Origin of the sequence: Shewanella sp. Sh95 (genome assembly GCF_001308045.1) — a bacterium.
GTDB classification, from domain to species: domain Bacteria; phylum Pseudomonadota; class Gammaproteobacteria; order Enterobacterales; family Shewanellaceae; genus Shewanella; species Shewanella xiamenensis.
This window is the reverse complement of the sequence record NZ_LGYY01000029.1, coordinates 1-54685: the sequence shown is the minus strand read 5'-3', so window position 1 is coordinate 54685 and position 54685 is coordinate 1. Positions and strand designations below refer to the sequence as shown.

The 54685-nt window shown below is 47.0% G+C and carries 50 protein-coding genes and 1 riboswitch; of the genes, 31 read left to right on the top strand and 19 right to left on the bottom strand.

Translation table 11 applies throughout. The features are described 5' to 3' along the window. The first annotated feature begins 366 nt into the window (after positions 1-366). From AEA42_RS02695 to AEA42_RS02680, 4 genes are all read left to right on the top strand, one after another. The gene (locus AEA42_RS02695) at positions 367-1206 is read left to right on the top strand and encodes a PfkB family carbohydrate kinase (RefSeq protein ID WP_037423122.1); all 840 of its coding nucleotides are present in this window, start codon (positions 367-369) and stop codon (positions 1204-1206) included. A 309-nt stretch (positions 1207-1515) separates the two neighbouring features. Next, positions 1516-2973 (top strand): sensor domain-containing diguanylate cyclase, encoded by a 1458-nt coding sequence (locus AEA42_RS02690; protein ID WP_055646893.1) that lies wholly within the window; start codon positions 1516-1518, stop codon positions 2971-2973. A 94-nt stretch (positions 2974-3067) separates the two neighbouring features. After that, the gene (locus AEA42_RS02685; RefSeq protein ID WP_055646892.1) at positions 3068-3760 is read left to right on the top strand and encodes an MOSC domain-containing protein; all 693 of its coding nucleotides are present in this window, start codon (positions 3068-3070) and stop codon (positions 3758-3760) included. Between the two features lie 39 nt (positions 3761-3799). Beyond that, positions 3800-4156, top strand: coding sequence for a DUF4870 domain-containing protein (locus AEA42_RS02680; protein WP_055646891.1), 357 nt, complete (start codon positions 3800-3802; stop codon positions 4154-4156). An 86-nt stretch (positions 4157-4242) separates the two neighbouring features. On the opposite strand, the gene AEA42_RS02675 is transcribed toward AEA42_RS02680, so the two are convergent. Together AEA42_RS02675 and AEA42_RS02670 are read right to left on the bottom strand one after the other, a co-directional pair. Beyond that, the gene (locus AEA42_RS02675) at positions 4243-6159 is read right to left on the bottom strand and encodes a methyl-accepting chemotaxis protein (protein WP_055646890.1); all 1917 of its coding nucleotides are present in this window, start codon (positions 6157-6159) and stop codon (positions 4243-4245) included. 303 nt (positions 6160-6462) lie between these two features. Next, positions 6463-8112 carry an electron transfer flavoprotein-ubiquinone oxidoreductase gene (locus tag AEA42_RS02670; RefSeq protein ID WP_055646889.1) on the bottom strand — a complete coding sequence of 550 codons (1650 nt, stop codon included), beginning with the start codon at positions 8110-8112 and terminating at the stop codon, positions 6463-6465. 252 nt (positions 8113-8364) lie between these two features. Next, a riboswitch (molybdenum cofactor riboswitch) is annotated at positions 8365-8498 on the top strand. Here AEA42_RS02670 and moaA point away from each other — a divergent pair. The 7 genes from moaA to AEA42_RS02635 all read left to right on the top strand — a co-directional run bounded on the left by moaA (position 8486) and on the right by AEA42_RS02635 (position 13419). Continuing rightward, positions 8486-9466, top strand: coding sequence for a GTP 3',8-cyclase MoaA (moaA, locus tag AEA42_RS02665; RefSeq protein ID WP_055646888.1), 981 nt, complete (start codon positions 8486-8488; stop codon positions 9464-9466). Its footprint overlaps the riboswitch before it by 13 nt. Positions 9467-9579: 113 nt before the next feature. Further along, a complete protein-coding gene (gene moaC, locus AEA42_RS02660) occupies positions 9580-10059 on the top strand; it encodes a cyclic pyranopterin monophosphate synthase MoaC (RefSeq protein WP_011074083.1) in 480 nt (159 codons plus the stop codon). A gap of 19 nt (positions 10060-10078) precedes the next feature. Further along, on the top strand, positions 10079-10330 hold the full coding sequence (gene moaD, locus AEA42_RS02655) for a molybdopterin synthase sulfur carrier subunit (protein WP_037423143.1): 252 nt from the start codon (positions 10079-10081) through the stop codon (positions 10328-10330). A gap of 1 nt (position 10331) precedes the next feature. After that, on the top strand, positions 10332-10799 hold the full coding sequence (moaE, locus tag AEA42_RS02650) for a molybdopterin synthase catalytic subunit MoaE (protein WP_055646887.1): 468 nt from the start codon (positions 10332-10334) through the stop codon (positions 10797-10799). A 43-nt stretch (positions 10800-10842) separates the two neighbouring features. Beyond that, positions 10843-11646, top strand: coding sequence for a molybdate ABC transporter substrate-binding protein (gene modA, locus AEA42_RS02645; RefSeq protein ID WP_055646886.1), 804 nt, complete (start codon positions 10843-10845; stop codon positions 11644-11646). Between the two features lie 8 nt (positions 11647-11654). Continuing rightward, entirely contained in the window at positions 11655-12335 is a 681-nt protein-coding gene (gene modB / locus AEA42_RS02640) for a molybdate ABC transporter permease subunit (RefSeq protein ID WP_055646885.1), read from the top strand. Next, positions 12316-13419: an ABC transporter ATP-binding protein gene (locus AEA42_RS02635; protein WP_055646884.1), complete on the top strand. Its 1104-nt coding sequence runs from the start codon at positions 12316-12318 to the stop codon at positions 13417-13419. The genes modB and AEA42_RS02635 overlap by 20 nt, the downstream gene beginning before the upstream one ends. 1 nt (position 13420) lies before the next feature. On the opposite strand, the gene AEA42_RS22090 is transcribed toward AEA42_RS02635, so the two are convergent. Next, complete coding sequence (locus AEA42_RS22090) at positions 13421-13582, bottom strand: hypothetical protein (protein WP_037423154.1); 162 nt, start codon at positions 13580-13582, stop codon at positions 13421-13423. A gap of 409 nt (positions 13583-13991) precedes the next feature. On the opposite strand from AEA42_RS22090, the gene AEA42_RS02630 reads away from it, so the two are divergent. The 4 genes from AEA42_RS02630 to AEA42_RS02615 are packed head-to-tail and all read left to right on the top strand — an operon-like array spanning position 13992 to position 17264. Beyond that, complete coding sequence (locus AEA42_RS02630; RefSeq protein ID WP_055646883.1) at positions 13992-14513, top strand: hypothetical protein; 522 nt, start codon at positions 13992-13994, stop codon at positions 14511-14513. 48 nt (positions 14514-14561) lie between these two features. Next, positions 14562-15239, top strand: coding sequence for a response regulator transcription factor (locus AEA42_RS02625; RefSeq protein WP_011621087.1), 678 nt, complete (start codon positions 14562-14564; stop codon positions 15237-15239). A gap of 49 nt (positions 15240-15288) precedes the next feature. Then, on the top strand, positions 15289-16545 hold the full coding sequence (locus AEA42_RS02620) for a HAMP domain-containing histidine kinase (protein WP_037423161.1): 1257 nt from the start codon (positions 15289-15291) through the stop codon (positions 16543-16545). Between the two features lie 32 nt (positions 16546-16577). After that, complete coding sequence (locus AEA42_RS02615) at positions 16578-17264, top strand: TIGR01621 family pseudouridine synthase (protein WP_055646882.1); 687 nt, start codon at positions 16578-16580, stop codon at positions 17262-17264. 4 nt (positions 17265-17268) lie between these two features. Here the strand turns inward: AEA42_RS02615 and AEA42_RS02610 are convergent, their stop codons facing one another. After that, complete coding sequence (locus AEA42_RS02610; protein WP_055646881.1) at positions 17269-18447, bottom strand: GGDEF domain-containing protein; 1179 nt, start codon at positions 18445-18447, stop codon at positions 17269-17271. Positions 18448-18667: 220 nt separating this feature from the next. Between AEA42_RS02610 and AEA42_RS21665 the strand changes: the two genes are divergently transcribed. Beyond that, positions 18668-18787 carry a YqaE/Pmp3 family membrane protein gene (locus tag AEA42_RS21665; RefSeq protein ID WP_231640342.1) on the top strand — a complete coding sequence of 40 codons (120 nt, stop codon included), beginning with the start codon at positions 18668-18670 and terminating at the stop codon, positions 18785-18787. Between the two features lie 76 nt (positions 18788-18863). On the opposite strand, the gene AEA42_RS02605 is transcribed toward AEA42_RS21665, so the two are convergent. Next, a complete protein-coding gene (locus AEA42_RS02605) occupies positions 18864-21038 on the bottom strand; it encodes a TonB-dependent receptor (protein ID WP_037423169.1) in 2175 nt (724 codons plus the stop codon). A gap of 303 nt (positions 21039-21341) precedes the next feature. Here AEA42_RS02605 and AEA42_RS02600 point away from each other — a divergent pair, with 303 nt between their 5' ends. After that, positions 21342-21500, top strand: a complete 159-nt coding sequence (locus tag AEA42_RS02600; RefSeq protein WP_037425046.1) for a DUF2986 domain-containing protein — start codon at positions 21342-21344, stop codon at positions 21498-21500. 36 nt (positions 21501-21536) lie between these two features. Here the strand turns inward: AEA42_RS02600 and AEA42_RS02595 are convergent, their stop codons facing one another. The 4 genes from AEA42_RS02595 to AEA42_RS02580 form a co-directional block, all read right to left on the bottom strand. Further along, positions 21537-22049, bottom strand: coding sequence for a M23 family metallopeptidase (locus AEA42_RS02595; protein WP_055646880.1), 513 nt, complete (start codon positions 22047-22049; stop codon positions 21537-21539). A 22-nt stretch (positions 22050-22071) separates the two neighbouring features. Beyond that, a complete protein-coding gene (locus AEA42_RS02590) occupies positions 22072-22653 on the bottom strand; it encodes a hypothetical protein (protein ID WP_055646879.1) in 582 nt (193 codons plus the stop codon). A gap of 3 nt (positions 22654-22656) precedes the next feature. Continuing rightward, positions 22657-23322, bottom strand: coding sequence for a CHAP domain-containing protein (locus AEA42_RS02585; RefSeq protein WP_055646878.1), 666 nt, complete (start codon positions 23320-23322; stop codon positions 22657-22659). A 212-nt stretch (positions 23323-23534) separates the two neighbouring features. Beyond that, positions 23535-24878, bottom strand: coding sequence for an anaerobic C4-dicarboxylate transporter (locus AEA42_RS02580; protein WP_037423187.1), 1344 nt, complete (start codon positions 24876-24878; stop codon positions 23535-23537). A 281-nt stretch (positions 24879-25159) separates the two neighbouring features. On the opposite strand from AEA42_RS02580, the gene AEA42_RS02575 reads away from it, so the two are divergent. Continuing rightward, the gene (locus tag AEA42_RS02575; protein ID WP_055646877.1) at positions 25160-26338 is read left to right on the top strand and encodes a monodechloroaminopyrrolnitrin synthase PrnB family protein; all 1179 of its coding nucleotides are present in this window, start codon (positions 25160-25162) and stop codon (positions 26336-26338) included. A gap of 4 nt (positions 26339-26342) precedes the next feature. Further along, on the top strand, positions 26343-27464 hold the full coding sequence (locus AEA42_RS02570) for an aminotransferase class V-fold PLP-dependent enzyme (protein WP_055646876.1): 1122 nt from the start codon (positions 26343-26345) through the stop codon (positions 27462-27464). Positions 27465-27606: 142 nt separating this feature from the next. On the opposite strand, the gene AEA42_RS02565 is transcribed toward AEA42_RS02570, so the two are convergent. After that, positions 27607-27864 carry a YceK/YidQ family lipoprotein gene (locus AEA42_RS02565; RefSeq protein WP_226871843.1) on the bottom strand — a complete coding sequence of 86 codons (258 nt, stop codon included), beginning with the start codon at positions 27862-27864 and terminating at the stop codon, positions 27607-27609. Positions 27865-28437: 573 nt separating this feature from the next. Further along, positions 28438-29847, bottom strand: a complete 1410-nt coding sequence (gene glnA, locus AEA42_RS02560; RefSeq protein WP_037425030.1) for a glutamate--ammonia ligase — start codon at positions 29845-29847, stop codon at positions 28438-28440. A 975-nt stretch (positions 29848-30822) separates the two neighbouring features. Between glnA and typA the strand changes: the two genes are divergently transcribed. Beyond that, positions 30823-32634, top strand: coding sequence for a translational GTPase TypA (gene typA, locus AEA42_RS02555; RefSeq protein ID WP_055646875.1), 1812 nt, complete (start codon positions 30823-30825; stop codon positions 32632-32634). An 83-nt stretch (positions 32635-32717) separates the two neighbouring features. Here typA and AEA42_RS02550 read toward each other — a convergent pair whose 3' ends face one another. Beyond that, positions 32718-33746, bottom strand: a complete 1029-nt coding sequence (locus tag AEA42_RS02550; RefSeq protein WP_055646874.1) for a diguanylate cyclase — start codon at positions 33744-33746, stop codon at positions 32718-32720. Positions 33747-34121: 375 nt separating this feature from the next. Between AEA42_RS02550 and katG the strand changes: the two genes are divergently transcribed. Then, positions 34122-36308 (top strand): catalase/peroxidase HPI, encoded by a 2187-nt coding sequence (gene katG, locus AEA42_RS02545; RefSeq protein WP_055646873.1) that lies wholly within the window; start codon positions 34122-34124, stop codon positions 36306-36308. Positions 36309-36393: 85 nt separating this feature from the next. Here katG and AEA42_RS02540 read toward each other — a convergent pair whose 3' ends face one another. The 3 genes from AEA42_RS02540 to AEA42_RS02530 all read right to left on the bottom strand — a co-directional run bounded on the left by AEA42_RS02540 (position 36394) and on the right by AEA42_RS02530 (position 38823). Continuing rightward, complete coding sequence (locus tag AEA42_RS02540; RefSeq protein WP_055646872.1) at positions 36394-37608, bottom strand: 4Fe-4S binding protein; 1215 nt, start codon at positions 37606-37608, stop codon at positions 36394-36396. Between the two features lie 310 nt (positions 37609-37918). Further along, the gene (locus tag AEA42_RS02535) at positions 37919-38572 is read right to left on the bottom strand and encodes a DUF2959 domain-containing protein (protein WP_055646871.1); all 654 of its coding nucleotides are present in this window, start codon (positions 38570-38572) and stop codon (positions 37919-37921) included. 29 nt (positions 38573-38601) lie between these two features. Further along, positions 38602-38823: a hypothetical protein gene (locus AEA42_RS02530; RefSeq protein ID WP_037423215.1), complete on the bottom strand. Its 222-nt coding sequence runs from the start codon at positions 38821-38823 to the stop codon at positions 38602-38604. Positions 38824-38904: 81 nt separating this feature from the next. On the opposite strand from AEA42_RS02530, the gene AEA42_RS02525 reads away from it, so the two are divergent. The 8 genes from AEA42_RS02525 (at position 38905) to azoR (ending at position 45164) form a co-directional block, all read left to right on the top strand. Beyond that, positions 38905-39918 (top strand): virulence factor BrkB family protein, encoded by a 1014-nt coding sequence (locus tag AEA42_RS02525; RefSeq protein WP_055646870.1) that lies wholly within the window; start codon positions 38905-38907, stop codon positions 39916-39918. 45 nt (positions 39919-39963) lie between these two features. Next, on the top strand, positions 39964-40920 hold the full coding sequence (locus AEA42_RS02520) for an alpha/beta fold hydrolase (protein ID WP_140907487.1): 957 nt from the start codon (positions 39964-39966) through the stop codon (positions 40918-40920). Further along, the gene (locus AEA42_RS02515; RefSeq protein WP_037423221.1) at positions 40917-41519 is read left to right on the top strand and encodes a hypothetical protein; all 603 of its coding nucleotides are present in this window, start codon (positions 40917-40919) and stop codon (positions 41517-41519) included. The genes AEA42_RS02520 and AEA42_RS02515 overlap by 4 nt, the downstream gene beginning before the upstream one ends. 15 nt (positions 41520-41534) lie before the next feature. After that, on the top strand, positions 41535-41972 hold the full coding sequence (gene dtd, locus AEA42_RS02510) for a D-aminoacyl-tRNA deacylase (protein WP_037423224.1): 438 nt from the start codon (positions 41535-41537) through the stop codon (positions 41970-41972). 39 nt (positions 41973-42011) lie between these two features. Next, positions 42012-42455 (top strand): thioesterase domain-containing protein, encoded by a 444-nt coding sequence (locus AEA42_RS02505; protein ID WP_055646869.1) that lies wholly within the window; start codon positions 42012-42014, stop codon positions 42453-42455. 160 nt (positions 42456-42615) lie between these two features. Beyond that, positions 42616-43836 carry a serine protease gene (locus AEA42_RS02500; protein ID WP_055646868.1) on the top strand — a complete coding sequence of 407 codons (1221 nt, stop codon included), beginning with the start codon at positions 42616-42618 and terminating at the stop codon, positions 43834-43836. 11 nt (positions 43837-43847) lie between these two features. Beyond that, the gene (locus AEA42_RS02495; protein ID WP_037423235.1) at positions 43848-44381 is read left to right on the top strand and encodes a hypothetical protein; all 534 of its coding nucleotides are present in this window, start codon (positions 43848-43850) and stop codon (positions 44379-44381) included. 186 nt (positions 44382-44567) lie between these two features. Then, on the top strand, positions 44568-45164 hold the full coding sequence (gene azoR, locus AEA42_RS02490; protein ID WP_047539728.1) for an FMN-dependent NADH-azoreductase: 597 nt from the start codon (positions 44568-44570) through the stop codon (positions 45162-45164). A 61-nt stretch (positions 45165-45225) separates the two neighbouring features. Here azoR and AEA42_RS02485 read toward each other — a convergent pair whose 3' ends face one another. The 3 genes from AEA42_RS02485 to AEA42_RS02475 form a co-directional block, all read right to left on the bottom strand. Then, complete coding sequence (locus tag AEA42_RS02485) at positions 45226-45390, bottom strand: hypothetical protein (RefSeq protein ID WP_224021461.1); 165 nt, start codon at positions 45388-45390, stop codon at positions 45226-45228. A 36-nt stretch (positions 45391-45426) separates the two neighbouring features. Next, positions 45427-45750: a rhodanese-like domain-containing protein gene (locus AEA42_RS02480; protein WP_055646866.1), complete on the bottom strand. Its 324-nt coding sequence runs from the start codon at positions 45748-45750 to the stop codon at positions 45427-45429. A 95-nt stretch (positions 45751-45845) separates the two neighbouring features. Next, positions 45846-46421 (bottom strand): XRE family transcriptional regulator, encoded by a 576-nt coding sequence (locus AEA42_RS02475; RefSeq protein ID WP_037423247.1) that lies wholly within the window; start codon positions 46419-46421, stop codon positions 45846-45848. Between the two features lie 129 nt (positions 46422-46550). Here AEA42_RS02475 and AEA42_RS02470 point away from each other — a divergent pair, with 129 nt between their 5' ends. Then, complete coding sequence (locus AEA42_RS02470; protein ID WP_055646894.1) at positions 46551-47738, top strand: benzoate/H(+) symporter BenE family transporter; 1188 nt, start codon at positions 46551-46553, stop codon at positions 47736-47738. 57 nt (positions 47739-47795) lie between these two features. Here the strand turns inward: AEA42_RS02470 and AEA42_RS02465 are convergent, their stop codons facing one another. Then, entirely contained in the window at positions 47796-48251 is a 456-nt protein-coding gene (locus tag AEA42_RS02465; RefSeq protein ID WP_055646865.1) for a GNAT family N-acetyltransferase, read from the bottom strand. A gap of 584 nt (positions 48252-48835) precedes the next feature. Here AEA42_RS02465 and hhe point away from each other — a divergent pair. Continuing rightward, on the top strand, positions 48836-54547 hold the full coding sequence (hhe, locus tag AEA42_RS02460; protein WP_055646864.1) for a DUF4011 domain-containing anti-phage protein Hhe: 5712 nt from the start codon (positions 48836-48838) through the stop codon (positions 54545-54547). The last annotated feature ends 138 nt before the right edge of the window (positions 54548-54685 follow it).

Below are 54685 nucleotides of genomic sequence, written 5' to 3'. Positions count from 1 at the left end.
GGTCGAGGTTACGGATAGAGATAGCGGGAGCGGCCATGATGAATTACCTGCAAAAGAGAGTAATAGATCAGAATGACCGATCGCCGTCAAGTTTTTTAAATCGAAAATTAGGTGCGGAATGACGGATTATTTATCATGTTCTTAATCGAACATCGTCTTTAACTGTTTAGCCTGAATGTGTGGTGTTGCTGAATTTGATTATGGTCAAGGTCTTACAACAAAAGCCCGTTTAAGCTGACATTTGATGAATAATAGCTATTAGATTCTCAGATTGTGCCACCCCACATTTTGGTCTAGATTGGGGGCTCTTTTAGCCCCAAACGTGTCCCGGTTGGGCGTGGTATTCTCTTTCAATGGAGCCTTGTCATGGCAAATATTTTGCTGGTGGCCAACCTTAACTGTGACCGCGTGTTAATCCTTGATAAACCTTTAAAAACCGGTGGTCGCTTTCATTATCAAGATGGCGGTCAACGGCTAGGCGGCGGTGGGGCGAATACGGGGCTTGGACTTGTTTGGGCTGGTCATCGAGTTGCATTAGTCAGCCAAGTGGGTCGGGATGAAATGGGGGATTGGGCTATCGCCGAGGCTAGTACCCAAGGGCTTGATTGTCGTTTAGTGCAGCGCCGCGCAGGGAATACCTGTGAGATGCTGCTGGTGATGACTCCTGACGGTGAGCGCACCATTATCCGCCCGCAGCGGCCAGTTTTTGAGTTATCGGTTCCACCAAAATGGCAGCATTGGGATGCGTTGTATTTTAATACATCAGCGGAAGGGACTGTAAGTTGGGCTAAAACGGCACTCGATCATTGCCTTGTGATCGCGCAACTTGCCAAGGATGATAGACCACGCCCTTGCCATGTACTACTTGCTTCTATGAGTGATATGCATGGACGATGTGATGTCGCCTCTTGGGATTACGGTGTAAGCATTGGTGGGGAATCATTACGTTATTTTGTGGTGACTGATGGTGTCCGTGGCGCGAAGGTTTATACCCAAGATGATGTGCAGCATGTGCCTGCGGTGCCTGCTGAGGTTGTCGACACCACGGGTGCAGGGGATGCCTATGCTGCTGGGCTTATTCATGGACTCTGTGCTGGCAAATCTATCACTCAAGCAATGGCTGAAGGTGCTGTTTGGGCGGCTTTTGCAGTCGCAACAGACAGTTCTATTCCTGGTGAAGCTTTAAAACAGTATTTAGAAGCATAATGCTGGAAATGGGCTGCAAGTGTTAAACAATTTGGAGGTCATTTTTCTGTCATCTTGGATTGATAAAGTGTGCACAGTGACGGAGAGCTCTTGTCCTTTAACGTTTGCTTGCGCTTTTCTCCCATTTTGTTGGTTCGCTTGTTTGCCTCGTTTCCCCAACGGGGCATTTTTTTACCTCGAATAATGTTATTTCGTCGAAGAACATTCATATAGCGGAAATATTGTGCGGTCATTGAGGGATTGCGTTAACATTTAGGTAACTCACCACGCTACTACAAAATAATAAGCCTACTGCTGTTGGAGTTGGAAATGGGCAATCACGTTTGGAATGATAAAAAGAAGTTTATTTGGCTACTTTCTGTGTTGTTGCTAGTTGCCTTTTTAGTGACCAGTGGTATTAGCTATAAAGTGGCCCATGACTCTTTGAGTCAGCAAATTGAAAGTAATACTTTACCTTTAACAAGCGATAATATTTATTTAGAAATTCAACAAGATCTACTACGTCCGATCTTTATTTCCTCCCTAATGGCACAGGATACCTTTGTGCGTGATTGGACATTAAACCATGAGCAAGAGCCTGAAAAGCTGATCCGTTATCTGAAAGAAATCCAGGATAAGTACGATACTGTCACCAGCTTTTTTGTTTCAGAACAGAGTCGCAACTACTACCACTCATCGGGGGTATTAAAGAAAATCCAAGATATTGAGCCTAATGATGCTTGGTATTTTCGTGTCCGTTCGTTACCAGAATCAGAACATTATGAAATTAATATCGATGCTGATACCGCTGATCGCACTAAAACAACCGTATTTGTTAACTATAAAGTTTTTGATTTTGAAGGTAAGTTTATGGGGGTTACTGGCGTTGGCCTTGCAGTTGAAAAGGTCAAGGCGCTGATTGAACTCTATCAAAAGCGTTATAACCGCCGGGTTTTTTTCACCGATAGACAGGGAAATGTCACTCTCCATGGTGATGAATATGATGGAGCTAATTCACTGCAAGCCAGCACTGGCTTGGAGCAACTATCAACGCGCATTTTAACTAGCCCAAGCGCCGCATTTAGCTATCAGCGCAACGGTAAAACGGTCTACTTAAACAGTCGATTAGTGCCTGAGTTCAAGTGGTATTTAATTGTTGAGCAAGAAGATGCTCCGCAAGAACAAGAACTGCTTAATACCTTTTGGGGGAACTTAGCCCTAAGTTTGGTCGTGACCATAGGTATTTTGTTTATTTCAAACATGACCTTAGGGCGCTATCAGCGCAAACTTGAGGTTATGGCATCAACTGACAAACTCACTGGCGCAGCTAATCGACAAGTCTTTGAAGAGTATTTCCATCAGGCATTAGACAAAGCTAATTTGTCGCAAACTCCTATTTCAGTTCTCCTTGTCGATATCGACCACTTTAAAAAAGTGAATGATAGCTATGGTCATAGTATTGGTGATTTAGTGCTCAAAACGGTCACTAACTTGCTACGTAGCCAGCTAAAACAGCAAGATATACTTTGCCGTTGGGGTGGGGAAGAGTTTTTGGTGTTATTGCCAGAGATGGATTTAAGCCATGCGGCAGAGTTGGCGGAACGTTTCCGTGATTCGATTTCTCAGCGCGAGTTGAAGGTCAATGGAGTACATATTGCAATCACAGTCAGTATTGGTGTTGCAGAATATCAAAAGCTTGAACCGGCAGAGGATTTAATAAAACGAGCCGATTTAGCTTTATATCAAGCGAAAGAAGCTGGCCGTAATCAAGTAGTGTTAAATCAGTGATACCCAGATTTTAGAGCACGCTCGATTTGTTTCGAGTATGTAATACTTAGCGTTTTTATTTGGCCCCGTGTGGCGACAATGATGGGAGTAACCAATGTCGACCTTATTGGTAAACAGATTATCGGGTTTGTATTTAGGGGCGAGCCTGCAAGACATTCGCGGCATTTCAACTGGCATTGACGGTAAAAAATCGGCGCAGCAGTTAGTGGTGAATGTCGACCATGTGGAAGGCGATGCACAGGCTGATCCTAAACATCATGGCGGACTTGACCGAGTATTGCATCATTTTCCCCGTGAGCATTATGGTCAATACCGTCGTTGGGATTTAATCACCCAACTCGAAGATGCACCGAGCATGGGTGAAAATATCAGCACGGTTGGCTTAAATGAAACCGAGGTCAATATTGGGGATGTGCTGCAAATCGGTGCCGTCACAGTGCAAGTGACTCAGCCACGCTCACCTTGCTTTAAATTGAACCTGCAATTTGGCCATAGAGACTTTGCCCTTGCCATGCAGCAGAGTCAGTTATGCGGTTGGTTTTACAGAGTATTAATCCCAGGTGTGATTCAGTTAAGCGACAAGATAGAATTAGTCGAGCGTAAAACTGATATCAGCGTTGCCGAGGCGATGGCGCTGAATTTTTCTCCTCAATATAACGCTAAAGCCTATGATAGACTCGCCTCCTGTGAAGGGCTGGCACAAAGCTGGGTGAATAGCCTACAGCGCCGCTTAGCAACGCAGCAAGTCGAAGATTGGCAAATGCGTTTGTATGGCCCAAAGAGCTAATAACTTTTATATTTCAAACAATAATACAGGGAAAGTGTCATGATAGAGTCAGTGACGAAGAGCGAGAAAGATTTTGGTTTACTGGTGTATGCCTCTAGTTTAATCGGGTATTTAGTGCCATTAGGCTCCATCCTTGGTCCGCTCATTTTGTGGCTGATGAAGCGTGAAGAGTCGGCTTTTGTCGACCAATGTGGGCGCAGCTGTCTGAACTTTAAGCTAAGCCTACTAATCTACGTGATTATCAGTGGAGTATTAGCGTTTGTAGGCATTGGATTTATCTTGCTTATCATCCTAGGCATTTTGGACTTAGTCTGTACTATCCTAGGCATAGTTAAGGCCAGTGAAGGGCAGGTTTATCGCTATCCACTGACAATCAAGTTTCTCTCCGATAACTAATCGCCTTTTAAGTTGTGTAATAAAAACGCCTTAGGGAGATCCACTAAGGCATTTTTTTTCTATATCAATATCTTTGTGTTTGACAATTACACTTTAAACTTAGCTACCAAGGTATCCAAGCGGTGGGCGAGTTGATTTAACGCTAAACTGGCCTGCGCCGCAGCTTGAGCTGTGCTCGCGGTGCGTTGGGTAATGTCGTTAATTTCGGTCACGTTACGGTTAATATCTTCGACTACGGTCGATTGCTCTTCTGTTGCCGCCGCGACTTGAATGTTCATATCACTGATAAGACCAATACGATCGCTAATGCCAACCAAAGACTGGCTAGCCTCATCAACCGCTGTGACACCTTCGTGTGAGCGAGCGCGGCTCTGTGCCATGGCATTAACTGCGCGGCTTGCTTCAGATTGCAACTTGTCGATCATACCTTGGACTTCGTTAGTAGAGGCTGCGGTACGTGATGCCAGATTACGGACTTCATCTGCTACTACGGCAAAGCCACGTCCCGCTTCACCTGCGCGTGCAGCTTCAATCGCGGCGTTGAGGGCTAATAGATTGGTTTGCTCCGAAATAGCACGGATCACATCGAGGATGCCACCGATAGATTTGGTATGAGTCGCGAGGGATTCAATCACTTCACCTACTTGTTCCACATCATGGGAGAGCTGATTGATAGTGTCACGGGCACGCGTTACCACCACTTGGCCGCTATTGGATTCTGTATCGGCATCTTTCGCGGCGACAGCGGCTTGGGCTGCATTACTGGCGATTTCATTTACGGTTGCCCCCATCTCATTGATGGCCGTTACCACCATCATAGTGCGGTCTTTTTGTTCATGACTATCTTCAAGGGTTTGCTGCGCTTGATTAGATACATCTTTCGCCGAGAGACCGAGTTGTTCACTGGTCTGCGCGACTTCAATAACAGAATCTTGGATTTTGCTAATAAAGCTATTAAATCCTTGGGCAAGTTGCGCAATTTCGTCTTCACCATTTACAGGTAAGCGTTGGCGTAAATCACCCTCACCTTCACCGATATCATGGAACATTGCTGCGACTTGGGCGATAGGGCGACTCACGGAGCCTGCTACCACAATAGCGAGCATGATAAAGGCTGCGGCAATGATTACAGTCCAAATTAAGATTTGGTAGGCCGCATCTGTCAGCAGGGCAAAGACTTCGGCCTCAGGTACTTGAGCGACTAAATACCAATCCATCGACGGGATGTAACTGCTGGCAATGAAGGTGTTTTCACCTTGGACGTCGGTATTAATAAGATTGAAATCACTACGATTGAGTAATGAACTCATGTTGGCGCCCGAGTACAAACTCTTGAGGCTGCTCTTGCCAATTTGGCTGGCGTCTGGATGTAGTTTTACCTCGCCTTTGGCATCGACTAAGTAGACAAAACCGGTTTTTTCAATCTTAAAAGAGTCGAGGAGCCGCACCATATCATCGAGGGATTTGGCGAGACCAACAAGTCCGCGACCGTTAGGTTGTTGGTAGTTGATAAAGAGTTTTATCTCGCCATTGGCTTCGGTAAATACGTTTAGCATCCGCTCTTGGCCGCTATCACGATAACCAAAAAACCACCCATCTTGGGCGGGCGTGAGTACGCGTAAAAAACCATCCTGAGTGTAATAAGCGGCGGTTTGTCTATCGGCGTAGGAGGCTTGGGCCAAATGGTATTGGCGGGTGATGTCTTTTAATTGGGCAACGACTTGGGGCTCTTGCTCCGGTGGACGGCCATTTTCAAGCCATTGCAGTAACATACGGCTGCTGGCGAGTTGTTCGGCGGCATTCATTAAGCTCGAAATATCCAGCTCAATCTTGTTGCGGATCTGCATCATTAGGCTAGGCATTTCCGACCCGAGCATACGTTGCTGAACCACATTTTTAGCACTGCGTTGGCTGAGCACGCCCACGAGTATGGTCGACAGCAGCACAGCAAATGCCACTGTCAGCAGAATTTTCTGCTTAATAGTAAGGTTATTCAATATCATAAATATCAATATGCCTGTGTTATACGTTTAGAAATATCGGTCGACGTTTTCTACCAATGACCTAGTATCGGACAGAAATGTTAAAAGTTAACCTTTGTTTAGGTCGAATGCCGAATAAAACAGCGTACAAGACATTTATTTGGCCTAACCTGTTGCTCTTGCGGTAGATCTTGTTATGTAGAGTATAGATGGAAATGAGTTGCTGATTTGAAGCATGTGATTTTTATGATGCAATTGTGGCCAAAATGTAGGGGTAAGGCAAGTAAAAAGAAGGCGCTCAATGAGCGCCTTCTTCGGTAGAGATTACATATTCGGGTAGTTTGGACCGCCGCCGCCCTCGGGCGTCACCCAAGTAATATTTTGGCTAGGATCTTTAATGTCACAGGTTTTGCAATGGATGCAGTTTTGCGCATTGATAACAAACTTCGGTTGACCCGCTTCTTCAACGATTTCGTACACGCCAGCAGGGCAGTAACGCTGGGCGGGCTCGTTAAATTGCGTCAGGTTTATCCCGAGCGGAATGCTGTTGTCTTTTAAGCGTAGATGGCAAGGCTGGTCTTCCTCATGATAGGTGCTCGACAGGTAGACTGAAGAGAGCTTATCGAAGCTGAGTTTGCCATCGGGTTTGGGGTAATCAATCTTATTGTAGGCGCTTACTGGGGCCATTTGTGCATAGTCTGGGTGTTCATCACGCAGGGTGATCGGGAACTTACCACCGAACCAGTTTTGATCTATGTAGTTAAATGCGCCGCCGAGGAAAGTGCCAAACTTGTGCATTGCTGGGCCAAAGTTGCGCGACTTATATAGCTCTTCGTGTAACCAGCTTTCTTCCAGATGGGTTTGGAAACAATCCAGATCTTTACCGCCTTCGACCTCGGCCATCATGGCTTTGGCAAGCGTTTCAGCCGCGACTATACCGCTCTTCATGGCGGTATGCGTGCCTTTAATTTTGGCAAAGTTGAGGGTTCCCGCATCGCAACCAATGAGTAAACCACCGGGGAAGCTCATTTTTGGCAGTGAGTTCAGGCCACCTTTAGTGATAGCACGTGCGCCATAGGTCAAACGCTCGCCGCCAGTTAAGTATTTAGCGATGACTGGGTGAGTCTTATAACGTTGGAACTCATCGAACGGGCTTAGATGTGGGTTCTTGTAGTTGAGGTCGATAATCAGACCCACTGCTATTTGGTTGTCTTCCATATGATAGAGGAAGCCACCACCCGAGGCGCCATCGGTTAATGGCCAGCCGCCGGTATGCACAACCTTACCTTGTTCATGTTGCTCGGCGGGCACTTTCCAGATTTCTTTAAAGCCTAGGCCGTAATGTTGTGGTGTTTTACCATTATCTAAGTGGTATTTCGCGATCAGCTGTTTGCCTAAGTGACCACGGCAGCCTTCTGAGAACACGGTATATTTGGCGTGAAGCTCCATGCCGGGCATAAAGCTGTCTTTGGGTTGGCCATCGGTGCCGACGCCCATATCGCCAATCAGGATACCCTTCACGCTGTTATCTTCATTGAAGAGTAATTCGCTGGCGGCAAAGCCGGGGAAAATTTCTACGCCGAGTTCTTCAGCACGGGTCGCGAGCCAGCGACAGAGATTACCTACGCTGACAATATAGTTGCCTTCGTTGTGCATGGTTTTCGGCACAAATGCATTGGGCATGAGTTTGCTGTCGGTAGCGGAGTTGAGTAGATAGATTTCATCGTGGGTCACGGCGGTGGTGACGGGGGCGCCTTTATCACGCCAGTCGCTGAATAGCTCGTCTAATACCCTTGGTTCGAATACGGCGCCTGATAGAATATGCGCGCCCACTTCGGAGCCTTTTTCTACCACGCAAACGGTAATTTCTTTACCTGAATCCTTTGATATCTGCATTAATCGACACGCAGTCGCCAAGCCAGCTGGGCCAGCGCCGACGATAACAACATCGAATTCCATTGATTCGCGTTCCATCAGTTCACCTTTTCCTTCGCTTATCCCCAATTTATATCGGGTGTTGTAGTTTGTTTGTAAACGGGCGTTTTATTACTAATGTCCACCTTACCTCAAAATCACCGCAGGGCACAGGGGCTAAGCAGGCTGTTTAGCCTAAAGAATGACAAATCTTTGGGTGAGCACTGTCACAGATTGTTCACGCTCACTTGAACCTGATCAAGAAATACCTGTTTAGGGGTATAGCTCGGCAATACTTTCGGCTTATAATCACAGCTGACGGTTCTCCGAGCTTGCCTACCTAAGTCAACAGATATGGGGGTGTAGCCGTGGCAATAAGGCCACTGGGGTGAGTAAAGAAATGCTCTCGCCTCCCACACTTGGAAAGGTGATCATGTCTCAATTACAAGACAATTTTGGTCGTAAATTTCATTACTTACGGATGTCAGTCACTGACGTTTGTAACTTCAAATGCAGCTATTGCCTCCCTGATGGTTATCATCCCAATGGCAAACAGCAGTTTTTATCTCTCAGTGAGATAGAAAACTTGGTGTCCGCATTTAGCCTCGTTGGTACTCAAAAAATCCGTATCACAGGCGGCGAACCCACGCTGCGTAAAGATTTTACCGATATTATTCGAGTGGTCGCTGATAATCCGCGTATTCATACTGTAGCCACTACCACTAATGGGTATAGGCTCGAGAAGCATGCCCAAGAGTGGTTCGATGCTGGTCTGCGCCGCATCAATGTGTCGGTGGATAGCTTAGATCCCAAGATGTTTTACCAGATCACCGGCGAGAATAAGTTCGACGAGGTGATGCGTGGTATCGATGCTGCATTATCAGCAGGCTTTGAGCGCGTAAAAGTCAATGCGGTATTGCTCAAAGGCATGAACGATAAAGATTTACCGCGCTTTTTGAATTGGATTAAGCACACGCCCATCGATCTGCGTTTTATTGAGTTAATGGAAACCGGCCTTGGTCGCGAGTATTTCCAAGCCCACCACTTAGCGGGTGCCGATATTAAAGCTCAGTTGCTTGCCAACGGCTGGCAATTGGATACGCCCCGTGCCGATGATGGCCCTGCGCAAAACTTCAGCCACAGTGACTTTAAGGGCCGTATCGGCTTGATCATGCCCTACGCCACTAACTTCTGCGTGAGCTGTAATCGCTTGCGGGTCTCGGCCAAAGGTAAGTTGCACTTGTGCCTGTTTACCGAGTCCGGTATTGATTTGCGTGATCTACTACAACACCCGAGTCAGCAAGCGGAATTAATCGAGCGGTTACACGGTCAACTGGCACAGAAGAAAGAAACCCATTATCTGCATCAGGGCATTACTGGCGTGACGCAACATCTGGCCTCGATTGGCGGTTAATCTAACTTAGGTTTTAGTCTGCTTATCGCGTTATCTTTCATTTAGTTAGGTTTCGCTATTGCGCTCAATTTCCCACATGCTTGAATTTAGCAGTAGTTTAAAGGATCGCTTCAATGAGCAATGTATTTACCCATATTAACGCCGACGGCAATGCCCATATGGTCGATGTGACCGAGAAAGCCGTGACCGAGCGCGAGGCCCGTGCCGAAGCCTTTATCGAGATGGCGAGCACGACCCTCGAGATGATCATGAGCGGCAGCCACCATAAGGGCGATGTGTTTGCCACCGCGCGTATCGCGGGGATCCAGGCGGCGAAAAAGACTTCAGATTTAATTCCGTTATGCCATCCACTAATGCTAACCAAGGTCGAAGTCGAGCTTGAGGCTCAGCCTGAGCACAATCGTGTGCGCATCACTAGTCTGTGTAAATTGTCCGGCAAAACCGGTGTCGAAATGGAGGCGCTCACGGCGGCCTCTGTCGCAGCGCTGACGATTTACGATATGTGCAAAGCCGTGCAGAAAGACATGGTGATTTCACAGGTGCGCCTGCTCGAAAAACGCGGCGGCAAGTCGGGACACTTTAAAGCTGAATAACGTAAAGCGAGATAAGAATATGATTAACGTGTTGTTTTTTGCCCAAGTTCGTGAGCTTTTAGGGACGGCACAACTGAGTGTTGAAGCGAGCGAGCAGACACAAACTGCGGAAGGATTACGGGCAACTTTAGCGGCTAAAGATGATAAATGGGCCAAAGTGTTAGCCTCGGACAAATTACTGGTGGCGGTAAATCAAACCATCAGTCAGTGGGATACCCAAGTGAGTGATGGTGATGAAGTCGCCTTCTTCCCACCTGTGACCGGAGGTTGATATGCGTTTACTGCCGAATGTACGGGTGCAAACCGTTGATTTTAATGTGGCTGATGAGTACCACCAATTAGCCCAAGATAACAGCGATGGCGCCGTTGTGACTTTTGTTGGCAAGGTGCGCGACTTTAACGATGGCTCAGTGGTGACGGATCTAACCTTAGAGCACTACCCCGGTATGACGGAGCGCGTTCTTGAGCAAATCGTTGCCGAGGCGCGTGAGCGTTGGCCGCTCAATAAAGTTACGGTTATCCACCGTGTTGGCACTATGGCGCTGGGTGAGCAAATTGTGTTTATTGGTGTCACCAGTGCTCATCGCAAGGCGGCCTTTGCGGCCTGCGAATTCTTAATCGACTTTTTGAAAACCAAAGCCCCTTTCTGGAAATTAGAAGCTGGGGACAAGGGCAAGAATTGGGTTGAGGCCAAGGATGCCGACGAGCAAGCGGCGCAAGTTTGGCAACACAAAGACTAACGTAAGACTGAGCTAGCAGCAGGCGAGACTGAGAGGTGAGTTTATGCACGGTGTGACAGGGTTAGGCAAAATCTGGAGTCTAGTATTTTCTCTAGCATTGTCGTTCAGTGTTGCCTTGATGCCTGCAGTTAGCCGCGCCGAAACTGTGCCTGCGATTGCGGCCGCTGCCAATATCAAGTTTGCCCTCGATGATATTGTTAAAAACTTTAGCGCCGAAACTGGGCTCAAGGTGCGAGTCTCCTACGGCTCATCGGGTAATTTTGTCGCGCAAATTCAACATGGTGCGCCATTTGAAATGTTGCTCAGCGCCGATGAGCGTTATATCCATGAGCTGCAAAAAGCGGGCTTTACCCGCGATGAAGGCGTGCAATACGCAGTGGGTCGCCTAGCCTTAGTCGCCCCAAACAAGTCCCCTTTAACCTTGGATACTGAACTTAACGGCGTAAAAGCCCTACTCGCCACGGGTAAGTTGGAGCGCTTTGCGATTGCTAATCCTGAGCATGCGCCCTATGGCGAACGCGCCCGCGAACTCTTACAAAAACTAGGCTTGTGGGATGGTCTACAAACCAAGCTAATCCTAGGTGAAAATGCCTCCCAAGCGGCGCAATTTGCCGTGAGTGGCTCCACTCAAGGCGGTATTATTCCGTTATCGCTTGCCTTAGCGCCACAGTTTAAAGCATTAGGCCAAGCAATTGCTTTACCCGAAGATCTTCACGGCCCACTTTATCAGCGTATGGCGTTAACGCCTAAAGCGGGTGCTACTGCCGAACGTTTTTACCTCTATCTTCAATCTGATGCCGCCAGAGTCGTATTCCTGCAATACGGATTTGGTCTACCCGCTCGGTAAGGCTAGACATGGATTGGCAGGCGCTTTGGTTATCGATCAAACTCAGTAGCATCACAGTCTTGGTGCTGATCCCCCTATCGATTCTTGCTGGGCGCGCCTTGGCTTATCGGCAGTTTATCGGTAAGTCTTGGGTTGAGGCGCTCATCATGGTGCCCTTAGTCTTACCGCCGACAGTGATTGGTTATTACTTGCTGGTGGGGCTTGGCAGCCAAAGCTGGTTAGGGCAGTGGTTAGAGCATCTGACTGGGCAGCAGTTAGTGTTTCATTTCTCGGGGTTAGTGCTGGCATCCGTGCTGGTCAATATTCCCTTTGCGTTGCAACCGATACAACGTGCCTTTGAGGCAGTTCCCCATGATGTGCGCGATGCTGCAGCCTGTTGCGGCATGAGCAAACTTAAAATTCTACTTAAAATTGAATTGCCTATGGTCTGGCCGGGGGTGTTGACCGCCATAGTGCTGTGTTTCTCCCATGTGCTGGGTGAGTTTGGGGTGGTGCTGATGATGGGCGGCAATATCGCTGGCGAAACCAAGACGATATCGATCTCCATTTATGACAGCGTGCAGGCCTTCGATTTTGGCGCAGCAGGTACTATGTCTCTGGTATTGCTGTTATTTGCGATTACCGCATTGGCTCTAACTACCAGTTTGTCACGGCGTTTAGGAGGTCAGGGTGGCGCAAATCATCGCTGATCTGCATTGCCAGATCCAAAACCATAAGCATATTAAACTGAGCGCCGAATTTAGCTGTAAGGCGGGTGAGGTGTTAGCGGTCGTAGGGCCTTCGGGCGGCGGTAAGACGACGTTACTGCGGATGATCGCAGGGCTTAATCATCCCGACACGGGCAGTATTGTGTTTGGTGAAACGCCATGGTTTGACCATCAAAGTCGCACCGCGCTAACGCCGCAGCAGCGCCATATTGGCTATATGCCACAGCATTTTGGCTTATTTCCCAATCTTACCGCGCTCGAGAACGTGGTTGCAGGGCTTGACCATATTCCCAAGTCGGAGCGAGTTGCTAGGGCGAAGGATTGGTTAGAACGGGTTAATTTACATGGTTTGCCCGATAGACTGCCTATGAACCTCTCCGGTGGTCAACGCCAGCGGGTTGCGCTTGCTCGCGCCCTTGCCCGTGAACCTTCAGTGCTACTGCTCGATGAGCCATTTTCAGCGGTGGACAGAGAAACTCGTGAGCGTTTGTATCTCGAACTTGCTCGACTCAAAGAGCAACTGCTTTGCCCAGTGATTATGGTGACCCACGATTTAAACGAAGCACTGCTGCTGGCCGATTCGATGATCTTGATTAGCCAAGGCCAGATGTTACAGCAGGGTGCGCCGTTTGAGGTGTTATCGCGGCCACGTAACGAGGCTGTTGCGCGGCAGATGGGCTTAAGGAATATTTTCGATGGCGAAGTGATGTTCCAAGACCGCACTAAAGACATCACCTGGCTCAAATTTGGTGAGCAGCTGATTGCCAGCGATTTTGGCAAAGACCGCAGTGTTGGCAGTAAAGTTCGCTGGGTCATCCCCAATCAGGGTATTCGATTTAACGCCATTTCAAATGGACGTTTATGCCGTAGTTTTAATAAGTTAGATGTGACAATCGACTCTTTACTTGTGATGGGCGAGTCAGTGCGGGTAGTCTGTTATGCTACCGGGACTAAACTACAGCTTAATACGGAAGTGTCATTTCATCTCGCACAGAAGCTTGGCCTAACCAAGGGGATGCAAACCACGGTTGCGCTCAAATCTGAGCAAATTCATATTTTAGAATAAGTTAATGACGTTTTTTACCGAGTAATCCCATCCAAAATGTTCCTTCCAACAGCATACCTAAGATTATAAACGTCACAGCGCTTGTGGCGCTGCCATAGGCGTAGGCGCTTAATGCTCCAAGCAGTAGCAAACTTAAGCTAATCCAGCGTGTAATTGGTTTCATATGCACTCCGATTTAAATGGCCGTTTAGTTGACTCTAGAACAACGGGATTGCATTGCCAATCGTACTTTTTGACGACACAGATGCGCTAAAATACCAGCTGAAATTCAATTAGTGTGATTTTAAATGGCTAAATGATGGGTTTTTACGGTAAATGTCATGCTTCAAAATCCCCAGATGATCAAAGCTTAATCTTGTTTCCATCGGTGTTTCAGTCGCTATTAGGTAAACTGAATGCATTCGTCAGTGTTTGCTGAGTTTGAATCAAGTGGATTGAGCAATTCACATGAGTGATGAACTAGGCGCCATCATGGGCAAACAGGGATAAAAGCGATGGGATTTTAGTACGCCATCGACATCTAACTGATTGTCTCATAAGATACAAACTTAGCCGATTTTTATGGAGGAACCATGAGACTATGGTTGCTAGGATTCATGTTGGTATCTGGGATTGCCACCGCAGCCCAGAGCATGTATTCGATGCTTTCGAGCGGTGAGTATCAGCCGCCGTTAAGCGTGATGCAGCAAATTGAGAAGGAGTTTCCTGGCGTGATTGCCGAGTTTGAAATGGAAATGAAGGAAGGCGAGTTGGTCTACCAGTTTGAGTTGATTAATCCGCTGGCGAATGCAATTACCCGTTTCGAATATCGGGCGCGAGATGGTAAGTTATTGAAACAAAAAGCGGGTAAAGTCACAGCCGATGATGTCGGCGAGGTGGAAGCCGCACGCCTTATCAACACTAAGCATCAAACCTTCTCCGGCATTATTGCAATGGCGACTCAGGATCATAAGGCCTTTCTGACCGATGCTAAATTAGACCATGACTTAGGTATCAGTTACTTAGAGTTAAAGTTGCTGGACGATACAGGCAAGTATAAATTGGCATTCGATATTGAAAATTTACGACAGTTACCTTTACTTAAGTGGGATTAGCACGCTGAGTATTACCGCTAAGTGAAGACAGGGGAGCGCAGCATACAGATGAAAATACTTTTAGTTGAAGATGATGCGACAACGATCGACTACATCGTTAAAGGATTTCTTGAGCAGGGACATAATATTGAGACCGCCAGCGATGGTCATCAAGGTCTGCTGCAAGCCACGAGTGGTCAGTACGACCTCTTGATTCTCGACCGCATGTTGCCCCAACTCGATGGGTTGAAATTGCTGGCCGCCCTTAGAGCAACTGGCAACCAAACTCCAGTGCTTATCCTGTCGGCGCTGGCCCATGTGGATGAAAGGGTAAAAGGTCTGCGTGCGGGTGGCGATGATTATATGACTAAGCCCTTTGCCTTTTCGGAGCTGCTTGTACGTGCCGAAAAGTTGATGCAACGGGGCCAATCCGTACCTATTACCACAGATCTGGTGGTCGGCGGCTTAAAAATGGAGCTGCTAACACGCAACGTGACCTTAGATGGCCACGATTTAATGCTGCAACCCAAAGAATTCCAATTGCTTAAGTATCTGATGGAACACGCTAATCAGGTTATTAGTCGGACGCTATTATTTGAAGCAGTGTGGGATTATCACTTTGATCCCCGTACTAATGTGATCGACGTGCATATCGCCAAGTTACGTCGCAAGTTTGAAGAGTTAGGCCACGGTGAATTGATTGAAACCGTAAGGGGAGCTGGTTATCGCTTACGCCAAAGGCATTAAGCCTTACCAAAGCAGCGCCTGGCGCATCACTATTATCTTCTCGACCTTAGTGACTGTGATCATAGGCGCTTTGCTGTTTGCCCTTTATCGGCAACTCATTATCGAACAGCAGTACCAAGTGACTCAGTATCTTGAGTCCGAAACCCAACGCTATCAGCAGCTTGCTCTTACTGTCGACCGTCGCAGTTTTGCGGCGCAAATTCGTGCCGCCGATCCGCAGACGGCGCTTATCGCCTGGCGCAATAGCTATGATATGGTTGGCGCCTTAAGCTTTATGCCTGAAGGCATGCCCATGCTGCCGCAAACGCGGGATTTCCCGATTTTGACTGGCGGCCCTGATAAGTTGCATATCCTTACCGGCGGTCTAGTGATGACTCGCTATGGCCCCGTGCTCATCGCCACCCGTACCGACAACTTAGCTACACTCATTGATAAATTTATCAGCGCAGCGGCCACGGCCGTGATGTTGACCATAGTGTTAACCTTAGCGCTGGGCTATCTGTTTTCTAAAGCAATTTTACGCCGTTTAGTGCAGTACAACCGTTTAAGTGAGCAAATTGAGCGTGGGCATTATGATACGCGTCTGCCGCTCAGTTGGCGTCAGGACGAGTTTGATATGTTGGCGCTGCAATTTAACAACGTGCTGGATATTCTCGAGAATAACCTGATGGCGGTGCGTGGTGTGACTGATAATATCGCCCACGATTTGCGCACGCCTTTATCCCATATTCGCATTGGTCTTGAGGAGTTAGCGGCCAAATCTCCCGATGAAATCAGTGAGGGCTGTGCTATTTTGACCGAAGAGCTTGACCACTGCCTTGCGACCTTCGATGCCATGCTCTCGCTGACACGCATTGAGGAAGGGCAGCAAACCTTAGATTTGCAGGAGCTGAGTTTGGCGCAGCTATGTACTGATTTGCTGGAAATGGCCGATGCAGTTGCGGAGTCGAATGAGCAAACCTTGAGCCTGTCGCTGCTATCTGACCATAAAATATATGGTGACAAGTATCTGTTGTTCCAAGCCTTGTATAACTTGGTCGACAATGCGATGAAGTACTCTGGCCAAGGCGCACGTATCGATATTATTCAATCCGGTGCCCAAATTAAGATTTGCGATAACGGTCCTGGGATCCCCGATGACAGCAAAGAAAGAGTATTTGAACGTTTAGTTCGCCTCGACCCAAGCCGCCATTTGCAGGGCACGGGTTTAGGATTATCTATGGTCAAAGCGATTCTATCGCGGCACAATGCGCAAATTACTCTTTCGGATAATCATCCCGGCCTTGTAGTGACCATTCAGTTTTAGGCCAATATCCGCGTGACAGTGTTAGGAACCCCATGTACCGAATCATAGCCAATGAGGCTGATTTTCTTGTTATTTCTAAATCGCCGAATGTGCATTTTCACAGCCAAGATGGCACTGCGGGTGTCGTTGCGCAGTTGGAGCAGGATTTAGGGATAAAACTCTTTGCCGTGCATCGGCTCGATACCCCGACCTCAGGGCTGTTACTGTTAGCCAAACATCCGGCTGCGGCGCGGCAGTTGACTGAGCTTTTTAGCGCCCATCGAGTGCAGAAATACTATCTTGCCCTCGCCAAAGGTAAGCCTAAAAAGAAGCAAGGCTGGGTGATTGGCGATATGGCTAAATCCCGCCGCAGTATGTTTAAGTTACTGCGAACCAAAGAAAATCCAGCGATTACCCAATTCTTTTCCGTCAGTGTTGGCGATGGGCTACGGCTGTATTTACTCAAACCCCACTCGGGGAAAACCCATCAGTTACGGGTCGCGCTTGCTAGCCTTGGGGTACCGATTTTGGGCGATGCCCTCTATGGCTCCGATGTCGCCGACCGCTGTTATCTGCACGCCTATTGCCTGCATTTTCGTTATCAACATGGAGATGGCAGTTGGCAGAATTATGCGTATCTTGATATGCCTGAGCAGGGTGAGCTCTTTTTAACTGAGACTGTCAGTGAGGCGCTGACATTTTGGCAAGCACCAGAGACTTTAGATTGGCCTGAACGATAGGTGTTTATTGGGAGGGAAATGCTTGGCAGATCCGGTCGCGCCCCTCAGACTTTGCTTGATACATGGCATGATCGGCTTCAATCAATAGTTTGTCTGGCTGACATCCTTGATAAATCGTGGCGTAACCCACGCTTGCGCAAAGTTGGACTTTTTTATCCTGCCAGTTAATCGGATTTTCCCTCAGTACCCGATGTAATTTATCCGCAACGGCTCTTGCGGATGGTGCGCTTGTGGCTGGCAGTAAAACCAAAAACTCTTCCCCACCATGACGACACAGGACATCGTGTTCCCGTAATACCGAGTGAAATAATCTTGCCGCTGTCAGCAGGGCGAGGTCACCAACATCATGACCATAGTGATCATTTATATGTTTGAAATGGTCGAGATCGAGCAAGATCACGCTATAAGGCTCTGCATTTTTCTGCCAGCGTTGGTGGGTTGTGGTGAGTCTTTTTTGCATTGCGCGTCGATTCCACAGCCCTGTGAGCTGGTCTTTTTCAGCCAACATTCTGATTTTACTCACCAGACGAGTCATCGCATTACCTATCATCAGGATATTGATAAGTAAGGCTAAGAACACATAAAACCACAGCACAGGAATGGCTTCAATCGTGTGCATGGCAATAAATATTGGCGTTTCACTCGGCGATAACAGGGCGATGAAAAACCGAATCATGAAGATGATAGCCATCGCGATTAAGGGGGTGATCATGGCAATCGCTATCTTATTGCCAGTCTCTCTGCGGATAGCGTAATAGTTATCTCGACTGAGCATCACAAAAGATAGTGCTGCATTGGCTGAAAAAAGCATGGCGAGTATCGGCTGAGATTGGACATTTGGGGGAACCATCAACATGAGTGCTGCGGTGATTGCGAGCATAGTCAGATCGAACTTAGTGCTGTGCTGTAAGCGGAACAGATATTGTGTACCCCAACGCAGCATGATAAATCCGAGTAAGATAACAATATCTGCGCAAAACCAGTAGAGGTAACTATTTGATTCGGTTCTTAGAGTGTTGAGAATGATGCCGATAAATACACAGATATTCGCAAGGGAAAAGCGTATGCTGGCTAATTTGGCAATGTTCAATGGTTTGGCGATTAATCCCCATGCAATAGCGGCTGTACCTGTCAGTAGACAGATAAATTTAATCAGTAGAAGGGCTTGGGGATCAAATTCCATGGCGGCGTTCAATTTTCCTTTAACTATAGATGGCTTTTGGCATTTTTGTTGAAATGGACTGAATGTTAAGTGAAGACCTGTGCCACAACGCCCAAGCCACAGGTTGATAATGCAATGGTTGCAAACCGGTGGGCTAACGACGAAGTTAAAAACTGCTTACTCGTCATTTATTACGGTTTAAGGATGGCCTGCTGTCGATATAAACAAATGACTATGAGTCATTATTGCGATTCTATTGCCTCCCGTTGTGGTATTTTTAAACGCGGGCGTAGGCAAAGATCTGTTAATTATCATAGTGCTGTGTTTATTTTTCGGGTTCCAGCCCTACCGTTGTCACTAAGGTGTAGCGTGTTTCAATGAGCCAATAAAAAGCGCAACCTAAGTTGCGCTGATTATCGATTTCACCTGTTCGTTAATTAAAACGCCACGGTATAACCTATAGTGGCAGTACGACCCATACCTTTGAAATAACGATCATTTGTACCCATGGTTTGTGAGTAGTAGTTGAAATAATCCTTATTAAACAGGTTTTGTACACCAATGCTTAAGGTACCCGTGTAGAGCGGCATTGAAAATGACGCGTCGACAGTGGTGTAACCATCAAACTCGGCATATTTAGCACCTTTGGCATTTTCAAAATCACGGTCCATAAAGTAATTTGCTTGAACACGTGTCGACATTTCATTATCGAAGTTGTGGGTCCAGAATAAGTTGATACGATTCGGGGAAATATTGGCGCCATCGAGATCGGTATCGACCTTATTATCGCCGTTTACATCGTATTCGCCCCGTTGCAGTGCGATGTTCATGCCCAAATCATCATTGCTTGTCAGATAAGCGGTGACATTCGCTTCGATCCCATCAATGACGCTTTTTTCACGTTTTACATCATAGAAACCGTCGCTGTTTAAGGCTAAACGGGCACCAAAATCGGTAGCAGAACGGTAGTAAGCAATCTTAGCACTTAAGAAACTACCTTGATAATCGGCACCCAATTCAACGTTATCCGTCACGATTGGAGTTAAGGCTAAAGAGTCACTAATGCTTGGATTGGCGCCGGGGAAACTGTTTCCGTCACGCAGAATACGGCCAATGTCTGGCATGCCAAAACCTTGGTTGTAGCTAGTGTAGACGCGGATATCCGGCGTGATTTTATAGGATAAACCGACATTGAATAAGGTTTCATCAAAGGTGGCTTCGCCCCCCGCGATTTGCTTATTGCCAGCACCATAGAGGGTTTTGTAGTCATCAACATTGAGGGTAGCGTGTTCGTAACGCACACCGGTTGATACGGTTAAATCTTTAATTAAATCATAGTCTAACTGTAGATACGGCGCGAAGTTATCATAGGTGCTTTCAGGTACCCAAGAGAACCCAGTTTTCACTAAGTCCTGTTCAGTCGTATCGCGGAACAAGTCGATACCATAGGCCGCATCGATGCCAGTATCGGCAATGTTTTTCGCGATTAACGAAGTTTTTAGGCCCCATTTAACCGAAGAGTTGCGTGATTGCTCGTAGTATAAGTGTTCGCCTTTGCTATTTACACCGCATTGAACCACTTGATCGCTGCCTTCAAAGGAAGGATCGTAGAAGCTATCGAAGCAACCACCGCCGTACACTGCTTTAAAGTCTTGATTAAACAACTGCATGTTGAGCTGTTGGCCTGCAATGTTTTCGTGGCTATAGGTCAAACTGGTGGTGGTGACTTGGTTATTAGCCGCTTCCCAGGGCTGTTTTTGTTCCACGGCACCGGTTGGAATACCATTGGGTTTATTACCTGCTACGGCCATCCAGTCGCCATTGTTATCCATGTTGTAATGGTTAACCATCAACTCTAGGCGCGACTCGGTAAAGTTGTGGCCTAATTTGATGAAGAAGTCCTTACTCTGGCTATCCATGGACTCGCCTTGCGTGGTATCTACCCCAATCACATCGTGATTGGCATCGTAGTAAACCCCGTTATTGCGATAGCTGACCGAGCCTAGCATATCGATCAATTCTGACTCGCCTGAAAACGCATAGCTGGCACCAAAACTGACACCGTTAGACTTGAGTGAGTCAGGGACTGTGACATCAAAGCTAGCGACGTGCTGGTTATCGCCCGTGGGCTTTTTGGTGATGTAGTTGATAATACCGCCCTGTGCGCCTAGGCCGTGCATCGCATTGGCGCCGTGAATAATTTCAATGCGTTCAATCATTGCAGGATCGATAGTTTGTCCTGAGCGGCCACCGCTGCGCAGCGGGTTCGATTGCGGCACGCCATCGATCATAATTAATGGTGCACGACCACGCAGGGTTTCACCCGTATTACTCATCTTTTGGCGGCTAGGTGAAAAGCTTGGTGCTAAGTTGCCAATAATGGTCGACAGATCTTTGGTGGTGCGGAACTGTTCTTCGAGTTGCACGCGGTCGATAATGGTCACTGTATTAGGAATCGAGCTTGGGGATTTATCCATACGGCTCGCGGTCACGGTAATTCTTTCTATTTCTTTGTTTTTATTTATTTCCGTGTCGGATTTTTCTTGTGCAATAGCGGATTGGGTGAGTGCTGCAAAGACAGCGAGAGCAACAAACGAGGTTTTGAACGTCATATAACTTCCTGCTAAGGGCGTGTGAATTTGCTACACCGAATTCCTTGGCATCAGACTCTTCCGTTAAACAACATTGCAAATGATAGTGATTTTTATTAACTGTGGATGATAAGGAAGTCATTCAAGGTTGTCTAGTCGATCAGTAAATCAAACGAGCTAAAATGTGGCGTTTTTTGCAACTTGTGACTCGGATAGCAATTATAGGTGTATTAAGATTGAGGGTTTATCTTCATCCTACTGATTTGTTGCTGTGGCTTAGGATGACTATAATAGCGGCTTTAATTGTGCCTAAATACAACCCTTATGAACCGCAAAAAGAAAATTAATCAAACGCTTAAGCAGAAGGCGAAAAAAGCCAATGCCAAGCTTCACACCAGTAATAAACCTAAATATATCGCTAAGGCCGAACGAGTTGCACAGGCTCTCGCGGCAGAAAATGAGCTAGAAGTGCCCGTTGAGTGAGCCGTTAATCTCTAACAGTTAAATCCTCAATAAAGCTTACTTAGCCTCTAAATACTCAATGGGATTGAGATAAAAAGCCTTTTTATATCCTTGGGTTGAAGTGTCTATTCGCCAAGGTCTTGGGAACAGGCTTAAAATGGAATAGTGCAAATGGGGTGGTTTACCTTGAGCATTGCCAGTCGTACCGACTGTGCCTAGCGTTTCTCCACTTGTCGCGAATAAGCCTGTCGATGCTTCAATGCTGCCTAGGTGCGCAAAATAATGAATTTGCCATTTAGGGCCGAGTCCAACAACGACTTTTCCGCCTTTAAAAAAGTCACCTTTGTACAGCAGTAGCATGGGCGTTGGTGCGATAACCGGGGTACTCGTGACCGCAAAAATATCGATACCCTTGTGTGTGCCCGAACTTCCCCAAGGCTCATACCAAAAGGTTTGGCTATTCCAATCCTTATTAGTGGCACCTTTTACGGGGATGATAGGTTGTTCAGGTACCAAGCATCCGGCAAGGAAAAAGAGTGCGAGAGTGAATGCGGTATATTTCAGTTTCATTGTTATCTCTTACATAAATCTTTTAGTGAAACTCACTGAATTCACGCCAGTTTATTGGATATTGCAGGCGCTCGGTTTCACCAAGTGATAACCAATAGGGTCGCCAAAACGTATCGCACCAAAACTCAAGGTTCCCTTGCAAACTCCCAAGTGTATCAGGATCAACATCGGGAAAACTTTCCCAAGGAGCAGGCGGCGCGGCCTTAAAGGTAATAAGCTGTTGCAATAGATTGATATCATTGGTGATGAGCAGTACGCAGAACCCCGCAAAATCTGCATATTGCTGTAAAAATACCGTTGTCTGTAGGTGGGTGTGATGCAGTACGCCATTAAATGGCGCATCAGAATCTACAATTTGCTCGAATCCCGCTTGGCAAAGTAAGGTGTCGAGTCGTTGTTTATCTTGATCATTCAACAAGCAATGGAGTTGATAGGCGGATAATTCAGTCTCAGTTGTTGGCGTGACTAAGGGATAAGCTTGGTAGCGAGGCACAGTGAGACTCGCAGTTGCCTCGCCACCAAAGAGTGCTTGAAGATCAGTTGCCTGCGAGCGAGTTGTCGCTTTTATGGCTAATAGCCGTTTTACCCAGTTAAAAATCCCCATAGCTTATTCCTTAATGGCCATCGCTGGGGCGATAAAGCCGCCCGTTTCTGTTATCACCTTAGGGCTTATTGCCTCCCAGCGTAACCATCCTTTGGCGCGTGGTGCGTTTATATACCAGAGTCCAGCCCGTTGTTCTAAAACGAAATATTCCCTTGATGGGGCAAATGGGCCGGGGTTTTGCTGGGCGATTTCGATACTGTTGTCCGTGACGGCCGCGATAATGGCGACATGGCCATAGGGATTAAACATCCATGGGGCAAAGACCAGTAAATCATCTGCCATAGGTTTGCTTTGGCTGCCATTGGTAAATTGGCGTAGGGCGCGTTTTTCATTCCAACTGCCATCAGTGAGCAGATTATCGAAGAAGTCTCTGGCGTGCCCAAAACTGTCAGGCATTTTGTGTTGATATCGTTGGTAAAAGTAGCGCTTAACAAATTCTACGCACTGATATTTTATGCCGAGGTTATAGCCGTCGAGGGAGAGGTTGCGTCCCTCATTAGTGTTAACGCCACCGTTATAGTAAATCTCGATTCCATTGAGGGAGTCGATAATGTCACCCACTTGGTGCTCAGTGTTGAAGTTATGGCGTGTAAGCCACTGATAGCCGAGAAAACTGACGCTAAGCCCTAGGCTCACAATCAGCATCCATAAGCGAAAACCTTTAATCATCTTTAGTACGACATTCTCAAAAGATAAATTGATTCAGCATGATATAAGGCGGGATTGTATGCTGCAGTTGCTAAAGACGTCTAGCTGATAAGGGAATGTGGCGGGAGCTTAATACTTTCGTACTGAGCGCTTGCACATCTTTAATTTGTCAGGCCCGATAGCGTTAATGTGCTATCGGCCTGATTATATGTGCTTATTAACGCAAACTAACTTTACAGTAGCGCAGTTGCCAACAGATAACCCACGGTTGATGCGGTACTAACACCAATCAGTCCTGGGATAATAAAGCTGTGGTTAATGATGAACTTACCAATTTTAGTGGTACCTGAGCGATCGAAACCGATACAGGCCAAATCGCTTGGATAAGTGGGCAGCACAAAGTAGCCATAACTGGCGGGTAAAAAAGCAATTAACAGCTTAGGATCGACACCTAAAGCTAATCCCATCGGCGCAATCGCCGTGAGCGCAGCCGCTTGGCTATTGACCAGTTTGGAGATTAAAAACAGCACTAGGGCATAGGTCCAAGGCTGGTTTTGCACCACGTGGGAGAGGTTTTCCTTCAGTACATCCATATGGCTGATAAAGTAAGTATCGCTCATCCACGCCACGCCAAATACCGAGAATATCGCCACCATACCCGCTTTAAAAACCGGACCATTGGCAATTTCAGCTGGCTTGACTTTGCAGCTCATCAAAATAAAGGCGCCTGCAATCAACATCATCATTTGGATCACTAGGTTCATCGACAGTGGCGCAAGCTTGCCTTTCTCTTCAAACACTGGACGCAGCTCGCTAAAGGAACCAAGTAATACCACTGCGGCGATAGCGGCAAAGAAGATCCCTGTTGCCCAATACGCTTCTTTGGGGAAGGTTTGATTCAGCAGCGTTTCGCCCTTGTCGTAGATAAAGGCTCTTTGCACAGGATCTTGAATTCGTTCTTGAAACTCTTCGTCCTTATCTAAATCTTTGCCGCGACGTAGGCTCCACAGTGCTGCCACTAACACACCGCAAAGGGAGGCTGGCACCGACACCATTAAAATGTCCAGCATGCTGTAGGCATGGCCAACACCGTGCTGCGCCGCCAAAATCGATACCATAGAAACGACGGCGACTGATACAGGGGAGGCGCAAATCGCCATTTGTGAGGCGACGGAGGCGACCGCCATGGGGCGTTCTGGGCGAATGTTTTTCTTCAGAGCAATGTCAGAGATAATCGGGAACATGGTGTAAACCACATGGCCTGTACCGCACAAAAAGGTGAGCGTCCATGTAGTTAACGGTGCCAGAATGGTGATGTACTGTGGATGGCGGCGCAGTAAACGTTCGGCAAACTGCATCATCACATCTAAGCCGCCTGCGGTTTGCAATACTGCGGCACAACCGATAACCGCAAGAATGGTTAACATCACTTGCACTGGTGGCTGTCCGGGGGCGAGACCAAAGACAAACGTCAGTAAAAATAAACCTATACCACTTATCAACCCGAGCCCCATACCACCATAGCGGGTGCCCAGTAGCAAGCAGCCGAGTACGACAATAAATTCCATTAAAATCATTTTGATTTACCCCTGCGGAACCTGCCGCGCTATTTGTATTAGGACTAGCTGTATTTGGCGTTATTTTGCGAGGCGATTGACTTTGATAACTTGCGCTGGCGCAAGGTGTAAATAAAAAGTGGCATTAGATTTTTCATAAATTTGAGCTAGCGCTAGAAACGTGTCGCCAGAAGTTGCATCCTTGTTAACTCGGAAGCGCTAATGACGCCTGTAGCCAAGTGAAACATGCCCTAGTACTTGCTCCGGTAAAAATAACCATAACAATCGCCAAGGATGTCCAAGTGAAACCTGCCACCTATAATACCGAAGCCTTCGATGAGTGGATCCGCAGCCGCTTTGTAGAACTCAACTCGCAGCTCGAACAGCTTTATGACCAGCAGACCGACCGTGCCAATGTGCAGGGGATTGGCACTGAGCTTAAGCACACTTTGGAAAGCGAAGGGCGAGGGCTGATTAAGGCTTTGCTCGATGAGGGCAATACCGACGAAGGTTTTGATAGTGCTTTTGATTTGCTAGGCAATGTTGGCCTGTATATGGCCGCCTGCCGCCGCCATGAAATTACTGAGCCAACACGGGAGACCACCTCGCCACTGGTTGAGGCTTCGGCGCTCGCTATGCATATCGGCGCCTCCATCGGCGTGACGCCACGTTTTGCCACTGCGCATTTAACTACCCATAACCGTGCCCACAATGGTATCTACAAACGCTTTACCGATCTGCCTGATGAAAAGCTGTTTGTGGATTACAACACTAAGGGCATCTTGGCCTATAAGCGCGCCAGCGATGCCTTATTAAAAATTCAGCCCTTGGGGATCTCCCATCCTATTAGCCACGATTTATTGCGGGTCGCCAAACAGGCATTGCAGGACGTCATTGAATCAAATCAGCAATTATTCAAACGTTTAGATACCGACCGCTTTTTCTATTGTGTCCGCCCATATTACAAACCCTATCGGGTTGGCTCTGTGGTATATCGCGGCGCCAATGCTGGCGACTTTGCAGGGATTAACGTCATCGATTTAACCCTAGGTCTCTGTTTTGCCAACGAATCGTCCTATTCGCAAATGCTGGTGGATAAGTTTTTATATATGATGCCGGAGGATCAGCAAATCTTGCGGGAATGCATGCGCCGCCCGAATTTGATGGATGACTTTTTACAGACAAAGGCCTGCGTGCAGCAGGATTGGTATCAGGAAAACCTCAAGCTGTTTATCGAAGTCTGTGAATTACATGGGCAAACTGCGATTCAACATCACAATGAATTAGTGACTAAGTATATTGCTGAGCCTTCGGTCAGTATGGAGCAACAACATTTAGCCAAAGTGACCGCCAGCGGCCCACCATTGCATGTACTGCTCGCCTCCCTTGAGCGTTTAAGGGATAGACGCGCGGCCGTATTACGTGACGATATTCGCACCCGTTATTATGATTTGAAAAAACTCAAAGACAGTTTGAGGTAAGGCCATGCTGCTAAATGTAAAACAGGATTTTTGCCTCGCAGGCCCTGGATATCTGCTTAACCATTCCGTGGGGCGGCCACTCAAATCGACCGAGCAGGCGTTTAAGCAGGCGTTTTTTGCACCTTGGCAGGAGTCTGGCCGCGAGCCTTGGGGTCAATGGTTAGGTGTCATCGATAACTTTACCGCGGCGCTGGCAAGCCTTTTTAATGGTCAGCCGCAGGAATTTTGCCCGCAGGTGAATCTATCGAGCGCATTGACCAAGTTGGTGATGTCACTGGATAGATTAAATCGCGATGGCGCCGTGGTGCTGATGAGCGAGATTGATTTTCCTAGCATGGGATTCGCCCTTAAAAAGGCATTGCCCGCAAGTTGTGAACTGCGCTTTATTCCCAAGGGCTTAGATGTTACCGACCCCAATGTGTGGGACGCACATATCAGCGACGATGTCGATTTAGTCTTTGTCAGCCATGCCTATTCTAACACGGGACAACAGGCCCCCCTCGCGCAGATTATCCCCCTTGCCCGTGAGCGTGGCTGCTTGAGCATAGTGGATGTGGCGCAATCGGCTGGGATTTTGCCGCTGGATTTAGCCAAGCTACAGCCAGATTTTATGATTGGTTCGAGTGTGAAATGGTTATGCTCCGGCCCCGGCGCTGCGTATCTGTGGGTCAATCCGGCTATTTTGCCCGAATGTCAGCCACAGGATGTGGGTTGGTTTAGCCATGAAAATCCCTTCGAGTTTGATATTCATGATTTTCGCTATCATCCAACAGCGTTGCGGTTTTGGGGCGGCACGCCTTCTATCGTCCCCTACGCTATTGCCGCCCATAGTATTCAATATTTTGCCAATATTGGCTCACTGGCGATGCGTGAGCATAACTTGCAACTGATGGCTCCAGTGGTACAGGCATTGGACAATGAGCTCGTCTCGCCGAGGGCAATCGATAAGCGTAGCGGTACGCTGATTTTGCAATTTGGCGAGCGGCAAGCGCCGATCATGGCGGCATTGGCTGAGGCGAATATCAGTGTCGATGCCCGCAGTTTAGGGATACGCGTATCGCCACATATTTATAACGATGAGGCCGATATCCTAAGGTTACTGGAGGTAATAAACGCCCATCGTTAACTGATTGAGCATAGCTTGCTCAGCCGACATGGCGTAATAGCCTCGAACAGGGAGCATGGCTCTGGGGCATCAAGGCGCCCCCTAATGCCGATGTCGTTAACCCATGCCCTGAGGCTGAGGTCATTTATTGGGGCGAATATGCTCAAATGCTGTAGTTATAGTGGCAGAACATAGAACGCGGGGTTCGGAGCTTGGGATTACTGGGCGTGATAGCCAAATCGACTGGCAGCATCACGGTATCGACGATCAGCGAGCTACCCATATCGACCAGTGTCAGAGGGATAGTAAACAGTAGCAGTGGCGGGGCGGATAACGCAGAAACTATCGCACACTCCTCGCCATTATCAACAGCAGTTTGAACACTGGAGAAAGAATGCCCCCAAGTTGAATTTTCTCCCATCCTCGATGTTATTGTTGCACATCCCGTGAGAGAACAGCACACGACCAAGCAAGTCAACCAACGCATAACCACTCCATTGTTTATATGTGAAAAACCGCATTGTTTCGGTATGAGCGACTCGCTTGATTAACTTTGGGCGTTAGTCTTATGGAACCCGAACTGGTTTTGTTCGACACCGATATATTCAGTTTTAGCAAGTCGGCATTCTAACCACATGAATATATGTGTCAATTATTCAGCAGCAGTAATGAGACAACAGTAAAGAGACTCCCAACTTTAGTGTCGCAGTAGTTAACGCCTCTGCCTATAAGTTAGTTTTATATCGCGTTTAGCTCAGTCTTAAACGACATCTGTCCCTATTGTTGTTATTGCAGTGGTGTCTGCTGGTATGCTTTCTTTTGATGATAAATAAGTGGTTGGCTATGTCGCCATTTAGAGAAAAGTGTTGGTCATTGCACCAGCATGAAAGTAGCGTATACCTTCAAGAAACAAAAAGCCCCATCAGCAAAACTGTTGGGGCTTTGATACTTTATGCATGCATTTATACCGTGAGTAATGGCATGCATCTAGCCATTACAGGCTGTAGTACATTTCAAACTCTAATGGGTGAGTTGTACGGCTTACACGCTCAGCTTCTGCAGATTTCAGTGCAATGTAAGACTGGATGAAATCTTCGCTAAATACACCGCCGCGAGTTAAGAACTCGTGGTCAGCTTGCAGGTTTTCAAGGGCGTTTTCTAATGAAGTCGCTACTTGTGGGATTTCAGCCGCTTCTTCCGCTGGCAGATCGTACAAGTCTTTATCCATCGCTTCGCCTGGATGGATCTTGTTTTGGATACCGTCGATACCCGCCATCAGCAGTGCTGCGAAACCTAAGTATGGGTTTGCATGTGGATCTGGGAAGCGAGTTTCGATACGACGACCTTTAGGGCTTGGTACCACTGGAATACGGATTGAAGCGCTGCGGTTACGTGCTGAGTAAGCTAACATCACTGGCGCTTCGAAGTGTGGTACTAAACGCTTGTAAGAGTTAGTGCTTGGGTTAGTGAAAGCGTTCAGTGCGCGAGCGTGCTTGATGATACCACCGATGTAGTACAGTGCAGTTTCACTTAAACCAGCATATTTGTCGCCTGCGAACAGGTTTACGCCATCTTTCGCCAGAGATTGGTGAACGTGCATACCGCTACCGTTGTCGCCAACGATTGGCTTAGGCATGAAAGTCGCAGTCTTACCGTAGGCGTGAGCCATGTTGTGTACTACGTACTTCAGAATTTGGATTTCGTCCGCTTTCTTAGTCAGGGTATTGAAGCGAGTTGCGATTTCGTTTTGACCCGCAGTCGCCACTTCATGGTGGTGAGCTTCAACCACTTGACCCATTTCTTCGAGCACTAAACACATAGCGCTACGTAAGTCTTGTGATGAGTCAACAGGAGCTACTGGGAAGTAACCGCCTTTCACGAATGGACGGTGACCAGTGTTGCCACCTTCGTAGCTAGTGCCAGAGTTCCATGCCGCTTCTTTAGCGTCGATTTTCACGAAACAACCAGACATGTCAGTACCGAAACGGACATCGTCGAACAGGAAGAATTCTGGTTCTGGTCCAACTAATACAGTGTCAGCGATACCGGTAGAGCGTAAGTATTCTTCCGCTTTTTTCGCGATAGAACGTGGGTCGCGGTCATAACCAGTCATAGTGCCTGGCTCGAGAATGTCACAACGGATCAGCGCAGTGGTTTCTTCGGTGAATGGATCCAGTACGAACGTAGTTGGGTCTGGCATCAGTACCATGTCTGATTCGTTAATGCCTTTCCAGCCAGCGATTGACGAGCCGTCAAACATTTTACCGTCTTCGAAGAAGTCAGCGTCTACCTGATGAGCTGGGATAGATACGTGCTGCTCTTTACCTTTGGTGTCGGTAAAACGTAAATCAACAAACTTAACTTCTAATTCTTCAAGTTGCTTTAAAACTGATTCAACTGACATTCTCAAGTCTCCGGTAGGGTAAAGGGATGTCCCTTCTATAATCTTTTAACTCAAGTTGTGCTTGAGCAAAACTTACTAGCTATAAAGCGATATCTATGCCAATAATTTAACTTGTTGATAATTAATGAATATGTGTTTTATTGCACTATCTTTAACTCTGTATTGCACTTTATTGGTGCGTTTTGATGTGGCATTTTGGTGCATTCATCCATTTTGGTGCGCACCATGCATCCCCCATTTTAGTGCAGTGACGATGAGCATAGGCTTGCTTGGTTAATTCATATCCATATTCAAGCTGGGCGGCATACTCGCTGTTAGCCTGTTACTATCAATTAGGCTCAGCAAAACAGAATGAATTTAGCATATAAATAAGTCTAGATAACCGCGTAAGGTCACTGTTTTCAGTGCTCGCCATAATGTCACAAAACAGTGAGATGATAAGCTGTTTTTCTGATAATGATTTTGGCTTGTTTTCATTTCTTGTCATTAAAAATCAATTGATTAGTCTTGTTGTTCTTAGGTGGGAATAGAGTTTATTGAAACTGCGTCTAAAGCCATTTATTGAGGCTATCGAGAAAATACTTAGGTAGCGGTTTGGGCATACTGATGTGTTTGGACGAAAAAACGGGTCTGCCGAATTGGGGTTATTCGCTATACTTATGGCGGCCTTAAGCGCATAGTCTGCTACGCCATTCCCGTGAAGAATAGTTATTTCAGCTGGTTAGTCGTATTGAGTTCGAGATAACGTGGCAATTGCCTGCGCTGAAACGGTGCATTTGGGTTATTTGTCTTATCGCCATAACTGATTCGTTAGCACGGGCCCAAAAAAATAGTTTTATAAGTGTTCAAAAATAATCCTGTGCGATATGGCCGCTCTGGAGTAGAATGTCACGCTTTTTTATGGCGACTCAACGTAGATTGCTGTAACGAATATTGTAATATCCCTAATTTTGTTTGATGGTAAGAGGTTTATCCGTGCTAGAGAATTTACGTAACATCGCCATTATTGCACACGTTGACCATGGCAAAACGACCCTGGTAGACAAGTTGCTGTCGCAATCAGGAACCCTTGCAACCCGGGGAGAAGCTACTGAGCGGGTGATGGACTCCAACGATCTTGAGAAGGAGCGTGGAATCACGATTCTGGCAAAGAATACTGCCATCAAGTGGAACGATTATCGTATCAACATCGTTGATACCCCTGGCCACGCCGACTTCGGTGGTGAGGTTGAGCGTGTTCTGTCTATGGTTGACTCAGTATTGTTGCTGGTTGATGCCGTTGATGGTCCAATGCCACAAACTCGCTTCGTAACCAAAAAAGCGTTTGCCCAAGGCTTAAAGCCAATCGTTGTTATCAACAAGATTGACCGTCCAGGTGCTCGCCCTGATTGGGTTATCGACCAAGTATTCGACCTGTTCGATAACTTAGGTGCAACTGACGAACAATTAGATTTTCCAATCGTTTATGCTTCTGCATTAAACGGTTTTGCAACCTTAGATCCAGATGTTGTCAGCGAAGATATGACGCCACTGTTCCAGACTATCGTTGAAAAAGTGTCATCACCTGATGCTGATGCGGATGGTCCATTCCAGATGCAAATTTCTCAGCTCGATTACAACTCTTACGTGGGTGTTATCGGTGTGGGTCGCATTAACCGTGGTAGCATCAAGACTAACCAACAGGTGAGCGTGATCGGTGCCGACGGTAAAGTACGCAACGGTAAAATGGGCCAAGTATTAGGTTACATGGGCTTAGAGCGTACCGAAGTTGATGTAGCAAATGCGGGCGATATCGTGGCGATCACCGGTTTGGGTGAGCTTAAAATTTCGGACACAGTGTGCGCCGCTGGCAATGTAGAGGCGATGCCGCCTTTATCTGTTGACGAGCCAACGCTGACCATGACTTTCCAAGTTAACACTTCACCTTTTGCGGGTAAAGAAGGTAAGTACGTGACTTCACGTAACATTCTTGAGCGTCTGCAACAGGAATTAGTGCACAACGTGGCACTGCGTGTTGAAGAAACCGACAGCCCAGACCGTTTCGCGGTATCTGGCCGTGGTGAATTACACTTATCTATCCTGATCGAAAACATGCGTCGTGAAGGTTACGAATTAGCAGTTTCTCGCCCAGAAGTTATCTTAAAAACCATCGATGGTGAACTGTGTGAACCCTTTGAAACCCTGACCGTTGACGTTGAAGAAGAACATCAAGGGACAGTGATTGAGAAGCTGGGTATCCGTAAAGCTGAAATGAAAGATATGCAGCTTGACGGTAAAGGCCGCGTGCGCGTTGACTTTATCATCCCAAGCCGTGGCTTAATTGGTTTCCAAACTGAGTTCTTAACTGCAACTTCTGGTACTGGTTTGATTTACCACTCATTCGATCACTACGGTCCACATAAAGGTGGCGACATTGGTCAACGCGCTAACGGCGTATTGATCTCTAACGCGACTGGTAAAGCATTGACCTTCGCACTGTTTGGTTTACAGGACCGTGGTCGTCTCTTTATCGGCCATGCGGCTGAAGTTTATGAAGGTCAAGTAGTGGGTATTCACTCACGTTCTAACGACCTGACAGTTAACTGCCTGAAAGGTAAGCAGCTAACTAACATGCGTGCTTCTGGTACTGACGAAGCTCAAGTACTGACTACGCCAATCACCTTAACTCTTGAGCAAGCGCTTGAGTTTATTGATGATGACGAATTAGTTGAAGTGACACCTAAGAGCATCCGTGTTCGTAAGAAACACTTAACTGAAAACGACCGTAAGCGCGCTAGCCGCGGTTAATGGTGGTTATGGTGGGCACGTAAAGTGACTGCCATACAGTGAATAAAGCCCTGCTAAGGCAACTTAGCGGGGCTTTTTAATGGCTATATTTCAGGTTCATGTACTGAGCGTATGCAGTTACGACCTGCGGACTTCGCCAAGTAAAGGGCGGTATCTGCTTGGTGGACTAATTCTAAGGCATTATGTTTATCTGAGGGGAGTAAACACGCAACACCCACGCTGACCGTGACAATTCCTATGTCTGTTTTAATATGGGGTATAGCAAGCGATTGAATAAGTTGATGTACGTGCTTGGCGGTGTCGAGTGCGCTTTGGTGATCCGTATTGGGGAGTAAAATAACAAATTCTTCGCCGCCATAGCGTGCAACTAATTCACCTGCCCGACGACCAGATTGAGATAAGCCGTTAGCCAGCATCTTGAGACAATCATCTCCTGCGAGATGGCCATAAAAATCATTAAATAATTTAAAGTGGTCAATATCGAGCATGATAAGCGAGAGTGGCGTGTTGTTGCGTTGCCCACGACTCCATTCCTTTTGCAGCATTTGATCAAACAATCTACGGTTGCCAATATTGGTTAACCCATCGGTATTGCTGAGTTTTTCGAGTCTGTTGTTCGCTTCGGCAAGTTCATAGGTTCGCGCTTGTATAATGGACTCTAGCTCTCGATTGCGTTCTTCTAAACTTGTCATTGGATAAATTTCACCTTTTTTGGCTATGCCATAGGGAATCGAAATTCCACTATGGACGATTTTCCAATCGTTGCTTTCTTGGCGAAAAATCAGCACTAACCTTGCGGTTTCTTGGCTGAGTATCGAGTCTGGGATAGGGAGGTGTATATGGAAAAACGCTGTAATAACAATAATATCTTCGGCAAGATCCTGTAGTGAAAGATCTAACACTTCAATATGGATCCGTTCGGGGACTTGGGCGAAGTCCTGACGGGTTATTTTTACCCATTCATCTTTACTGGTGACAAGAATATCGCTGCTACCTGCATAACCACTAAAAGTATCGCTAAAGCGGGCTGTGAGCTTGTCATCCCGTGCAGCGTACATCTCAATATATTCATCAAAAAGTGACTGCATAAGTTGCAAGCGTCTCTGTCGCATAGATTCACCTCAAGTAAGAATATAAGCGTTTTATTGTTCTTATTTGAGATGAGTATTAGTGATAAAACCATCTTCCGTTCTGATTAAAATCAAGATAGTGATGTAAAAACCACCAACAGTGTGATCTGTGCCCGCTTTTTGAGCTAGGGTTTGCTGTTCTTGTTACTGTTACCTAGCTTTAGTGGCAAAAGTTTGAAATGTTGTCATTTTGCTTGTTTAGTATACAGACCGAATGGTGCATTAATCGTTACTTTGGAACAGTGCAGAAGGGATTAATGCAAACGATAAACGTTTTAGAAGACGTCCAAACCAGATTAGCCTAATGACGCCTTGTAGGGTCATTCCCTTCGTTAGCCATAAGTAAAGGAATATTCCATGGACAAGACTCAACACTCTCAAGGTAAATGCCCCGTGATGCATGGGGCAAATTCAGCCGTTGCCAGCAACAATATGGATTGGTGGCCTAAGGCACTTAATCTCGATATTTTGCATCAGCATGATAAGAAGACGGATCCCATGGATCCCAACTTTAATTACCGTGAAGCCTTTAAGACCCTTGACCTCGCTGCCGTGAAGCAGGACTTGCATTCCCTTATGACCGATAGCCAAGATTGGTGGCCAGCCGATTGGGGGCATTATGGCGGCTTGATGATCCGCATGGCATGGCACTCTGCGGGAACCTATCGCATTGCCGATGGCCGTGGCGGTGCGGGGACGGGTAATCAACGCTTTGCCCCACTCAATAGCTGGCCCGATAACGCCAACCTTGATAAAGCCCGCCGTTTACTCTGGCCGATTAAGAAAAAATATGGCAACAAACTCTCATGGGCAGATTTGATGATCCTCGCGGGTAATGTGGCCTACGAGTCTATGGGCTTAAAAACCTATGGATTTGCCGGCGGTCGAGAGGATATTTGGCACCCAGAGAAGGACATTTATTGGGGCTCTGAAAAACAATGGCTCGCGCCAAGTGATAATCCTAACAGCCGTTATTCGGGCGCGCGTGACCTTGAAAATCCCTTAGCCGCCGTAATGATGGGGCTGATTTATGTGAATCCTGAAGGGGTTGATGGTAAACCCGATCCACTGCGCACCGCTCAAGATGTGCGTGTCACTTTTGCACGGATGGCGATGAATGATGAAGAAACCGTGGCCTTAACCGCCGGTGGCCATACGGTGGGCAAATGCCATGGCAATGGTAAGGCACAGGATCTTGGCCCTGAACCCGAGGGCGAAGAACTTGAGGCCCAAGGTTTGGGCTGGCTCAACAAAAAAGGCCCAGGCACGGGTGCAAATGCCGTGACTAGTGGTCTCGAAGGCGCTTGGACGACTCATCCCACTCAATGGGATAACGGTTATTTTCACCTACTGTTAAATTACGATTGGGAATTGAAAAAAAGCCCCGCGGGCGCCTCTCAGTGGGAACCTATTAATATTAAAGAGGAAGATAAAGTCGTCTCAGTGGGCGACCCGAATCGCAAGTTTAACCCCATCATGACCGATGCGGATATGGCGATGAAAATGGACCCCGAGTATCGCAAGATCTCCGAGAAGTTTTATCAAGATCCCGCCTATTTCTCCGAGGTATTTGCCCGTGCTTGGTTTAAGTTAACTCACCGCGATCTGGGGCCTAAGAGCCGTTATTTAGGGCCAGAAGTGCCGAATGAGGATTTGCTTTGGCAAGACCCGATCCCAAGCGTCGATTACCGTTTAGACGCCAGTGAGATTGTCGACCTGAAGGCGAAATTATTAGCCTCGGGACTCAGTGTTTCCGAATTGGTCGCAACCGCGTGGGACAGCGCGCGCACCTTCCGAGGCTCGGATTTCCGCGGTGGCGCCAATGGCGCACGGATCCGTTTAGCACCACAAAAAGATTGGCAGGCCAACGAACCCGAGCGTTTGCAAAAAGTATTGCAGGTGTTGAGCGCGTTGCAGGCAAGCTTAAGCAAAAAGGTCAGTATTGCCGACTTGATTGTCCTCGGTGGCGCTGCAGCGATTGAAAAGGCCGCCCACGCTGCGGGAGTCAATATCACAGTACCTTTCATGCCTGGCCGTGGTGATGCCACGCAGGAAATGACCGATGTGGAATCCTTTGCCGTACTTGAGCCTTTGCACGATGCGTATCGTAACTGGCAGAAAAAGGATTATGTAGTTCAGCCCGAGGAGATGATGCTCGATCGTACTCAACTTATGGGATTAACCGCCCATGAGATGACTGTGCTGGTTGGGGGCATGCGGGTGTTAGGCACTAACTATGGCGGTACACGCCACGGCGTGTTTACCGACAAAGTGGGTGTGTTAAGCAATGATTTCTTTGTGAATCTTACCGACATGGCCTACCACTGGAAGCCTGCGGGTACTAATTTGTATGAGATAGTCGAGCGTAAAACTGGCGCGGTGAAGTGGACCGCTACCCGCGTCGATCTGGTGTTTGGTTCTAACTCCATTCTGCGCTCCTATGCTGAGGTGTATGCGCAGGATGATGCCAAAGAGAAGTTTGTGCATGACTTTGTGGCGGCTTGGACTAAGGTGATGAATGCCGATAGGTTTGACCTTGCCTAATCACTAGTACTTAAGCTCGTTGTGACCATAAAAGGTGCAGTTTAGACTGCACCTTTTTTATATCTCTTATCAACAAATCAGAGAGTTAATGACCTACTCGGTCAATCACTTGGATAAGTTCCATGCGGATAGCGTCCGGTGTTTGGCTATGCCAGAATCCTGCTAAATAAGCGCCGAGTGGCAGGAGGAAGAGCGCCAATAATAACAAGACTAACAATCCTTTATGGCTAACTCTGTGACCCGATTTAAGGCCAAAACCGAGCGCCGCCGATTTAGGGCAGGCCGCCACACAGCGCATACATGCTTGGCATTCGTCGCTGCGAACCGTGGTTTTGGTATGCACTATGATGTTGGCTGGGCAGGCGCGGGTGCATTTGTCGCACTTCATACCCTTGGCTTCGATCAGGCAATGCTGAGTATCGCGGCGGATTTTGAGTGGGCTGGCAAAACTTAACAGTCCGAGCATGGCACCATAGGGACACAAGTAGCGGCAAAAACCTTGGCGACGCCATGCGGCGAGGACGAGGATAAGAGCAAAGCAGGCTAAGGTAATAAGCCCTGGTGTGACAAAAAACAGTGCCATCTTAAGGTCGGCAATCTTGTGGTAGTTACCCTGCAGATAATAGGGAATTGACTCGCTTGGCATACCGATCACTACATAAAACAGTCCCAGCAGTAATAAGTATTTCAGCATCCGTAGTGGCCAGTCTAGCCATGCTGGGGGCGCAAGTTCTGCTTTGATAAAGCGTTTGCGCAAGGCGTAGAGGTATTCGCCGGCGAGTCCTAAGGGGCAGGCCCAGCCACAAAAGGCGCGTTTACAGAGTAGGCCAGTGAGTAGCACGGCGGCGAGCATCACTGCGGCGGCGGGGTGCGTTTGGTCCCACAGGTTGAGCGTGACTATGGCTTTTAATTCAATCCCGCCGGCGATGGGCAAAAAGGCATCGACAACATCAGGGCGCATTAACCAAGGCGTGACCCCTTGTTTGAGTTGGATAGCATTAATGCCGTATTGGATGGCGACTAAAAACAACGAGAGTGCGAGCAGGTGTTGGCAACCTTCACGCAGGGCGTTGATTTTTATCTCGGCCTTATACTCCACCGGAGCAAACTTATGGGCAATAAGTGCAAGGGGCAAGGCAATGATTAGGGCGAGCGCCAAGGGCCAGTAGAGGCTAATCGCCACTGCGCCAACACTCAGGAGTAAGGTGGTCACTGCTCCCCATTTTTTACCGCTCCAATAGCTTAGGGAGGCGATATACATTAGGGCCAACATTAGGGTAAGGGATTCAATAAAGGTCATGTTAATACTGCAAATAGAATACACGTATTCAATCTGAGCAATCTTTTGTAGATAAGTTTATGAGCCTAAAGTGAATTTGTGCGTTAGATCCAATATTGATTGAATCATCACACTAAAGCGCGCCATCGCTCACAAAGCTAAAAATCTTAGCCTTGCACAAACGAAACTGGGAATGCAGGGAGGATAAAATCAACAGCAAACCGCCATCGCAGCTTGCCGAAGTGTTTAGAGGGTTAGAGCATCAGTGCTAAGCTGTTAATTCAGATTGGTTTGACGGAATTAACAGCCAGTTTGAGCAAGCTAAATGGCCTTACCCTTTTGAGTTCTCAAGGGCCTCGATAAATCGAGTAGACTCATTGATAGATTTATTCATCTCTTTGATTAAGCCTGAGATATCCGTTTGTAAGTTGGCAAATTCACCTTTAATCGCGCCTATCGCTTGGGCATTTAAGTTATGCTTTAAATACAGCATATTGTCTTTCATGGCGGTGAGAATGGGCGGCATTTTTGATTCGGCGCGGCGCATGGTTTTAATCAACTGCTCGTAGGAACGGCGGGTTTCCTTGAGCTTAGTTTCGCTGTTGCGGCGTAGGCTAGCTTTACTGATTTCAGCGATTTCCGTTTGCCACTCATCGAATAGCGCCTCGGCAACATCTTCGACCTTGTTGATGCGATTACTTACGTCATCGGCGGCACTTTGGGCTGACTCGTATTCATCTTTAGCCTTGTTGTAGGCCTTTTCGAGGTTGCCACCATTGTGGTTGAGTAGGGCTTGCATCTCCTCGAGTGCTGAGCTGAACTCTTTTTGCGCATCCTCTTGGGATTCTTTCGCGGCTTTCACTCTGTCGACCATGATGTCGCGCTTGTGGTAGCCCACTTTTTCCATGGCACCGTAATAGGCACTCTGGCAGCCCGTCAGCAATAGCGTTGCCGCTATCAGACTAGAGGTGATCAATCTTTTCATTGGGTATTCCGTCACTGAGTCAGATGAAGTTAGTCGGCCTTAAAACGTGCCGCATCGATAATGCTCCAGAGGTGAAAGATAGCACCAATTACCGCGGGCACAATTAACCACCAAAGGGCGTAGCCGACTACAGTGACCACGAAGAATAGCAATGCTGCCAAAATTCGCCCTTGTAGCAGTTGGCCTAGGCCTGGGAAAAACAGACTAGCGATTGCGGCGATAACATTGCCAGTGGATCCTTGTTGTGACATCAATTCACTCCTTAGACTTGTAAATTAAGTGTTTATTGTACGAAGATAACGAGTCTATACCAACAGAATCAAGAGAAACCCGTGACTAAGAAGATAGATCTGGCACAAATTCGAGCCTTACTCCTTGGGATTTGGCACTTCCTGCTGCATTTACGCCAGCGCCTAGTAGAAGATCAAATCAATATTCGTGCGGGCCACTTGGCCTATGTCACCCTATTATCGCTCGTCCCTATGGTGGCGGTGACTATGTCTATGCTGTCGGCGTTTCCTGTGTTTAAGGGGATCCGCGGCCAAATTGAAGCCTTCGTTTACGAGAATTTTTTACCCGCAGCGGGCGATACGGTACAAGTCTATATCAATGAATTTGTGGGCAATGCCTCGAAGGGGACTGCGGTGGGGATCGCGGCCTTAGTCGTGGTAGCTATTATGCTGATCTCCGCCATTGATAAGTCACTAAATAATATTTGGCGCACTAAGGAAAAACGTTCTGTGGTCGTGGCCTTTTCCATGTATTGGATGGTGATTACCTTAGGCCCTGTGCTGGTGGGGGCGAGCCTAGTGGCGACTTCCTATGTGGTGTCGTTAAAGCTCTTTGAGGGCGATACCTTATCTGGCGTAATGCCGCTGTTTATCGAACGTTTGCCGCTGTTATTTTCGGTGGCCGCGTTTTTACTGCTCTATATGGTGGTGCCGAATCAAAAGGTGAAGTTTTGGCACGCGCTGTTGGGCGCTGTGGTGGCGGCACTGCTATTTGAGTTGGGGAAAAAAGGTTTCGCCTTGTATGTGACGAAATTTCCAAGTTATGAAGCCATTTATGGTGCGCTGGCGACCATTCCTATTCTATTTGTTTGGGTATATTTATCTTGGATGATCGTGCTGCTGGGCGCCGAAATTACCGCCGCCATGCCCGAGTATTTGGACTATGAGTCCAGCAGCGATATCAACGAAACTAACCTCGATGGTCAACCTTTAGCGGCGCAGGATACACCCGCCGCGCAGCCAGAAACCACATCCGCCCAATCAAGCCAAGTGCTTGAGACGAAGGCTGAACTTTCCGAAAGCGCGCCGTCATCGACTACATTGGATAAGCCGTAGCGAAGTTGTCATCCATTAATACGTTTAACGAGCCTTAGCCCGCCTATGATTACTGATGGCCATCATTTTGCCCCTTTTATCCGCCGTGATTGGCTGATGATGGGCAATGGGCAGCAGTTGCATCTCGCTCAATATGGTAATCCGCAGGGTATCCCGCTGCTTTATTTGCATGGTGGTCCTGGCGCAGGCGCTAGTGTGAGTGAGCTCAGTTTATTTAACCCCGAGCACTATTGGATTTTACTGTTAGATCAACGTGGTGCGGGGCAATCACTGCCCGCTGGCGAGTTGGAACACAATCATTTAAATGGACTCATCAGCGATATTGAGGCGATTCGCATTCACTTAGGCATAGCGCGTTGGTGCTTAGCGGGTGGCTCATTTGGCGCCACCTTAGCCTTAATTTACAGTGGGTTATTTCCGCAGCGGGTAATAGCTCAAGTATTATGGGCGCTGTTTATTCCATCAAAAGAAGGGATTGAATGGCTCTATGCACCCTCGGGCGCCGCGCAGTTATATCCGCAGGCTTACCGTGAATTTGCCGCGCCTTCTATTGGATTGGCGGATTTATTTACGCACTATCAGCTAGGATTTAACGCCCAAGATGAAGCAACTCGCCACGAATTTGCCCGCCGTTGGATCCAATGGGAATTAACCCTAGCGGGTGTACCAACTGGCCTGCCTAAGCGGCTTGCGCCGCCGCTATTCGCCTTAGCTCAAATCGAGCTGCACTATGCGCAAAATGATTACTTCAATATGTTCAGTGTATTACAACGGGTGACATCTCAAGTCTCTGCGCGTACCCTGCTATTACAAGGCACGCAGGATGCTGTCTGTCCGGCACGTTTATTAGCCGCATTTGGGGCAAAAATCGATAACCCCAGGATACAAATCCACACTATTGTTGATGGCGGGCATTCGCTGAATAGTGAAATACTCTCACTTGCCGTCACACTCGAAATTCAAGCCATGTGGTCTTGGATAAAGCGACAGGAGTTTGCATGAAATTAGCTATGATTATTGCCGCCATTTTAGGATTAACGGCCTGCGCGGCCACCTCATCCTCAACCCCAGAATCTCAATCCTCATCTTCTGCGGTCGAATCTACCGAGGCTCGCGCACCTGTGGCGCCTAAAGTGGTGCAATTGGCTGGAATGACCAATGAGGCCGCTGCTGATGCTTTGTATCAGGCCTTAATTAATGCCAACTATTTAGCCACTAAAGTCGGGGCGGATAAGGTTGCGGTGCAATTTGGCAATAATGATTTTATGCTCGAACCCAGTATAAATGCTGCGGGGATTGACCGTATTCTGATGAACCGTTTTTATGCGGTGCATCCACAGTTGCAGGCCAGCCCTGAACTGCCCGCGGTGATTGGCGAACTGAATGCCAAGCTAAACTTCGCTAAATTTGTATTGCGCGAGCAAGGTGCGGTAATCCAAATCCAAGGTACTGTGACCTTTGCTGATAAGGTCGAAATCGAGGAGCTTCGCCGTTTTATGCTGTGGACCGATGGCGGCTTGGCAGAAATCGCTAAGTCCTTGCCGGAGGGAATTGAGCAGTATCTGCGCCCAATTCCTTTGATGCCCGTTGTTAAGTCTTAATTTAAAGGAAAAGTTGTGATCGCTTTAATTCAAAGAGTCAGCCGCGCCAGTGTGGTTGTAGATAATCAAACCATAGGTGCAATTGATAAGGGCTTGTTAGTTTTACTTGGGGTTGAGCGGGAAGATAACCGCGAGAAGATGGAAAAGCTAGCTACTAAAGTGATGAGTTATCGAGTGTTTTCTGACGAAAACGGCAAAATGAACCTCAATTTGACTCAAGCGGGAGGCTCGCTTTTAGTGGTATCCCAATTTACCTTGGCCGCTGATACTGAGCGTGGGCTAAGGCCGAGCTTTTCGGGTGCGGGCACACCAGAACAAGCGCTTGGCCTGTATGAAGAGTTTGTCGCCTTTTGCCGCGCCAAGGGCGTGACCACCGAAACAGGGCAATTTGCTGCTGATATGAAGGTTGAACTGGTCAACGATGGCCCAGTGACCTTCCATTTACAGGTTTAACCTACAGGACAGTGTGCCAACGGCAGTAAGGACATGCACATGGACGAATTATTAAACCAATTACGCCAGACCTGGCACCGCACTATACCTGTGAGTGAGTTTATGCAGATAGCGCCGCTGTCATTTTCTGATGGTGAATTGAGCGTGAGTGCGCCACTCGCGCCGAATATCAATCTGCATCACACCATGTTTGCGGGCAGCATTTATACCCTTATGACGCTCACTGGTTGGGGCATGGTATGGCTGCAACAGCAACTCCTCAATGTGGATGGCGACATAGTGTTAGCCGATGCCCATATCCGTTACTTGGCGCCCATTCGCAATCAACCTATTGCACGCGTGGTATGGCAGGATGCCAGTTTAGCGGGCTTATCTGTGGGGCGAAAAGCCAAAGTTCGACTTGTGGTTAAGCTTTACTGTGAAGATCTGCTCTGCGCTGAGTTTTCAGGCCTGTATATTAGCCTTCCAGGCATTAAGAAATAGTTGCGACTGTTTGATTTTTGTAAATTTTCATCGTTGATGTTGCCTTTAACTTGCAATAGAATCTTTGGCTTAATGCAACTTAAGTTGCATACGCCATGGTCCGTACGGTTATCACGTTTATGCTGTATGGCGCTATTTGCATTGATATTAAGGATAACCGATGCGATTTCTCTCCTGTGTGCTTATTGCTCTATTTTGTTTTCATCTCAGTGGTTGCACCAATACCAAGTTAAATGCCAATAAATTACCAAAGGGTGTGGTGCTAAATAAAGCTATTACACTCCCTGTGGATGTGAGTGTTGCTTATTATTTGCCCCATTCGCAGTTAAATAACCGTTTTTATTTAGAGAAATGGAATATTTGGGTCGATCCAGGAAAATCACTCAGTGATGGCGTGAAGGATGGTTTTGGTGCTTATTTTTCAAATGCTAAGTTATTAGACCGCACGCAAGCGAGTCAGTATGGACTGCTGATCGATATCGATCCTGAGTGGAAATTTGAGTCGGGTAAAGCAGAAATGATCATGAGCTATCGGGTATTTAATGGCTCCGATAAGCCCATTCGCGAAGGGCAAAAATCCTTTAAGGCAGATATTGGTTATTTAGGGGATGGTTTAGGTCTTTATAACGCCGCATTGCGTGCGACTCAATTAGTGATTGTCGATGTGCTAAACACGTTGACGCCGTCGGCTAGCTCCTATCCTGCACAGTATGCAATGAAGGATGTCTCGGCGAATTTGCTGGCAAATATGCAAAAGCCAGTCAGTACAGGAACAGGTTTTTATATTAATCCTCAGGGGCAAATTGTCACTGCGGCCCATGTACTCAAAAATTGCATGGTGACACAGGTGAATGTTGGCGGTAAATCCTTTGATGCGGCCGTAGAGGCTAGCTCGACCTTATTGGATTTAGCGGTCGTGAGTACGGGTACGCCAGTGGAGCAATACTTACCATTGCGTAAAGGTACAGAGATTTTCCTGGGCGAGGCGATTACCAATGTTGGCTATCCCTTGCAGGGATTATTGGCGGCCTCTCCCAATTTAACGCGCGGAAATATCAGCTCACGCGAGGCATTAAAGGGGGCGGTGGGGCAATTCCAGTTTTCGGCACCGATCCAGCCCGGCTCAAGTGGTGGCCCAGTTGTCTCTGACGGTGGGGAGCTATTAGGTATTACCGTCAGTACCTTAAATGTGACGAGTCTACGTGAATCGGGTGCATTGCCGCAGAATGTTAACTTTGCCCTTGATGCAAAATATGCTGCCCGTTTTTTAGATAAGCACCGCATTAGTTATCAGTCGGTTGAACCCAATATGAAGGGCGATATTCGAACGGCAAATGCGGCGGCACTTGGTGCTGTTGTTCAACTAAATTGCTATCAATAAGGATGTTTCCAATGCTATTTATGCTTCGTATTTTGATACTGGCTTTGTTGCTCATTAGCCCGTTTGTTAAAGCACAAACCACGGTACTTCCACCAGTATTTTTTATTAGTACCATTGATTCAACTGACTTTTATAACAAACTCAAGGGCATCCCATTATTTGAAAAAATGGATAAAGAGAATATCGGCAATCCATTAAAACTGATTGTGACCTATAAAATGGAACCTACTGCAGGGGGAGAAGCCGCTGGGCTAACCTCGGCGATTTTAGCGGGTGGCTCCCTAGGGCTGTTACCTATGGTGACCAATAATGATTTGGTGCTGACCTATGAGTTTAGGGTTCACAATGAGGTGATTGCCAGCGTCAGTTACCGTGAAAATTTTACCAAGGCTCACAACATGTACTCCAATGAGGGAATGTATAGCCTAGATAAAGAGAGTTTGGCATGGGCGATGACCACGACTGATAAGTTTATGGTTGATATTCAAAACTCGCCTGAGCTTTCCCAGCTAATCAGTGAATACAACTATTATTTTGCTCAATAGTTCGAGTGATGCATCTCCATAAATGAAGGGCTAGCTTTGCTAGCCCTTCATTTAACCATTCTATTTTTTAGAAAGTAATCTCAAATTTTATCCGCTTTTTTTCTTTTTTATGGGCTAATAAACTAAGCCCATAGAGTCGAGAGCAAGCTGAAAGACTCTCAAGAATTTCAATTTTCGGAGCAGATTATGTCTAAAGTCCTAGTGTTAAAATCCAGTATTCTTGGCGGTTATTCACAATCTGCCTTGTTAGTTGACCACCTGATCGGTAAATGGGAAGACCAAGGCGCGGCCATCACAGTTCGCGATTTAGCGGGTAAAGATGTGTTGCCAATGGTTGATGGCGAAATCGCCTCTGGCCTACGTGGCGGCGCTGAGTTAACCGCACGTCAGCAAGAGATGCTCGACCTGTCGAACGCCTTAGTTGAAGAGTTAAAAGCGAACGACACTATCGTGATCACCGCGCCGATGTACAACTTCAACATTCCAACCCAGCTGAAAAACTGGATTGATTTTGTGGCCCGTGCCGGTGTGACTTTCACTTATACCGAAAACGGTCCTAAAGGCTTAGTGGAAGGCAAACGTGCTGTGTTGATCACCACCCGTGGTGGCGCCCATAAAGATGGCCCAACCGATCACATTGTGCCTTTCTTAAAAACCTTCCTCGGCTTTATCGGTATCACTGATGTGGAAGTGGTATATGCTGAAGCGCTGAACATGGGCCCAGAAGCCAACCAAAAAGGTATCAGCGAAGCTAAAGCCAGTATCGATAAGTTAGCGGTTTAATCGTAAAGATAATAAAAAATGCCAGCGTAAATGCTGGCATTTTTGTTTACGCAGAACACAATTATTCGCACAGTTTGCAGCCAAGGGACATGGCGCTGGTTTCGATATAGCGAACCTTAGTGCTTGCTTGGCCACGGTTACGGCTCACGCTGTAGCAGGTTTCGCGAACCACTTTGGGCTGCGGCGGTTGTTCGCCGCTCGTTGGGCGCGGGCACTTTGTTGTCATCTGCACCTCCTCACGCATGGTTGCTTGGCTTAGGTTTTAGCTTGGCTGGCAGCAGACTAAATCTTTTAGCGAACCACCGTTGACCACACATTCAAAACCATTGGCCCTTAAAATATCACAGCCCTTTTGGGCACGAATGCCTGCGCCGCAGTAAAGTACAAAGGGATGCTGTTTATTTTCAACCTGATGTAACCATTGGTCGAGCGTTGGCAGTGGCACATTGATGGCCTGAGGCAAATGACCCGAGGCAAACTCCTCCGGTGAGCGCACATCGATAACGCGCGCACCCTGCTCAATCAATTGCCAACATTTTTCACCGTTGCTACTACCAGATAATTTAGCCAGTAAAGATTGAAACATAGCTTTGCCTCTATGATTAGAAAATTTTCAATAAGTTTATTCTAATGGATTAGTGAGCGCAAGCGGCAATCTGTTGGGTGCTTGGCTTGTCGGCGTTACTCGGTGGCAGGCGCTTCCCTGTGATAGTGGATAAGATCATGAAACACCACGGGTTGATCGCTCAAGTTGCGGTAACCGTGGGGTTTATCGGCGGCAAAGCGCACGGCCTCGCCCTGCTGTAATGGCTGCCACTGGCCATCGACTAACACTTCCATGGTGCCGCTGAGCACGATCACATGCTCGGTCACACCCGCCTCATGGGGCTCGGAGAGGCGCTCATAGTGCGGTAATAGGGTGAGTTCAAACATCTCAAAACCAAAGCGTGGCTCAAAGGGAAATAGCGACGCCACTAACATGCCGTCGGTTGCAGGCTTTTGGCGTAATGCATCAGCGTTACGAAAGACCGCGCCTTGGCTCTCGGGTGTCGGCTCTAGAAAAGTTGAGAGTGAGGTATTAAAACCGCTAGCGATTTTCCACAAGGTAGCAATAGTGGGGCTAGATTCGCCGCGCTCAATCTGGCCTATCATGGCCTTGCTTACGCCTGTCTCGAGTGCCGCTTTATCTAAACTCCAACCCTTTTGGCTGCGCAGTTGTTTTAGGGTCGCGGCAAGATAGCTGTTGATGGTCTGCATTATGGTCTGATACTTAAAAAATTATTTGTACGTTATAACGCACAGGTGCTATCTTGTCCATCTTGTGCGTTATAGCGCACAGTCAATGGTGCGATGCTCGAGGCAAAGGTAGGATTAGGAGTAGGGATGATGTGGCGCGAGGCTTTGGGACTATCAAAAATATCGGCGGGCTTTATTGCCGTGCTGGTGGGCTACAGTAGTTCGGCGGTGATTATCCTGCAGGCGGCGGATGCCGTGGGTGCGACATCGGCACAGATGAGTTCATGGCTATGGGCCTTAGGTGTTGGCATGGGGCTCACCAGTATTGGCCTGTCTCTCTACTATAAAAATCCGGTGCTTACGGCATGGTCGACCCCCGGGGCGGCGCTGATGGTCACCAGCCTTGCGGGATTAAGTATCCACGAAGCCGTTGGTGCCTTCCTGATTAGCTCTTTGTTGATCACTCTATGCGGCTTGGCGGGTTGGATGGATAAGCTTATTCGTATCATGCCGCCTTCGGTCGCTGCGGCCATGTTAGCAGGGGTTTTACTGCAGTTTGGTTTAGGGCTGTTTCAAGCCATGCAGACTCAACTGAGTTTAATTCTATTGATGTTATTGGTGTTTGTTGTGCTTAAGCCCTGGGCGCCGCGCTACATTATGTTACTCACCCTCGTAGCGGGAATAGGGATGAGTTATCAATTGGATCTACTGCAACTCGATAAGCTTGAGCTGCAATTCGCCGCTCCTGTATGGATAGCGCCTGCGTTTTCTGTCACCAGCGTAGTGGGCGTGGCGCTGCCCTTATTTGCGGTGACTATGGCCTCACAAAATATGCCTGGGATAGCAGCGCTGCACGGCCATGGTTATCGCCCGCCTATCTCGCCATTAATTACTGTGACGGGGCTGATGGGCGTATTGTTTGCCCCCTTTGGCGGCTTTGCTTTTAATCTCTCGGCCATTACGGCGGCGATTTGCATGGGTAAAGAGGCGGACCCTAACCCCGCAACTCGTTATTGGGCGGCGGTGTGGGGCGGTGTGTTTTACTTTATCACAGGCCTACTCGGCGCCACTGTGGTGGGGCTCTTCGCTGCATTTCCGAAGGAATTAGTGCTCGCGATTGCAGGATTAGCGCTGCTTGGCACCATAGGTAACAGTCTAACCGCAGCGCTCGCGGATAACGACGAGCGAGAAGTGGCGGTGATTACGTTTCTCGTCACCGCCTCGGGTGTGAGTATATTGGGGATCGGCAGTGCATTCTGGGGATTATTACTCGGATTTTTAATGCATTACTGGCACAAGCATCGCGCCTTAACCACAACTAAACAGGCAAAAGCTTAGCTGTGGTTAGGTCTAGACTGAGGTTTGCTACCTTAGTGGATTGATGTGTGAAGAGGCCTAGAGCTTTTTGGTCATAAACAGGCTATTGGGGTCGAGCGTGTAATCGGCAAAAGGGCCGCACAGCTCGAAGCCAAATTTGGCATACAGGTTGCGAGCTGGCTGGAAAAAGGCCATCGAGCCGGTTTCTAAACTGAGGCGCTGAACGCCTGCGGCTTTGGCGTCATTGATCAAGTGCTGCAGAATCTGGGATGCCACGCCTTGTTGTTTGTAAGTCGCTGCGGTGCGCATCGATTTGATCTCCGCATGCTCGGAATCTAACCATTTTAGTGCACCGCAGCCCGCCAGATTATGGCCATCCCACAGTGTCCAAAAGCGAATATTGGGTTGGCGCAGGCCATCAAGGTCTAATGCGTGCACACTTTCTGGTGGCGAGGTTGCCCGCATATCTTCAAGGTGCTCAGTTAAAAGTGCTGCAATTTCAGGCCCTTTTAGATCATCTAGTATTATTTTCATTGTTGCTCTCAAGATTAAAATTCCCTGTGTTGTCACTTATCCATCATAACGTTATCGCGTTTGGTTGTTTTTAGGGGTAAAACGCTGCGGTGATTAAGCAAAGGGTAGGCCAAGAGTTTTTAGTTAAAGCTAAACGCAGAATCAAAGTCGTGGGGCTTCACCCACTGATTTTTAATCAAGAGTCGACCAAGGAGGACAGCTCGTCCTATTGATTTCACATCAGCCAAGACTCCCCCAACGGAGTTGAAAGCCCCTTGTGCTCATTGCAAAATTTGCTACAGCTTCCTAAATCCTCGATTTTCATCTGGCTAAATGGACGGAGCTATAAATTTGGAGCTGTATATACTACCAAATTGAAAAGACACTTCTCTTTTTTGAATGGAAATCTGTTAATATTCAGCATCATTGAGAGCTGATAATTAAATAACTTAAATAGTACGCTTGATAACAATCAAGTTAGTGTTATTTAAGCGGTTGAACACGGCTAGGTTATTGATTCTATAGTGTATGTTTGACTCTAAGAGAACAATAAATACTATAAAATTATTGTTTGAATGGAATTTGCTTAATGCAAAGGAGGCGCAATGGTAATCGCGAAAAACACATCTGATATAAAAGCAGACCTTTTTATTAGTTCATCACTTGAAATGATGCGCAAGAAGCTTCTTGACTTATCCGCTAGAAATCGCCTTCTAAATTTCCCAATTACGAACAAAACCTCTGCCCTGCGAATCGTCGACGAGTTACCCGACCAGCTTTCCAATGCTTTATGTTCTGATTTTACTATGGAGTTTGGACCCGTCGACGAACCGACCCGTGAACAGTTAATTGAGCATGGATATATACAAGTCGGAAAAGATAAAAAAGATGTGCAGTTAAAGCCTTTTCCCACTGCAATGGAGTGGGCCAAAGTACTAGGGATTAATACTTCTTATACTTTACCTGGCGGTGATCTGGGAGATGAATCTCCAGCAGTTAATAAGCAACTATTAGAAAAAGCCAGTGAATTTATCACTGAGTATGCATTAGCGCATAACGATAAACTAACGGGTATCCGCTCTCATTATGCTGAATATGGAGTTGATCTAGCACTATTAACCGCCGCTTGTCACCAAGCTGGATACAAAGACCTTGGGGATTTTGAACGCCAAATCAAATCGGGTAATGGTGTTCAAATTGCCCAAGTACATTCGAAGCATACTGATAATAAGATCCAAGTATTGCTATTCCCTGGTGAATTAGAGGCCAGACTAAGAGCCATTTATAATAAAGCCCAGACTGCGTTAGAAGAAAGTGGCGCGAATATCTTGTATCTCGCTCTAGGCTTCCTGGAGTGGTATGAAGCCGATATTTCAGATAAAGCTCGCCTTGCGCCCTTGTTTAGCATTCCCGTCCGTCTTGAGCGCGGTAAGTTAGATCCCAAAGATGGCCTATATAAATATCAGCTGGTTTATACCGGCGAAGATATTCTGCCTAACCTTTCTTTGAAGGCAAAGCTACAAACTGACTTTGCGTTGGCTCTGCCTGATTTCGAAGACGATCAAACTCCCGATGATTACTTTTCAGCAGTTAACAAGCTTATCAAAAAGAATAAGCCTAACTGGTCCCTACATCGTTTTGGATGCTTGGGATTGTTGAACTTTGGCAAAATGATGATGTATCTGGATCTAGACCCTGAGCGATGGCCACAGGGAGATAGAAACATCACTTCCCATAACGTAATTCGTCGTTTCTTTGTTAGCCAAAAAGGGGAGTCAGTCCCAGCTGGTGGGGATAGTTCTGGTGAACATGATATTGATGCTTACACTGATATTCATAATAAAGTGCCGCTTATTGATGATGCCGATAGTTCCCAGCACAGTGCTTTAATTGACGCTATTCAGGGCCGTGATTTAGTGATTGAAGGTCCCCCAGGCAGTGGTAAGTCTCAGACGATTACTAACCTAATCGCAGCAGCTTTAATGAATGGTCAAAAGGTACTGTTTGTTGCTGAAAAGATGGCGGCGCTAGAAGTGGTTAAAAGCCGTCTCGATAGGGCTGGCCTTGGTGAGTTTTGTTTAGAGCTGCATAGCCATAAAACACATAAGCGTAAAGTGCTGGACGATATTCAGGCGCGTGTGACTTTAAATGCAACGATGCCGAGTCAGATGGAAATCAATGCGCAAATTTTGCGTTACGAAGAGCTCAAGCAGCAACTGAACGAGTATGCCGCTTTAATCAATAAAGAGTGGGAGCAGACGGGCAAAAGTATCCACCAAATTTTGAGTGCTGCGACCCGTTATCGAAGCAAACTTGAGATAGATGCAACTTCACTTCATCTCAAAGATGTTAGTGGTCAATCTCTGAATAAAGTGAAGCAGTTACGTTTACAAGATCAGGTTGCGACATTCCAGCAGATATACCGTGAAATTCGGGAGCAACTTGGGCATGAAGTTGAAATCTACCAACACCCTTGGAGTGGTGTCAGAAATACTGAGATTCAGATATTTGATAGTGATCGTATTGTCGAATGTTTAGTTCAGTGGCAACAGTCACTTGAGATTTTTGCTCAAGAGTACCAGCTATTTATTAGTGATTGGAATATTGATGTTGATGGTATGGACTCTCTTAAACTGATAAATACGGTATTACAGGACCTTAATTCTTTAAAGCCTCTCGCTGGTGGAGAGGTATTTGAAGCTCTACGTTCTTTTGAAGCTGAAGGTGCTATCGAGAGTGTAAGAAGTTATCTTTCGGTTTTTGAGGACTTACAAAAACATTATCAGCAATTAAGCGAGAAGATTCATCCTGACAAACTCAATTCAATTGAACACATCCAACCGCAGGATATGCCTAAAACGGGATTAGATACTTTCGTTATTCCAAATGGGATAACGATTCGCGACCTAGTGAAGTGGTACGAGTCGTTAAATAAGGCCTCACTTACACTTGGTATGCTGACTAATGAGTTAAGTGACTTTAAGCAAGCTCTCCCTTCGGCGATTTCTAATGCAATGGATGATAGTCGTAATGGCTTGCAATTTACGGCTCAGTTACTTCAGGTTATTGCTGGTTTACCGACAGAATTAATACCTCTTCGTGATTCGGTATTTGATGACGATGTTGTTGATACCACGTTAAAAACGCTATCTAAACAATGTGCCGTACTTAGGCCTTTAAAAGAAAGCCTTTCTAAAACCTTTTTACTGGAACAATTACCCACAGCCGAAGAGCTCAGTCAGGCCGTTTTGGTGTTACAACAGGGTGGAATACTGTCTTGGTTTAACAGCAATTGGCGACAAGCACGCACATTACTCAAGTCAGTCATTAATCCAGCCATTAAATTCGCTAAAGCCAAGAATCAATTTGACGAGTTAGTTAAATATCGCTCCGAGCTGAAACAATTTGATGCATGCGATCATGCTCGTTCGTTAGGCAATGCTTTTAGAGGTATTGAGACTGACTATGAACAGCTAACCGCCTTACGTCAGTGGTATATCAGAGTAAGAGAAACCTACGGTGTAGGTTTTGGTCCCAAAGTCGCTATTGGTACGAGCGTTTTAGGGTTGGATTCAACATTAATTAAGGGTGTCCACCAGCTAGAAAAGCAAAAGCTTTCATCGGTATTGCTTGAAACAATATCTATGATCGATAGTTTATTACAGCGTCTACCCAAAAAATCTGTAAATCTAAATCAGCAGCAACAACTTGTATGGGTTGGTGAAGGTTCTTTGCTGGATAGTCTCAGTCTGGAAGTGAGGCAAGCTTTAGAACAACTGCAAAGCTGGTACTTGAGTGATGACACTTTGCTCAGTGAAGCAGGAAAATTAGTTAATGCTATTAAGCAAATGCAGCAATGGCATCAAGAGTTAGCTGACAAGCGGCCCCTATTAGAACCATTTGCAGATAAGACTATGCCATTGTCTTTTGGGGTGCATAAAGATAATAGTTCGTCTATTGGTGTTATCAGCTCCACCTTAGATTTAGCTGAGCATCTTTTAAAGCAAGTGAGCAGTACTTCTTTTGCTGCTTGTGTAAGGCAGCTTGAGAATGCACAAAATTATGAAGAATTGCTTGGAGAAGGAGCAAGACTTAAGGAACTAAGAAACAATCAGGCTGACAAATTGTCGGTGTTTGAGTCTGAAACCGAGCTAGATGTCGAGATGTGGTTTAGACCTGTTGATGATTCACTTAAAGGATTGATCATTCGTAATCAGCGCGCAATTTCGCAGCCTCGATGGTTGAATGGTTGGGTTAATTTCACTCGTAATCGAATGCAGATGCATGAGCTTGGATTAGAGCGGATCTGGGAAGCGGTATTTAATGGTGCTTTGGATATCGAGCAAGCTGATTTGGCCTTGGATTTGGCGTTGAATGATCAGTTGTCGAGGGAGATTATCAATCAACATCCAGATTTGGCTAGAGTTTCAGGTACGCAACGTAACGCGATCCAAACCAAATTTAAAATCTACGATAAAAAGCTATTCAAGCTACAACGAGAACGTATTGCAGCCAAAATTGCATCTCGCTCAGTGCCTGAAGGTAACTCCGGTGGCCGTAAAAGTGAATATACCGACTTTGCTCTGATAAGAAATGAGTTGGGTAAGAAGACTAAGCATATCCCAATTCGGCAATTGGTTAACCGTGCAGGAGAAGCACTGTTAGCGTTGAAACCTTGTTTTATGATGGGGCCAATGTCTGCTGCTCATTACCTTGCACCTGGCAGATTAGAGTTTGACTTAGTAGTGATGGATGAAGCTTCGCAGGTCAAACCCGAAGATGCGCTTGGTGTGATTGCTAGAGGCAAGCAAATTGTTGTAGTGGGTGACCCCAAACAGTTACCGCCCACGAGCTTTTTCGATCGTTCAATTGAAAGTGATGATGACGAGGAAGTTGCAGCATTAGGGGATACCGACAGTATTCTAGATGCTTCACTGCCCCTATTTCCGATGCGTCGTTTACGTTGGCATTATCGCTCTCAACATGAAAAGTTAATCGCTTATTCTAACCGTCATTTCTACAACAGCGATTTGGTTATTTTCCCCTCTCCAAATGCGGATTCCCCCGACTACGGTATCAAATTTAGCTATGTGGCTGGTGGACGGTTTACGAATCAACACAATATCGAAGAGGCAAATGTTGTTGCGCGGGCAGTAGTAAAGCACGCACAAACTCGTCCTGAAGAATCAATTGGCATCGTAGCGATGAGTTCTAAACAGCGGGACCAAATTGAACGTGCTTTGGATGAGCTTTGCCGCTCAGATGCTTCAGCAGAAGCGGCAATTAGTAAGCTTCGTGTCCATGATGAGCCTCTGTTTATCAAAAACTTAGAAAACGTGCAGGGGGATGAACGTGATGTCATTTATATCTCTTTCACATATGGCCCTGCCGAGGTCGGAGGTAAAGTTTATCAACGCTTTGGACCGATAAACTCGGATGTGGGCTGGAGACGATTAAACGTACTGTTTACTCGCTCCAAAAAGCGGATGCATGTGTTTAGCTCTATGCGTGCTGAAGATGTGCTAACGAGTGAGACTAGTAAGCGAGGTGTTATCGCGCTTAAAGGTTTCCTGCAATTTGCTGAAAAAGGCATGTTGGATTCAATTTCGACTTCTACAGGGAAAGGGCCGGATAGTGATTTTGAAATTGCGGTAATTGAAGCTTTAACAAAAGAAGGATTTGAATGTGAGCCTCAGGTGGGGGTTGCAGGATTTTTTATTGATATAGCTGTTAAGGACCCTGGTAGTCCTGGACGCTATTTAATGGGGATTGAATGTGATGGAGCCGCTTATCATTCGGCGAAGTCTGCTCGGGATCGCGACAGATTAAGACAGGAAGTATTGGAGCGTTTAGGCTGGAAGATCAACCGTATTTGGTCAACTGATTGGTTTGGCAACCCAGAAGAGGTGTTAGCACCAATTATTCGAGAACTTCATGAACTGAAGTCAGCAATAAAAGTGACTGTGCCGAATTTGGATGTTGATGAAACAGAAGAAACCGTAGTTCAACCTGCAGTTGCATCAGTAGTCTTGAATCAACCTGCAGCAGAGTTGAGTTTAAAGGAAAAACTAAGACATTTTGCGCAGCATGTTATCGAGTTGGGCAGTCCTCATACAGAGGATGATTGCCGATTGCTGCGACCTGCAATGATTGAAGCGCTTTTGGAACATCAGCCTTTATCTCGTTCTGAATTTGTCGAGCGGATTCCACAATATTTAAGACAGTCAACTGATTCGTCGGAGGCGCAAAGGTACCTTGACCATGTTCTAGCATTAATAGATGGTTCAGATTCAGTACCCAGTACTATAACTGTTTAATGAAATTATGAATCCGTCATTCCGCACCTAATTTTCGATTTAAAAAACTTGACGGCGATCGGTCATTCTGATCTATTACTCTCTTTTGCAGGTAATTCATCATGGCCGCTCCCGCTATCTCTATCCGTAACCTCGACC

What these genes read in the sequence shown, in the direction of transcription:
- AEA42_RS02695 (WP_037423122.1), top strand. Translation starts at nt 367, where the DNA reads ATGGCAAATATTTTGCTGGTGGCCAACCTTAACTGTGACCGCGTGTTA.
- AEA42_RS02690 (WP_055646893.1), top strand. Translation starts at nt 1,516, where the DNA reads ATGGGCAATCACGTTTGGAATGATAAAAAGAAGTTTATTTGGCTACTT.
- AEA42_RS02685 (WP_055646892.1), top strand. Translation starts at nt 3,068, where the DNA reads ATGTCGACCTTATTGGTAAACAGATTATCGGGTTTGTATTTAGGGGCG.
- AEA42_RS02680 (WP_055646891.1), top strand. Translation starts at nt 3,800, where the DNA reads ATGATAGAGTCAGTGACGAAGAGCGAGAAAGATTTTGGTTTACTGGTG.
- AEA42_RS02675 (WP_055646890.1), bottom strand. Translation starts at nt 6,159, where the DNA reads ATGATATTGAATAACCTTACTATTAAGCAGAAAATTCTGCTGACAGTG.
- AEA42_RS02670 (WP_055646889.1), bottom strand. Translation starts at nt 8,112, where the DNA reads ATGGAACGCGAATCAATGGAATTCGATGTTGTTATCGTCGGCGCTGGC.
- moaA (WP_055646888.1), top strand. Translation starts at nt 8,486, where the DNA reads ATGTCTCAATTACAAGACAATTTTGGTCGTAAATTTCATTACTTACGG.
- moaC (WP_011074083.1), top strand. Translation starts at nt 9,580, where the DNA reads ATGAGCAATGTATTTACCCATATTAACGCCGACGGCAATGCCCATATG.
- moaD (WP_037423143.1), top strand. Translation starts at nt 10,079, where the DNA reads ATGATTAACGTGTTGTTTTTTGCCCAAGTTCGTGAGCTTTTAGGGACG.
- moaE (WP_055646887.1), top strand. Translation starts at nt 10,332, where the DNA reads ATGCGTTTACTGCCGAATGTACGGGTGCAAACCGTTGATTTTAATGTG.
- modA (WP_055646886.1), top strand. Translation starts at nt 10,843, where the DNA reads ATGCACGGTGTGACAGGGTTAGGCAAAATCTGGAGTCTAGTATTTTCT.
- modB (WP_055646885.1), top strand. Translation starts at nt 11,655, where the DNA reads ATGGATTGGCAGGCGCTTTGGTTATCGATCAAACTCAGTAGCATCACA.
- AEA42_RS22090 (WP_037423154.1), bottom strand. Translation starts at nt 13,582, where the DNA reads ATGAAACCAATTACACGCTGGATTAGCTTAAGTTTGCTACTGCTTGGA.
- AEA42_RS02630 (WP_055646883.1), top strand. Translation starts at nt 13,992, where the DNA reads ATGAGACTATGGTTGCTAGGATTCATGTTGGTATCTGGGATTGCCACC.
- AEA42_RS02625 (WP_011621087.1), top strand. Translation starts at nt 14,562, where the DNA reads ATGAAAATACTTTTAGTTGAAGATGATGCGACAACGATCGACTACATC.
- AEA42_RS02615 (WP_055646882.1), top strand. Translation starts at nt 16,578, where the DNA reads ATGTACCGAATCATAGCCAATGAGGCTGATTTTCTTGTTATTTCTAAA.
- AEA42_RS02610 (WP_055646881.1), bottom strand. Translation starts at nt 18,447, where the DNA reads ATGGAATTTGATCCCCAAGCCCTTCTACTGATTAAATTTATCTGTCTA.
- AEA42_RS02605 (WP_037423169.1), bottom strand. Translation starts at nt 21,038, where the DNA reads ATGACGTTCAAAACCTCGTTTGTTGCTCTCGCTGTCTTTGCAGCACTC.
- AEA42_RS02600 (WP_037425046.1), top strand. Translation starts at nt 21,342, where the DNA reads ATGAACCGCAAAAAGAAAATTAATCAAACGCTTAAGCAGAAGGCGAAA.
- AEA42_RS02595 (WP_055646880.1), bottom strand. Translation starts at nt 22,049, where the DNA reads ATGAAACTGAAATATACCGCATTCACTCTCGCACTCTTTTTCCTTGCC.
- AEA42_RS02590 (WP_055646879.1), bottom strand. Translation starts at nt 22,653, where the DNA reads ATGGGGATTTTTAACTGGGTAAAACGGCTATTAGCCATAAAAGCGACA.
- AEA42_RS02585 (WP_055646878.1), bottom strand. Translation starts at nt 23,322, where the DNA reads ATGATTAAAGGTTTTCGCTTATGGATGCTGATTGTGAGCCTAGGGCTT.
- AEA42_RS02580 (WP_037423187.1), bottom strand. Translation starts at nt 24,878, where the DNA reads ATGATTTTAATGGAATTTATTGTCGTACTCGGCTGCTTGCTACTGGGC.
- AEA42_RS02570 (WP_055646876.1), top strand. Translation starts at nt 26,343, where the DNA reads ATGCTGCTAAATGTAAAACAGGATTTTTGCCTCGCAGGCCCTGGATAT.
- AEA42_RS02565 (WP_226871843.1), bottom strand. Translation starts at nt 27,864, where the DNA reads ATGGGAGAAAATTCAACTTGGGGGCATTCTTTCTCCAGTGTTCAAACT.
- glnA (WP_037425030.1), bottom strand. Translation starts at nt 29,847, where the DNA reads ATGTCAGTTGAATCAGTTTTAAAGCAACTTGAAGAATTAGAAGTTAAG.
- AEA42_RS02550 (WP_055646874.1), bottom strand. Translation starts at nt 33,746, where the DNA reads ATGCGACAGAGACGCTTGCAACTTATGCAGTCACTTTTTGATGAATAT.
- katG (WP_055646873.1), top strand. Translation starts at nt 34,122, where the DNA reads ATGGACAAGACTCAACACTCTCAAGGTAAATGCCCCGTGATGCATGGG.
- AEA42_RS02540 (WP_055646872.1), bottom strand. Translation starts at nt 37,608, where the DNA reads ATGACCTTTATTGAATCCCTTACCCTAATGTTGGCCCTAATGTATATC.
- AEA42_RS02535 (WP_055646871.1), bottom strand. Translation starts at nt 38,572, where the DNA reads ATGAAAAGATTGATCACCTCTAGTCTGATAGCGGCAACGCTATTGCTG.
- AEA42_RS02530 (WP_037423215.1), bottom strand. Translation starts at nt 38,823, where the DNA reads ATGTCACAACAAGGATCCACTGGCAATGTTATCGCCGCAATCGCTAGT.
- AEA42_RS02520 (WP_140907487.1), top strand. Translation starts at nt 39,964, where the DNA reads ATGATTACTGATGGCCATCATTTTGCCCCTTTTATCCGCCGTGATTGG.
- AEA42_RS02515 (WP_037423221.1), top strand. Translation starts at nt 40,917, where the DNA reads ATGAAATTAGCTATGATTATTGCCGCCATTTTAGGATTAACGGCCTGC.
- AEA42_RS02505 (WP_055646869.1), top strand. Translation starts at nt 42,012, where the DNA reads ATGGACGAATTATTAAACCAATTACGCCAGACCTGGCACCGCACTATA.
- AEA42_RS02500 (WP_055646868.1), top strand. Translation starts at nt 42,616, where the DNA reads ATGCGATTTCTCTCCTGTGTGCTTATTGCTCTATTTTGTTTTCATCTC.
- AEA42_RS02495 (WP_037423235.1), top strand. Translation starts at nt 43,848, where the DNA reads ATGCTATTTATGCTTCGTATTTTGATACTGGCTTTGTTGCTCATTAGC.
- azoR (WP_047539728.1), top strand. Translation starts at nt 44,568, where the DNA reads ATGTCTAAAGTCCTAGTGTTAAAATCCAGTATTCTTGGCGGTTATTCA.
- AEA42_RS02485 (WP_224021461.1), bottom strand. Translation starts at nt 45,390, where the DNA reads ATGACAACAAAGTGCCCGCGCCCAACGAGCGGCGAACAACCGCCGCAG.
- AEA42_RS02480 (WP_055646866.1), bottom strand. Translation starts at nt 45,750, where the DNA reads ATGTTTCAATCTTTACTGGCTAAATTATCTGGTAGTAGCAACGGTGAA.
- AEA42_RS02475 (WP_037423247.1), bottom strand. Translation starts at nt 46,421, where the DNA reads ATGCAGACCATCAACAGCTATCTTGCCGCGACCCTAAAACAACTGCGC.
- AEA42_RS02470 (WP_055646894.1), top strand. Translation starts at nt 46,551, where the DNA reads ATGTGGCGCGAGGCTTTGGGACTATCAAAAATATCGGCGGGCTTTATT.
- AEA42_RS02465 (WP_055646865.1), bottom strand. Translation starts at nt 48,251, where the DNA reads ATGAAAATAATACTAGATGATCTAAAAGGGCCTGAAATTGCAGCACTT.
- hhe (WP_055646864.1), top strand. Translation starts at nt 48,836, where the DNA reads ATGGTAATCGCGAAAAACACATCTGATATAAAAGCAGACCTTTTTATT.